This window comes from Syntrophomonas zehnderi OL-4, assembly GCF_000983115.1.
GTDB lineage: Bacteria > Bacillota > Syntrophomonadia > Syntrophomonadales > Syntrophomonadaceae > Syntrophomonas_B > Syntrophomonas_B zehnderi.
Map to the genome: position 1 here is coordinate 1 of NZ_CGIH01000004.1, position 57,671 is coordinate 57,671.

A 57,671-nucleotide genomic window follows, 5' to 3' on the forward strand; every position below is an offset into this window, starting at 1 on the left:
TACTTCCAAGCCAACAAAAGTTTGATTATATTTGCCTATACTGTATAATATATGATAAATTTTATAGTATATATTTTATTGCAATTATAAATTCTCATATGCTTAATCCTGAGGCCTTCTCAGGAGCGGGGGAACCATTATTTTTGGGGTGAATCCAGTTTACTGGTAGGGATTCCTGAACCGAACCCGACAGCTAACCTCGTAAGCGCGTACAGGGGAGATTTAAAAATTGTGTGCCTGCAAATATGCCTAATATAGGTGTCTCATGGCTTCTTTTTTTAGCTTTCCTTAGCTTCCCTGTTAAAAAATATTGCTTTTAAATATCTACCGCTGGTACGAATTAAGACATGCAAAATTAGAAATAACTATAACTATAACTTTCGAATTAGATTATGAGTTATTTTTGCATAAAATCAAAAACAAATGGCATTTTAAGTCTATCAAAGGGGTATTTAACTAATTTATACAACTTTTTTTGCTGCTTGATTATGTAAACCTCAGGCGGTTGATAGTGGTTTATTTATTTAGAAAGAGGAATGATATTTATGCCTAAAATCCAAGTCAATAATTTAAGCAAGATTTATGGCAGCAGCCCCGAAAAAGCGATTGAGATGATGGAAAACGGGTACAGTAATGATGCCATCAGGAAACAAACGAAAAATGTGGTGGGAATTAAAAATGTATCCTTTTCGATTGAAGAAGGTGAAAATTTTGTCATAATGGGGCTTTCGGGCAGCGGCAAATCCACCTTACTCAGATGCATGAACGGACTGAACAAACCTACCAAAGGCACGATTATTATCGATGGGCAAGACATAAGCTCGGTCAGCAAACAGGAATTGCGCGAAATCCGCAGGACCAAGATGAGCATGGTCTTTCAGAGATTTGCCCTTCTGCCGCATAGAAACGTGAGAGACAATGTTGCTTACGGGCTGGAAGTTCAGGGCATGACCTGGGAACTAAGGAAGGAAAAAGCCATGCAATCTTTGGAGTTGGTGGGTTTAGAGGCATGGAGCGAATATTATCCGGAGAACCTCAGCGGAGGAATGCAGCAAAGGGTTGGAATAGCCAGGGCGCTGGCCACAGATCCGGATATTTTACTTATGGATGAACCTTTTAGCGCCTTGGATCCGCTGATTCGCCAAGAAATGCAGGATGAATTGATTGAGCTGCAAAAGAAACTGCGCAAAACCATCCTTTTTATCACCCACGATTTAGATGAAGCTCTTAAAATCGGAGATAGGATTGCCATTATGAAAGACGGCGAAATATCACAGATGGGCAGCCCGGAGGATATCTTAATGTCACCGGCGACTGATTATGTAGCCCGCTTCGTGGAAAGTGTGGATCGCAGTAAAGCGCTTACAGCATCTTCAGTAATGATTAAGCCGCGGTCGGTGATTTACCCCAAAGACGGGCCGATGGTGGCCTTACGCATAATGGAGCGTTACGGAATGTCGGGGCTCTTCGTAACCGATCGTGACGGTGCATATATAGGTTATATCTTAGCTGAGGATGCTTCTAAAATGGCCAAGCAGGGAGAAAGGCTGTTGGATCCAGGTATACGTAAGGAAGCACCGGTAGTTGCTCCCGATACTCCTTTGGCCGAGATTTTGGAAGTAATGGCTTATACCCGGATACCAATTGCTGTGGTTGACGAACAACAAAAACTAAAAGGGGTTCTAGTCAGAGGATCGGTAATTGCTGGACTTGCCGGGGAAAGGAGGGAACATGATGGATTTACTGCCTAGGATTCCGATAAACCGTTGGACAGACATTGGCATTGAGTATCTGCAAATAAAATGGGGAGGGGGCTTTGATTCATTAAGCGAATTCTTAAAGGGTTTTATTATTTCCCTGCAGGATTTATTAATCTTTATCCCCCCGGCTTTAATGATCCTTATATTAGCGCTGCTGGCCTGGCGATTTATAAACAAGAAAGCGGCCCTGTTTGGAATAATTGGCCTATACCTTATCTACAATGTGGGCCTCTGGGGAGCAACCATGCAGACGCTGGCTATGGTTATCAGCTCAGTTGTGCTGTGCATAATACTAGGCATTCCCCTGGGGATACTGGCGGCCAAGAGCGATACCGCCCACCAGATTATTACTCCCATACTTGATTTTATGCAGACCCTGCCGGCCTTTGTATATTTGTTGCCGGCTGTAACGTTCTTTGGTCTGGGGGTTGTGCCTGCTGCCATTGCTACCCTCATTTTTGCAATGCCACCGGTTATAAGGCTTACTGATTTAGGCATTAAACAGGTTCCGGAAGAATTAGTGGAACTTGGTCATTCCTTCGGTTCAACCTTTCATCAGATGCTTTTTAAAATTGAACTACCCTTAGCCCGACCAACGATTATGGCGGGTATCAACCAGTGTATAATGCTGTCCCTTTCCATGGTTGTCATATCAGCCATGATCGGTGCTAAAGGATTAGGAGGTGAGGTATGGCGGGCGATTCAGCGCATGGAAATTGGAAATGGCTTTGAGGCCGGACTGGCAATTGTTGTAATAGCTATATTGCTGGATCGTATTACCCAGAGCTTCGGTAAAAACGAAGATTAAACAGAAGGGAGAAGTCAAATGTTTAAAAACAAAAAAATGATTGTACTAATAAGTATGCTGGCGTTGCTATCTTTTACCCTGGTGGGATGCGGGGGCAGTAAATCTCCTCAAAATAAAGCTGGCAAAGATACGGTTAGGCTGGTATATGTGGAGTGGGCCTGTGCCACGGCTTCAGCCCATGTAGTCGCTGAGGTTCTGGAAAACAAGATGGGATACAACGTAGAATTAACCCCGGTAGCAGCCCCCTTGTTATTTGAAGCCCTGGCCAATGGCGATGCAGACGCCATGACAACTGCTTGGCTGCCGATTACCCATGAGAGCTACATGAAAAAAGTCGATGGAAAAGTAGAAAATCTGGGGCCGAATTGCGAAGGAGCCAAGCTGGCTATCGTAGTGCCGGAATATGTTACTATAAACTCCATTGATGAAATGAATGATTACAAGGATAAATTTAAAGGTCAGATTGTAGGGATCGACCCGGGTGCCGGGGTGATGAAACTGACCGAAAAAGCCATTAAGGATTACGGACTTGATTATCAATTGGTCGAAGGCAGTGATGCGACCATGACGGCTGCTTTAAAGAGCGCTATTGACAAAAATGAATGGGTGGCGGTTACCGGCTGGATTCCTCATTGGAAATTTGCCCGCTGGGATTTAAAAACCCTGGAAGATCCGAAAAAAGTTTTAGGAGAAGCGGAACATATCGATACAGTCGTTCGGCCAGGCTTGAAAGAAGATATGCCTGAAGTATATGAGTTTTTAAAGAAATTCAAATGGGATGTTGATGACCTGCAGAATGCCATGCTGATGACTTTGGAGAGCGGTACGGATAGTAAAGAAGCTGCCCGCAAATGGGTAGATAAAAACCCGGAACTGGTAAACAGTTGGCTGCCTGATAAATATAAAAAGTAAGTTAATCAAAGCACAAAAAACCGCTGTCCGCAGAGGTTGATCCAAGTATTTTAAAATGCGCTATAGCAATAATTGAGACATTTGCTTATTAATAAACCTGTTTGGGCAGTGTTATGCATGGACTGAGCAGGAATGAGCCGAGGCAAATGTCTCTTTTTATTATTGATTTGGTTAGGGAGGGGTAGGTATGAAGATATCAAGAAGAAATAATACTATTCCTATAATCGCCATGTTGTTGCTGCTGTCTTTTACCCTGGTGGGGTGCGGGGGCGGTAAATCTCCCCAAAATAAAGCCGGTAAAGATACGGTTAGGCTGGTATATGTAGAGTGGGCTTGTGCGACTGCTTCCGCTCATGTGGTTGCTGATGTTCTGGAAAACAAGATGGGATATAAGGTGGAATTAACTCCCGTATCAGCACCTCTTTTGTATGAGGCCTTGGCCAGCGGTGATGCTGATGCCATGACAACTGCTTGGCTGCCGATTACCCATGAAAACTATCTAAAGAAAATGCAGGGTAAGATTGAAAATCTGGGCCCCAACTGTGAGGGAGCCAAGCTGGCTCTGACGGTACCCGCCTATGTTACCATAGACTCCGTAGAGGAATTAAATGCCAAGAAGGAGAATTTTGGGGGTCAGATTATCGGAATCGATCCCGGTGCTTCATATATGAAGCTTACCGAAAAAGTCATTAATGAATACGGATTGGATTATGAACTGGTTGAAGGCACCGATGCCACTATGACGGCTGCCTTAAAGAGCGCCATTGACAAAAACGAATGGATAGTTGTGACGGGTTGGATCCCTCATTGGAAATTTGCCCGCTGGGATTTAAAGATCCTGGATGAACCCAAAAATATTTATGGAGACAGCGAGTATATCGCAACGATTGTCCGCCCCGGACTTAAGACTGATATGCCGGAAGTATATGAGTTTCTACAAAACTTCAAATGGAGCATCGATGACCTTCAAAACGCTATGCTGCTGTCATTGGAGTACGGCTCGGACAGCAAGAAAGCTGCCCATAAATGGACAGAAGAAAATCCGGAACTGGTAAACAGGTGGCTGCCTGAAAAATATAAAAAATAGATTTTAATAGTTGCCGGTGAGCTTCTGTAGCGCTAAAGGCAACTATTAAGGATGCGCCCTGCGGGCACCACGTATGTTGCCTAAAGGCAACGATTAAGGTTGCACCCTGCGGGCACCACGTATGTTGCCTAAAGGCAACGATTAAGGATGCACCCTGCGGGCACCACGTATGTTGCCTAAAGGCAACGATTAAGGATGCACCCTGCGGGCACCACGTATGTTGCCTAAAGGCAACGATTAAGGATGCACCCTGCGGGCACCACGTATGTTGCCTAAAGGCAACGATTAAGGATGCACCCTGCGGGCACTACGTATGTTGCCTAAAGGCAACTATTAAGGTTGCACCCTGCGGGCACCACGTATGTTGCCTAAAGGCAACTATTAAGGTTGCACCCTGCGGGCACCACGTATGTTGCCTAAAGGCAACGATTAAGGATGGCTTGTGCGCACTTGGGCAGTTTAAAGAGGAGGGGAAAATGTTTCACGTGAAACATTTTCCCCTCCTCTTTTTTGTCGATATCGCTTGTTAACGATATATAAAGTCCCTAACCTCTCCGATTTAATCTATCCGCCAGCGGTAACCGCCCTTTTGCTCCCGGAGTTAAACCGGGTTTTTTAGTATCTTCAAAATTAAAATGGGCCGTGTAGAGGCTGCGATATATGATCTCGGCCATGCGGTAGACCAAAAACAAGCGGGTGTTTTGCAAAACCATCTGCTCCAGAAAACCTGCCACATTAACAACGGCGGAAATGTGAAAATCACCTACCACGGGCAGGTCTTTATTTAGAGCCGTACCTGGCTTTAAACCACCGCTTTTTACATTGATATAACCGATGCGCTTGGTGTTACCCAGGCTGGCATCTATAGCTGCAATTAAGGGATTGACATGCGTGGCTTTAATTTCTTGAATTGTTTTAACCAGATTTACGGCATGCACCGGGTTTTCCAGGCTGCCATACACGTGAAAACGAGGCGACATGGATAAAAGTCTGGTGCCGACAATTGGGCCTAGACAATCCCCGGTCGCGCGGTCGGTACCAATACATAGATAAACTATGTCTCTTTCAAAGTTTGGATTCATATTAATTAAGTGAGTAAAAACCAGTCTTTCTATCCGAGGAAAGCAGGCCGGATCTTCGAAATGGTAAGACTCTCTGGCATCAGGCTGAACAGATTTAAATAGATTCATTTACTACCCCCGCAAATGTACTCACTAAATACTCTTGCCATACCAGAAAGTTTTTATTCGTCCCCTGATGATTAGAAAAAGTTTTTGGAAAGCAGGTGAAAGGATTAAGATTCGTTTGATGCTGATAATGGGCTACTTAGGAGCCGTAATTGGAGCAGGGTTCGCCTCGGGTCAGGAAATAGTACAGTTTTTTGTTGCGTATGGAAACCATGGCTTGCAGGGCGTTTTCGTTTCAATATTACTGTTTGCCGCCAGCGGCGGAGTTCTTTTATATACCACCCATAAACTAAAGACATCGGATTATCAGAAAGTCCTGGCTTATCTATGCGGGGAAAAGCTGGGTGGAATCGTGGACTTTCTGTTGGCAATTTTCCTTTTTTTAGGTCTGAGTACTATGCTGGCAGCCAGCGGAGCAGTATTTTATGAACATCTTTATCTGCCAAAAACATTCGGTATTTTTTTGGCCTATGTAATGCTGATTATAACCCTGGCAGCCGGACGAAAAGGATTGTTCTATTCATTTAATGTGCTGGTTCCGATAAAACTGATCCTGCTTATACTTATATCGGGTTATGTGGTAATCTTCGGCGACATAGCTACCCAGAGCAACATAACGTTTTTAATGCCTCAGGACGAAAAATATTGGCTGCTGTCCAGCATACTCTACGTTGCTTATAATTTCTCCCTGGCCATGGTGGTTTTAAGTGAGTACCAAAGCGTCAGCTCGCCCCGGGAGGGAATATGGGGAGCAGTTGAAGGCGGCCTGCTGCTGGGTGGGTTGGTTTTGCTAAATTATCTGGCATTACAAAAGTTCCTGCCTATGATAATGCACTATGAGGTGCCTATGCTGTTTGTTGCCGGGCAGATTTCCCTTACCGCCAAACACATCTATACGCTGGTACTCTGGGTAGGCATTTTGACAACCGCGATTGCTAACGCATTTGCCTTTGCTCAGCGTTTTGCGAAATTTACTGGATTAAGCTACCCACTATGTTTGATTTTTTGCCTGACTATGGCACTGCCTTTGTCGCTGCAGAGTTTCTCCGGGCTGGTCAGCAAAGTATATCCCGTTTTCGGTATGCTGGGAATATTAATCCTGGGTGCATTAAGCTATCGGTTTATAGTCGATTTGATGCAGGGAAGCCGGAATCGGGGGAGTGCTTAAGGCAGCTATACCTAACTAACCTCCCTGGCAGCAGGGTGCATCCTTAATAGTTGTCTTTAGGCAACATACGTGGTGCCCGCAGGGTGCATCCTTAATAGTTGCCTTTAGGCAACATACGTAGTGCCGCAGGGTGCATCCTTAATAGTTGCCTCTAGGCAACATACGTGGTGCCCGCAGGGTGCATCCTTAATAGTTGTCTTTAGGCAACATACGTAGTGCCCGCAGGGCAAACCACCTATGAATAGCTGAGTGATATGGAACGATCAGAGGTCGTTCCGAATAAATAGAAGCAAAGGTTATTTCTTGTGTATCAGCTGCTAATTGAGTGCGAAGAATATACAATTAAGCAGGTCAATGATATTATTTTAGTAAACTAAATGTCAGACGCCACAATTACCAACGGAAAAACCTGTGGCGCATACGGATTACAAGCAAAGGCAGAATTTACTGGCCAGCCGAAGCTGAAAACCACATCTGTCAGGGAGGAAGGCATTTCAGAGATGATGAACCTGAGAAATATCCCGGCTATTGACGAACTGTTAGGTTTACCGGAGGTTAATAACTTTATAGAAAAGTACCGGCGGGATTTCGTTGTACAGTCACTACGCCAGGCCACCAATGAGGTAAGGGAGGAACTGCGTGCAAACGGCGCAGAAAAAGACAAGGCACAATTAACCACAGCGATTGTTGAGCGGGCCTATGAATTGCTGGTAAAAAGCGCGCAGGGCAGCCTTAGTCGGGTTATCAATGGTACCGGGGTGGTGCTGCACACTAATCTGGGCCGGGCACCGCTAGGCAATCAGGCCTGGGAATATATGCAGGAAGCCGCCCAAAATTACAACAACCTGGAATTTGATCTTTTAAGCGGGCAAAGAGGCTCGCGCTACGTTCATGTTGAAGATCTATTAGTACGTTTGACCGGGGCGGAAGCTGCCTTGGTGGTAAATAATAATGCCGCAGCGGTTCTATTGGGACTGACCACCCTGGCCCAGGGAAAAGAAGTAATTGTATCCCGAGGGCAGTTGGTTGAAATAGGAGGGGCCTTTCGCATACCGGAAGTGATGAAAGCCAGTGGGGCTGTCCTGGTAGAAGTAGGAACTACCAATCGCACCTATCTGTCCGACTACAATGCAGCCATTAATGATAATACCGGCTTATTGTTTGCAGCTCATACATCCAATTATAAGATTAGCGGATTTACTGCCGAGGTGGATTTAAAAGACCTATCCCGGCTGGGACAAGAAAAAGGAATTCCGGTTTTTCAGGATCTAGGCAGCGGCATCCTAGCTGATCTGGGAGAATGGGGTCTAAGCGGTGAGCCTACAGTACAGGCCTGTGTCGAGACTGGTGCTGATATCATCAGCTTCAGTGGAGATAAACTGTTGGGCGGTCCGCAGGCGGGTATCTTGATAGGCAAGAAAAAGTATATTGACCAGATGAAGAAAAACCAGTTGACCCGCGCTTTAAGGGTGGACAAACTAACGATTGCCGCCTTGGAGGGAACTCTTTTAGAATATTTATGCGGAAATCCCCGTCAGGGGATTCCGGTTATAAATATGCTGACCCAAAGTTCCGCTTGTTTACAAAGGCGAGCCGAAGAATTGAAGGATCGGCTGGCTGAAGCCTTGTTGTCCAATGGTAAAATCAGTAAACTGGAAGTAGTTCCTCTGTATGACATGGTAGGAGGCGGCGCCTACCCCACTTATCAGCTTCCGGGTTTCGGCGTGCAATTGGCCTTCGCGGATCAGTCTCTAGAGAAAGTAACCCAAAAACTGCGCCTTACAAGCCCTGCTTTGCTGACCCGCAAGCAGGAAGATACCATGTTAATAAGTGTCCGCACCTTGCTGGAAGGGGAGGAGCATCTGCTAACCCAGCTGCTCGCCCAGATTTTATTATAAATGCAAAGTTAAAATGGTTGCAGCGCAAAGGAGGAAAAAACCTTTAAATTATGGGTTTTTAAACGGAGGTATTTATGAAAAGAGTTATTGTGGGAACGGCAGGGCATATTGATCATGGCAAGACCACTCTGGTCAAGGCATTGACCGGGATTGAGACAGACCGCCTCAAGGAGGAGCGGCAAAGGGGCATATCGATTGAACTGGGTTTTGCCCCTTTTAACCTGCCCGATGGGCAGAAGGCGGCGATAGTTGATGTGCCCGGACATGAGCGCTTTATACGCCATATGCTGGCCGGAGCTTTTGGCATAGATATGGTTTTATTCACGATTGCAGCCGATGAAGGGGTTATGCCCCAGACCCGTGAACATATGGATATTATTGAATTGCTGGGGGTTAACAAGGGTATTGTGGTCATCACGAAAAAAGATATGGTGGATGAAGAATGGCTAATGCTGGTAGAGGAAGAGATAAGGGAATATATAGACCAAAGCATTTTAAAGGGTTCTCCTATGATTGCTGTTTCCGCGCTGACCAGGGAGGGTATACCCGAGCTTCTGGATATGATCGCTGAAGTAGCCGGAAGTGTAGTGGAAAAGCCGGTTTTCGGTCAAGCGCGTTTGCCCATCGACCGGGTTTTCAGCATGGCGGGGTTTGGCACGGTGGTTACCGGGACTTTATGGTCAGGGCAGATCAATGTAGGAGATACCTTGGAGTTGATGCCAGTGCAAAAAAATGTAAAGGTAAGAACCCTGCAGGTACATAATGAAAAGTTGCCGTCAGCTTATGCCGGGCAGAGGGTTGCCGTCAATATTCAGGGAATTGAAGTTGGGGATATTAAAAGAGGCTACCTTTTAGCCAGCAGCGGTTATTTGGAGCCCAGCTACCGGGTGAATACACGTTTAAGACTGTTAAAAAGCAGTGCGCGTTCTTTAAAGAATTGGAATCGGATTAGGTTTCACCTGGGAACTGATGAAACACTAGGGCGGGTAGTTTTGCTGGATCGCGATGAACTGCTGCCCGGGGAAGAGGCATATGCGCAGATCGTCATGGAAAAACCGATCGTGGCTTATAAGGGGGATCCCTTCGTGATTCGGTATTATTCCCCGGTCAATACGATCGGCGGGGGCAGTATAATAGATCCTAATGCGCCGCGCCAAAAACGGTTTAGGGAAGAAGTTTTAAATGATCTGGCGGTGAAAGAAGAGGGCAGTCTGTATGATGTGGTCTTGCATGAAATAGAAAGCGCCGGACAAGAGCCGCTGACGATACAGGAAATCATGCGACGAACCGGTAGCTCGGAAGATGATATTAAGATAGAAGTTCAACAGCTCTTAGACGATGACAAAGTTGTTGACGTTACCGGTAAAGGCGGTTACTATTTCAGCAGCTTAGGTATTGACCGGATGGCGGCACTCATGGATTCTACCATGCGGGAATACTTAAGCAAATTCCCTTTAAGAGCGGGGTACCCTAAGGAAGATATGCGCAGCCGCTTGTTTAATAATTTAAATTCCAAGGTATTCACGGCCTTGCTTAAGTATTTTGAGGAAAACGGTCAGTTGTCAGTTAAAAACAATCTGATTGCACCCTATGGCTATCATCCCCAGCCAGGAGATAGAGATAAACAAATGATTGCGGAGATTAACCGTACTCTGGAGCAGAACTTCTTTTCGCCTCCCGGATTGGATGAGATTGAAGCCCTTCAAGGTCTGCCTGAGACTGATTTAAACGAAATAATTAGCTACCTGCTTGATAAGGGTGAGATCATAAAATTAAGTGAAAACATCTACTTTGCCGCTGCCGCGATTGAAAAGGGCAAGGATTTGTTAGAGGCGTATTTCGAGCAGGAGAAAGAATTATCCCTGGCCACCGCCCGGGATTTATTTAATACCTCTCGCAAGTATGCCTTACCTTTGGTAGAATATTATGATAAGATTCGCTTTACTCGCAGGGTAGGGGATATGCGAATAAAGGCTTAAAGGGGTAACAGGAGGATTAGGTAATTGGCAAAAATAGGCATTCCGCGTACATTGGCGTATTTTAGCTACTATCCGTTTTGGGAGACATTTTTTAGCCAGCTGGGACATGAGGTGGTGGTATCGTCTCCAACCTCAAAAGCGATCCTTGATAAAGGAGTCAAAGAAGCGGTCAATGATGCCTGCATACCGATTAAGATATATCATGGTCATGTGGCTGATCTGGCGGGACGGGTAGATTTCATTTTCTGCCCCCGTATGGTTAGTGTGCGCAAATATGGAGATTTTGGCACCGAGACATTTTGTCCTAAATTTCTAGGCCTGCCGGATATGGTGCGCTTAAGCATGAGTGAGCTGCCACCCATTATAGATGTGCGGGTTGATCTGAAACAAGGCCGTAAGGCTATGGATCAGGTCTGTCAGGAAATAGGCCGGTTACTGGGTAACCCGGAGAAAGAAGTGGAGAGTGCCCAAAAAAAGGCCACCGCTGTGCAAAAAAAATATGACCGGCTGCTGCAACAGGAGATTTTACCTGATGAAGCCATGACGATGGCCTTAACCCCAGGAGCAACGCCCCAATCATCCCAACCCGTCCAACCGGATCTTAAAATAGCCGTATTAGGCTACCCATATACGATCTATGACCACTATTTAAACGTTGGCTTGCTAAGCATATTAAGAAAAGAAAACGTTAAGGTCTATACCCAAGATATGCTGCGCAATAAAACCATGAATAAATACGGACAGACCTTGCCTAAAAATATGTTTTGGTATTATTCGAATCGAGCCGTTAATGCCACTTTGTATTACCTGGACAGACCGGATATTGACGGCATCATCCACGTTACCGCTTTTGCCTGCGGGCCTGATTCCATGGTGGACAGGCTGATGGAAATCGAAACCCATCGCCGCAGCAAACTGCCTTTTTTATCCGTAGCCATTGATGAACATACCGCAGAAACTGGAGTAAGAACCAGAGTAGAAGCATTTCTGGACATGCTCCGCTATCGGAGGGAGAGTTTATGAAAGTCAGTTTTCCCCATATGGGTTACTCGCCTATCGCTTTTAAATGGTTGTTGGAAAACATCGGCCACGAATGTATAATGCCCCCGGAACCCAGCAAAAAAACCCTGGATCTGGGAGTTCGCTATTCACCGGAATTTGCCTGTATACCATTTAAAATACTTACCGGAACCTACTTGGAAGTAGTCGAGGCTGGCGCCGAATTAATCTTAACTTCCGGGGGTATGGGGCCATGTCGGGCCGGTTATTACTGGGTAATGCACCAGTACCTGTTGGAAGAGCTGGGCAAGGATGTAAAAGTGATGGCTTTTGAACTGCCCCTTTGCGACCTTAAAGATTTCTGGAAAAAACTGCGTTATTTGCGCAAGACCGGCGGGGTATCGGCTAAGGAATTTGTTGAGAAAGTAAAAATAACCTGGGAAAAAATAAAGGCGATCGATGATCTGGAAATACGTTCCCATGAATTGCGTCCCTTGGAAACAAAACGCGGTGAGACCACCCGCAAGCTGGATCTGGCCCTGGATATGGTAGATCAGGCTAATACCTCAGAACAGATCGAGGATGCCCGCCAGGAAGGACTTAAGCTTTTAAACGCAATGACATTGGACAAAAGCCGCAACCCCCTCAAGGTAGGTATTATCGGAGAAATTTATGTCGTTTTGGAGCCGGCCGCCAATCACTACCTGCAGATCATGCTAGGGGAGATGGGTGTACAAACCGACCGCTCCATCTATCTAAGTTCCTATACCCGTAAAAATACGATTGTAAATCTGGAAGGCGATATTTTCAAAATGGCGCAGCCTTATCTAAATGAAGCGCCGATTGGCGGACATGGGGTCAACAGTATTGGAGAGACGGTATTATATGCCAAGCATGGTTTTGATGGCGTTGTCCAGTTGGCTCCCTTTGCCTGTATTCCGGAGATAGTAGCCAAAAGCATAATTCCTAGTGTCAGCCGGGATTTGGATATTCCGGTGCTGACCATGTTTATTGATGAACAGACTGGCAAGGCCGGAGTACAGACCCGTCTGGAGGCTTTTGTTGATTTGATGGAATACAAACGCGAGAAAAAGTTCAGTAAAGAGGAGAGCTTGGTCATATGAAGGTCGGATACTTAGGAGTGGATGTAGGATCGGTTAGCACAAATCTAGTAGTAATTAATGAGGAAGGCCAATTATTGGCGTCCGAATATCTAAGAACCAACGGCAAACCTATCCAAACCGTGCAGGAGGGTTTATATCTGGTTGGCCAGAAAATAGACCGGGAAGTAGAGATAAAAGGGGTAGGCACGACCGGTAGCGCCCGCTACCTGATTAGCTTAATCATCGGTGCGGATGTCGTTAAAAATGAAATTACTGCCCACGCCGTAGCCGCAAACAGCGCGGTGGAGGGGGTTCAGACGATTATTGAGATCGGTGGGCAGGATTCTAAAATAATTATCCTGCGGGATGGGGTAGTAACCGACTTTGCTATGAATACAGTTTGCGCAGCCGGAACCGGGTCGTTTTTGGATCAGCAGGCCAGTCGTTTATGTATTCCTATCGAGGATTTTGGCGCTTATGCCATGAAATCCAAAAATCCTGTGCGCATAGCAGGAAGATGCGCAGTATTTGCCGAATCAGACATGATACATAAACAACAGTTGGGTTATAATACGGAAGATATTATTGCCGGTCTATGTGAGGCCTTAACCCGCAACTATTTAAACAATGTGGGCAAAGGTAAAGAAATATTAGCTCCGGTGGTTTTCCAGGGTGGTGTGGCTGCTAATCAGGGTTTGGTTAATGCCTTTGAAAGGGAATTAGGGATGAAACTCATTATTCCCAAGGATTATGGCGTGATGGGGGCTATCGGCGCAGCGATGCTGGCCCAAAATATTACCCGCAAAACCAAAAAAACCGCATTTAAAGGTTTTGCCATTCAGGATATAGAATTCAAAACAACCAGCTTTGAATGCAAGGGTTGTGCAAATGCCTGCGAAGTACTGCAGTTTTATGAAAATGAAAATTTAGTTGCCCGCTGGGGAGACCGGTGCGGGAAATGGGAAATGCAAACAGTATAATCGTTTCAGCGAGTCAGGCTAATATATTATCAGGGCCAGTAAGGCTTTTGGTTTTAAGTTTATAACATAGTCAGTAAAGACTGTGCAATAAAAAAAAAGGAGGAATAATCGGATGAAGAAGAGGGCAAACAAAAGACTGGTTGGTATCCTGATAATGATGTTCATGCTAACCATCGTAGCTGGCTGCGGCGGCGCCAAAACCGGCGACAAAAATGGCGGGGCTTCCCCAACCGGGGATAAGATTCCCGTGGGCATCAATGTTGAACTCTCCGGCGATGTGGCTAGTTATGGTTCTAATGCGGCCAACGGCGCCCTGCTGGCAATGGAGGAAATCAACAAAGACGGCGGTGTTTTAGGCAAACAGTTACAGCCTCTGAAAAGAGATTGTCAATCCAAAGCAGATGAAGCCATGAACCTCAGTGCATCCCTGATTGATGATTCCAAAATAGTGGCTCAGATTGGACCACTGACGAGCGGCAACGTAGCTGGCAGTACCCCCATGATGCTCAGCAAAAATGTACCCCTGATTGCTCCGGCGGCTACCGCTATTAATGTTACAGTGGATGAAAAAACCGGCAAGGTAAAAGATTATATCTTCAGGGTGTGTTACCTGGATTCTGACCAGAGCAACCGTATGGCTGAATTTGCCATCGATGAATTAAAGGTTAAAAATGCCGCCATTTTTGGCAGCACTTCCGATGAATATGCCAAAGGATTGGCCAAATATTTTGAAAAGAGCTTCACAGAAAAAGGCGGAACCATCGTTGCCAAAGAAGGTTTTGTCAATGGTGATAAAGAATTTAAAGCCGCTCTGACCAAGATAAAAGGCAAAAACCCTGATTTCATATATGTACCCGGATACTATACCGAAGTATCCGTATTGATCAAATAGGCTCGTGACCTGGGTATCACTGTGCCTATCGGCGGCGGCGATGGCTGGGATTCACCCGACATGGTCAAAGTAGCCGGCGCAGATGCACTTAACAACACATATTTCACCAACCATTATTCCGTGGAAGACCCGGATCCGACAATTCAAGCCTTTGTAAAAGCCTACCAGGACAAATATAACAAATTGCCGGATTCATTTGCTGCCTTGGGTTATGATTCAGCCAAACTGCTGGCTAAGGCTATCGAAAATGCCGGTGATGCCGACCCGGTAAAAATCAAAGAGGCATTGGCCAATATGAAGGATTTTAAAGGCATTACCGGTACTATGAGCATCAACGCTCAACATAACCCGATCAAAAAAATAGTCGTAATTGAATACAAAGATGGAAAACTAATATCCAGATAAACATTCCATCCTTTTCCGAAGAGAGGGGTAACCCTCTCTTTGTTAAGGAAAAAAATGGCATAAACTAAAATGGCCTTGGCGCACTTAAAGTGCGGACTTTTTCCTTAGATCATATCCTAAGCAGCAGTAAGGAAGTGGCGAGCTTGCTTGAATTTATGCAACAAATAGTTAACGGGTTATCTTTAGGAGCGATCTATGCCCTGATAGCTCTTGGCTATACTATGGTTTACGGCATAATAAAACTAATCAACTTTGCCCATGGGGATATAATGATGGTGGGAGCTTTTGTAGGGTTTTTTTCTGTGACCATGCTGGGAGTAAATATATTTGTCGCCCTGCTGGCGGCCATGGCGTTCTGTGCCCTGCTCGGGGTCGCGATAGAAAAAGTGGCCTATAAACCTTTGCGGCAGTCTACCCGCATAGCTGCCCTGATAACTGCTATCGGCGTATCATTATTCCTGGAATATGTCATGGTATACTTTTTTACTCCCAATCAAAGGGTTTTCCCGGCAGAAACCTTTTCCCTGCACAATTATCATATTGCCGGACTGGTAATTTCCAACAAAGACATGTTTGTCTTCGGGTCGGCAATCATACTCATGATTATCCTCCAATATATCATAAAAAGAACGCGCACTGGCAAAGCCATGCGGGCTGTTTCGATAGATCAGGAAGCCGCCGTTTTGATGGGTATTAGCGTTGATAAAACCATATCCATTACCTTTGCCATCGGCTCTGCGCTGGCTGCTGCGGCCGGAGTACTAATAGGCATCTACTATAATACGATTAACCCCCTAATGGGAATCATTCCCGGATTAAAGGCCTTTGTGGCCGCCGTACTCGGCGGAATTGGCATTATTCCCGGAGCCATGGTGGGCGGTTTCGTTATGGGTATGCTGGAAACGATGGTTAGCGGCTATGGCAGCAGTCTTTACCGTGATGCAGTTGCCTTTGGCGTTTTGATATTAATTCTGTTGATCAAGCCTTCCGGATTGTTTGGCAAAAATACCGGCGAAAAAGTGTAGGTGACAGACATGCAGACAATAATAAAAAACTGGAACTGGAGAAAATTTGTATTCGAAGTGCTGGTGTTAACCGGAATTTTTATGTTGATTCAGTATGGGATCAGCAACGGCCTTTTAAATTCATACCACCAGATTAATCTTAGTTCCATGTGTATTAATATTATGCTGGCGGTTAGCCTGAGTCTGATCAATGGTTTTACCGGGCAGTTATCCTTGGGGCATGCCGGCTTTATGGCGGTGGGAGCTTATACGTCCGTGGTTATGACCAATATGTTAGGACAGCCTTTTATATTGGGCATACTAATGGCGTGCTTGATGGCTGGTCTGGCCGGATTTATAATTGGTGTACCTACCTTAAGATTAAAAGGCGATTATCTGGCAATTGCTACCCTGGGTTTTGGCGAGATTATCCGGGTGGTTTTGCAAAATATAGATTACGTCGGCGGCCCGGCTGGAATCCTGGGCATAACCCAGTTGACGACCTGGCCTTGGTTGTTTGCGGCTACCGTGCTTACGGTGGTAGTTATTGTAAACCTGATCAATTCAAGTTACGGCAGAGCCATCATATCCGTACGTGAAGACGAGATAGCCTCTGAACTGATGGGTATTAACACAACATACTATAAGGTGCTGGCTTTTGTCATAGGAGCTATGTTTGCCGGTTTGGCCGGTGCCATGTATGCCCACTATTTTTATATTATTAAGCCGGGAACATTTAACTTCATGAAATCATTTGACATTTTGGTCATGGTCGTGCTGGGAGGGCTGGGCAGCACAACCGGAGCGGTTATTGCGGCCATATTCATCACCCTTTTGACGGCAGCTTTACAAAAGTGGGCGGCGATCCGCATGATATTGTATGCTTTTATATTGATAGTTATTATGATATATCGTCCCCAGGGCTTGATGGGCAACAAAGAACTGACCACTAAAACATTTGGCAGGGTTTGGGGTGATAAAAAATGAGCCTCATGGAAATAAAGAATCTGCATAAGTCTTTCGGGGGTCTGACCGCAGTATTGAATTTTAATTTTGACATTGAGAAAGAAGAACTGGTCGGTTTGATTGGGCCGAATGGAGCCGGTAAAACGACCGTGTTTAATTTAATCACCGGAGTATACAAGCCAGATGAGGGCAGGATTTTCTTTAACGGTCAGGATATCGCTGGGCTGCCACCTTATACGATTTGTAAAAAGGGCATCGCCAGAACCTTTCAAAACATCCGTTTGTTTAATGATCTAACCGTTTTGGATAACGTTAAAATTGCCCTGCACAAAGATGTTCCCTATAGTCTTATGGGAGCCATATGTCGCACCCCCAGGTTTTTTCGGGGAGAGAAAAAAATTGAGGATAAAGCCCTGGAGTATCTTAAAATATTTAACCTGGACAACAAGAAAGATGAAATTGCCTCCAATCTGCCTTACGGGGAGCAACGGAGATTGGAAATAGCGCGCGCCCTGGCAACCAGCCCGAGTTTATTGATTTTGGACGAGCCTGCCGCTGGCATGAACCCCCAGGAAACCCATGATTTAATGAATTTAATCGCCTCGATCCGGGAGAGATTTAAGCTCTCCATCCTGCTGATTGAACATGATATGTCCCTGGTTATGGGGGTATGCGAACGAATTTATGTGTTAGATTACGGACAAATTATAGCTGAAGGGCTGCCCGAAAAGATCAGAAATGACAAAAAAGTGATCGAAGCCTATCTGGGAGAGGAGGTTTAAAAATGCTGACAATAAACGAAATCGATGTATATTATGGTGCCATCCATGCCCTAAAGAAAATGTCCCTTGCCGTAGAAGAAGGAACGATCGTAACGCTCATAGGCGCCAACGGAGCCGGCAAGACCACCACGCTTAAAACCATCTCCGGGATACTGCGGCCCAAAAACGGTACGGTAGTTTATAAAGGAAAAGATATCAGCAAAACTGCCCCGGAAAAAATAGTCAGCCTGGGTATTTCTCAGGTGCCGGAAGGCAGGCGGGTTTTTCAGACCATGTCGGTGATGGAAAACCTGGAAATGGGGGCCTACCTGCGTAAAGACAAAAAAGAAATAGCAGCCGATATGGAAAACGTTTTCGTCCGTTTTCCCCGCCTTAAGGAGAGGCGCAAGCAGATGGCTGGAACCTTAAGCGGAGGTGAGCAGCAAATGCTGGCCATCGGCCGCGCGCTAATGGCCCGGCCGGAGTTGTTGTTAATGGATGAACCATCCATGGGATTAGCACCTCTATTGGTTAAAGAAATATTTGAGATCATCAAGGATATAAATGCCCGGGGAACGACCATCCTGCTGGTCGAGCAAAACGCCAATATGGCACTTTCCATCGCTGATCAGGCCTTTGTTATTGAGACCGGTGAGATAGTCCTTAAAGGCAGTGCCCAACAACTGATGAAGAGTGAAGAAGTCAAAAAGGCCTACCTGGGAGGGTAAATGCCTATAACCACCCCGAAATGAGGAATGCTGCCGCTGATAAAAAGAAAGGGTAAGGAGTGAAGCGTGACAGGAATGTCTCCGTGTTCTCCTAAAAAGTAATAATTACTCTGGGTAACTCATAGTTTTCAGTGTCCGTCAGTTTCTTTAGGAGCAATTCTACAATTCTAAAACCGATTAAAATCAGTGGCTGTTATAATATTTGACCACCGGCATCCCGGTCGGTTGTAAAGACGTTAAGACGACTATTGGATAGGGGGAGTATAAAATGAAGGTTAAAAATCGGATGTTAGGCAACCCTATAACCGTAGAACTGGACACCAGCGTTACCGAAGCATCTACGTTAATGAAGGAACACAACATACGCCGGCTACCGGTTCTTGACAAAGGAAAAGTCATAGGGATTATTACCTTGAGTGATCTGAATCAGGCCGCACCCTCTTCAGCTACGACCCTAAGCACCCATGAATTAAATTATCTGCTGGCTAAAACCAAGATTAAGGACATTATACCCAAAAAGCAAAAAGTGATTACCATTTCTCCGGAAAAATATATCGAAACCGCTGCCAAGCTGATGCGCGAAAACAAGATCAGCGGCCTGCCCGTTATCGATGACAACGGTAAATTGGTTGGGTTAGTAACCGAAACAGACATCTTTGATGCCTTTATCGATATCCTGGGGGTCAAACGAGATCATACCCGCATAGATTTTTATGTCTCCGACCGTCCGGGCGCCATGGCGGAAATCACCGGATTAGTAGCCCAAAAAGGCAAGAGCATAACTAATACGGTACTCTATTTTGACAACAAGAAAAACATGTACAGGATGGTTTTGCGCATAGAAGAACTAAACTGTGATGATGTAATTGATGCCTTGAAAGATCGAGGCTATGAGGTAGAGTCAGTAATTATCCACCAGGAGGAATTATAAACACACCTTGGGATTAATTATAAGGCGGATTTGACATTTTTCTTCCTGAATTATATACTCATGTAGCTAGCCATGCATTTTTTTATTATGGAAGCGGATCGATCCTGGTGGGTCGCCTGGACTTCAAATCCAGTTTGCGCCGCAGTGATCCTGCGGTGGGTGGGTTCGATTCCCACACGCTTCCGCCAAATACTAAATAAAAAAAACCAACAGTTGCCCCGAAACGGAAAACGGAGGTCTCAGTTGGTTTTTGTCGTTATTTAGACGAAAAACATATCAGGATGTCAGCAATTACTTGTAGAAATATTTTCATTAATCCTCATGGCTTAATCCACCAGCTTTGATCTCGATAGCTTTTTTGCAGATCTTTTAACTGATCTTTTGCAGCGGAAAAACGCATCTTCATTTCCAGCAACCACCTCTTAAAGTGCTTATCCATCTGGTCTGAAAAGCGGTGGTAGTCCGAGTCAGTCCAAACGGGAATACAATCTTCCTTTATGATGCCCCGTGCTCCACATATCGGGCACTCTACCTGTTTTGCAGGAAGCAGCCGGAAAAGATCAGATCCACAGACGGGACATTCCCTGGTTCCTGGATGATACTCACGCCCAGTAAAGATGTCCCGCCCCAGGGTCTGCGCATAGCTGATATTTTCAGGGTTTAGCAGAGATTCTCCTGGCAGCGTAGCATGCACCTGCCAGCAGTCGACTAGTTTCATTCTTAGCAGTTTTGGCATGACAATAGCGGCAGATTTGCTGTAACCCTCCCACCCTTTGCTTCCATAAGGCATTACGATCACACAGGGCTTTCCCTGTGTACTTTTCGTATCATTTTGTGCCCCCACCAAGCGGTCAGTCAGCATTTTATAATAGCCGTGCGGTCCCAGAAAATATACTGGAACTCCAATAACAAGTGCGTCCGCCTCTTTAATTTTTTCAATTACAAAATTAAAATCATCCTTGACAGGACAAATCTTATCAGGCTGCAGGCACTTATAACAGGCTTTACACGGCTCGATCTTCAGATCAGTCAGCCGTATTAGTTCCCGGTTACATTCCTGTGGGATGCTGCCCATGATCTCCTTAACTAAAAGCTCGCTGTTGCCTAGTTTTCTATGGGATATTATTAATCCAAGAACCTTTTTCATAATCAGATTCCTCCCCATGCGTTTGTAAACAGTGTCTACATTTACTAAGCCATTTTCATTATAACAATAGGCTATTGGTCGAAGCCCGCCCTATTTTTCTATCGATAAGTATAACAGTTACGGAAAATACTGCATATGTCAAAAATAATCTTGAAACAGTTAATTTTGAATATTGCTTACCGGATTTTAAGTTTGCGTCAAGCAATTTGTAATAATAATATATAATCAGTTTTTCCCGGGACCAAAAACCTGATAATTTTTTATTAGGTGACAGACTAATGTCACAGGCACGGGGTAAGATATGACTACCGGGGGGGTGAGATAGAAGGTGGAAGCTACCTATGAAGACCAGTATCAAAATGTTCTAGGCTGTTTTTGGCGTACTGAAAATGAAATATGGGTAGGTTTTATCCAGGATAATGTGTCCAGCGGAAAAGTGGAACTAATGAAATCTGCCAACGCAGTTCTTATTCTTTCCTGTCGCGATGTTGAGCATGATGCAGTTTCCACTTGAAAAAGTCGTTGACTTCTTGTAAGACTTGCTTTTTCTCGTCGGGGTGTATAGATGCCTGATTAAGCATTGTTGCAATCTCATCCAGCACTACATACTGATTACCGCTCTTATTTGTATTTACTCCCAGCAAATAATCAACACTAACCTCAAAATAGCTGGCCATTTTGATTAAGGTAACATGATCAGGGTAGCGCGAGCCGTTTTCATAACTGGCGATTGCTGAGCGCGAGACTCCCAGGATCTGAGAGAGATCCTGCTGACTTAGGTTGGAGGCTTTGCGCAGATTCCTAATGCGTCTGCCCAGATGGTCTACTTCCATGGTTATGACATCCTTATCATAAGATTCACTATAACTAGCTATAAATTATATCGAACTCGTTTATGAAGTCAAATAGGCCAATTCTTTCTAAAACGTGCTTATAAGCGCCGCTGAAGCAGTAGTTGTAAACATAAATGTCACTATATGAGACAAAATAACAATAAAACTCTACAAATAGTAACGGATTTGTATTACAATTGACCTATTAATGGAAACGGGAGTATGCAAAAGAAAGACACAAATCGCAACCCGCATCCCGGAAGGTGACGGACAGGAAAACCGTACCCCATTCAATAACGGAGGTGATAGCTCAATACGGACAAGCAGTTTTATCCTATAGCACTAATCTAAAGGAATTGTAAAAAGGAGGGTTTTAACTTGTACAGTCTGATTCACAACCAGAAGCGCCTGAGCTATCTGGTAGCAATTGTATTTATGCTTACGCTGGTCTTTACCCCAGGGGATTCAGCCTGGGCCAACCCCGCAAAACTTAAGGATATCCAGGGTCATTGGGGCCAGGCCACGATTGAAGCAATGGCAGAAGCGGGCATAGTCAGCGGTAATCCAGATGGCACCTATGATCCGGAAGGGAAAATTAGCCGTTCCCAATTTGCCACCCTAATAGTAAAAGCCTACAATCTGAAAGGCAGCGGGAAAATTTTTACCGATACCGCTTCCCATTGGGCTAAAGACTATATCGCCATAGCCAATGCCAATGGTATCGTCAGCGGTTACAGCGACAGCAGGTTTGGGCCGGACGATCCCATTACCCGTGAGCAAATGGCGGTAATGATCGTTAAAGCAGCCCAACTTGCACCGTCTGCGGCAGCCGTAAATTTGCCCGACCAAGACCAAATATCAGCTTGGGCGCTTTCTGCTGCAGCGACTGCCTATGCCCATAATATTATAAAAGGCATGCCGGACGGACGTTTTGCTCCGCAGGATTTTGCCACCCGCGCCCAGGCAGCCGTGGTAGTCTATGCAGGCCTAAAAACCCAATCGCCTCCTCCGGCTCCTGCAGAGAATTACAACCTATTTGACAAAGCTGGAAAGTACGGGCCGACAAGCGGAACTATAACCGTTAACGGCAATGTTACCGTAAAAGCCCCTGGTGTTACCCTGCAAAACCTGGTCATAAAAGGCGACCTCATTATCGCCCAGGAAGTCGGAGACGGCGATGTTACCTTAAATAACATCAAAGTTGAAGGCAAGACCTACGTCCGTGGCGGAGGTTCAGACAGCATCCACATCAAGGGCGGACAATACAGCGAAATTATCGTGGAAAAAACCGCCGGCGGACAGGTGCGTATCGTGCTTGTTGATACCCAGGGTGTTAAAGTAACTTTGGCTGAAAATGCTAAAGGCGAGGAAATAATCCTTCAAGGAGAAATCAAAACCGTTACGGTCAAAGCCGACCATGTAAAAATCACCACCCAAGGTGCCACCACCATTACAGAATTCAGAGTTGCAAGCGGTCTTACCGGTATTAACATCGACCTTGGCAAAGACAGCACCGTAAAAGAAATGCTTCTGGATTCCAAAGTAACCGTCACAGGTGAAGGAAAGATTAAAGAAGCCAGCGGCAGCCAAGCCAAGGAATCCAGCTTTGCCAGACAGCCGGATAAAATTACTGCCCCGAGCGTCGGCGGTGGAGGCGGTGGCGGGGCTAGCACCCCGGGGACTAATTACAGTTCCATCAACAAAGCGGGAACCTATGGCCCGGCTTCTGGAACTGAAACCGTTAACGGCAGTGTTACCGTAAAAGCTAAGGGAGTAACCCTGCAGAATCTGGTCATAAAAGGCGACCTCATTATCGCCCAGGAAGTCGGGGACGGCAACGTCACCCTGAACAATATAAAAGTTGAAGGCAAGACCTACGTCCGCGGCGGGGGTAAAGACAGTATCCACATCAATGGCGGACAATACAGCGAAGTCATTATAGAAAATACTGCCACTGGCGGAGTGCGTATCGTGGTAGTTAATAACCAGGGCATCCAGATAACCTTGGCCGCAAGTGCCACAAACGAGCAAATTATCTTAAGCGGCAGTATAGGAACCGTTACCGTCAGAGCCGAAGGTGTAAATATCACCACCCAGGCTGGCAGCCAAATCGGCCAGCTTAATATTCCAGAGGGGCTAAATAACGTTAATATTAACCTTGCCGCGGGCAGCACCGTCAACGAAATGGTGCTTGATTCCAAGGCCTCTGTCACTGGAGGCGGGACAATTAATGAAGCCAGCGGCAGCAAAGCAGATGATTCCACTTTCAGCAAAAACCCTGAAAAAGTCATATATAATGCTGACTTTTCAGCCGTAAACAGTTTCGGCATCCATGCGGACAGAGTTTATGCCGGATATGAGCTAAAAGACAAAGACAATAAGAGGATCGACTTAATAGCCAGCAACATTAATAAAATGACAGTATTAGAGCCGGGGACAACAGAAGCTAAAAACTTAACCGTAGGAAATGATAACGACCCGCTGCTGTGGTTTAACGTAGAAAAAGCCGCCGGTGACTACAAATACACCGTAGAAACCATAGCCGGAAAAACCTACGCAGCAACCTTGAAATGGTCTGTACCCAAGACCGCCACCTGGGAATCAACTGGTCGGGAAGGAACCAGACCCGGCACCAGCGATACCTATGTAGAATACAAACTGATGGATGGAACAAATCCTATATCCCTTAAAGTAGGCGAGGCTAAACTATTTGCCAGCAAAACTGACGACAAATGGAAGAGCCACGAACTTAACACAGACGAAACACTGTGGATCAAAAAAGATGTAAGCGGAACCTTCACCTACTTTATAGTAGACAAAGATGGTGCAATGTATAAGACCACATTGGAATATACAGTGCCGGTAGTCCCAGACCCAGAGGTATCCGGAACCATCACCCGTGGTGATAGCACAGGCGGAGACTTAACATTTAATGTTGAAGGCGACACAATTAAATTTACCGCAGGGGAAATCAAATGGTATGACGCAGATCCAAGTGTAGGTAGAAACGAAGCAGGAAATCGTGTAGGCGTAAGGATTAATGCACCTGCAGATTTCAATACCGATGCAGTTAAAGTAACAATCGGAGCAACAACTTACGATTGGAAAGATATCAAAGATGGCGATAACTACTTCTTGTGGTATCCATTAGTAACAGAAGCTAACAAAGTATTCACAGCAACAGTAGTTTGGAATGGCAGCTCAACTCAAGAATTTACAGTAGACACTACAGGAACGACCTTAGAAGCTGCACCAGTAATACCAGACCCAGCAATAGAAGCCACCTTTGTATCAACCAATAATGTAGGCATAGCTCCTGATACAGCAGGAGAAGCAGCAGGCAAGATTTTTGCAGAGTACAAACTGACTGCTGAAGGCGCAGATGTATCCTTAGCCGCAGACAACATTGGCAGCGAAGGCTATATCAAAGTAAAATTCGGCGAAAATGGAGAATGGACAAATCTAACCGCTAATACCGATGCCACCCTGTGGTTTAACGTAGAAGCAGCAAACGGTGTACGCTCCTATGAAGTTAAGACCAAAGATGACAAAGTATACAATGCAACCTTAAATTGGAACGTGGCAATCAAGAACGCCACCTGGCAAGCAACCGGCGGAGAAGGCCAGCATGAAGGAAAAACCTATGTAGAATACAAACTGATGGACGGAACAAATCCTATATCCCTTAAAGAAGGCGAAGTTAAACTAATTGCCAGCAAAGATTCAGAAGGCAAATGGGAAGAGTTAGAAGCAAATACCGATGCAAACCTGTGGTTTAACAAAGCCAAAGCAACAGGAAATTATGACTTCTTCGTAGTAACCAGTGGGAATGTAATGTATAAGGCGACACTGGGTTGGACAGCACCAGATACCGAAGCACCAAAGCTTGGCGAAGTAACATTAACCAATGATAAAGATGGCAACCTAGTATTAACAGTAACGGCAACTGACAACGGTCAATTAGCAAGCCTGGAAGTAGACCATAGCTTAGATAGTCAAGGCGTACCGGAATTTACAGTAGGCACAGAAGACGTAAAAGACGAAACGACTGGAGCAAGTTCAACATTTAAAAATGGCACATGGATAATGAATTTTGGCCAACAAATGAGTGCACTTGTAAGGGAAAAAGCTAATGGAAAAATAACCTTCTATTTTGTCATCAAGGACGTTGCAGGTAATCAGTTTGGTGATATGTACAATGTAACTCCTGAAATGACAAAAACATTGGATGTACCCCAAGCTACCCAACAGTACCATACCTACAAGTTTAATATTGAGGGCTTGGCTACGGAGTATGTTGTCAAAGACGCCTTGACAAACCCGACGGATGATAGCTTTTCCGGAATGAATTCCATTAAGCTGAGCATCGTGGTAGATAACCAACAAGACAAGGCTTATGGCGGCAATGTGCGAGTAGCGGCGGTAGGTGCAAAAAACCTGCAGCTATGGGCCAAGGATACAGCCAATAAATGGTGGGACATCAACGTAGTCGGCTGGGGGCCGGAGTCAGGTTTCCCCATTACCGATGCAGTAACCGATGTCTATGTCGTAGCTACATCGGTCTTTGACGGTGACGTAACCTTGAAGTTGGTAGACGTTACCGGCCAATATGGTGCAACCGATAACACCATTATTAATCAAGCAGTGGCGTTTAAAGCCGTAGTTGACCCGGCGGCCCTGGCAGCAGTGAATTCTTACCTAACGTCGGATAATTATGTCTACGCCAATGCACCTGGAGCCCTAGAAGGCTACTTAGCTACCTTGGGCATGGCTATTGGACAAGACAGCGATTATGCGAAACTGCAGACAGCAGAGTACAACCGCAAGACAGCAGTATTTAAGGATTTGTATGATAACAAACCGAATGACGGTTACGACCCGGCTACCTTAAAGACGTACTTTAATGAAATGGTAGCCACAAGATTAGTAACACAGGCGTCCATGGATAAAGTAAACAATGCCAAAAATATTGAAGCCCTTGACGGCATCTCTTATGTGACCATCTTGCTAGAACAATTTGGAAAAGTAACATACGGGAAGCATTCAGGCATACCGGTTGAGACCAAGAAAGCTACACTGCAGGATCTGGTAAACAGATATAATGCTCTGGATACGGATGATAGTAAAGTAGCGGTATTGCAGATAGTGTTCGATGGCAGAATCTATCCCAGATCTCAGGCTACCACTGACAAACTGGCAGCAGCATTGACCGAGGTAGAAGAAGGGGCAAAAACAGAAGCATTAGAAGCCTTTAACGGTATAACAGGAACATTTGCCGACATCCAAGTGCTAAAAGATAATGCAGGCGCATTAGGTCTTGACCTTACAGACTTTAACACCTTAGACGATAAAACAGGTCAACAAGGTGGAAGACAAACGGCTGTAATGATAGACATTTCCAACAACAAGCCTGATGGTGGATACACTATTAAAAATGTTAAGGAGTTGTTTGACAGCATTGTCACGGTCAGACTTGCCACCCAGCAATCAATGAACTTGGTAAACACCAACGGAGAACCTAAAGATATTAAATTCGTTCAAATTCTATTAACTGCGTTTACCAATGCCAAGCATGAAAACCATGGTAGTAGTTCAACTATAAGCGCGAAGAAAGAAGAAATGCAGGGGCTAGTAGGTGACTTTAACGCATTAGGCGAAGGTGATGCCCAAGCGGCGGTGCTGCAGGCTGTAAGAGAAGCCAAAGGAGACGGTTTCCTGAGAGCAAGCGCACCAACCAACGAGTTAAGAAAAGCAATTGATAAAGTAAAAGCTGATAACGGAGTTGACAAATAGAAACCACCAATCATAACCAGCCACGGGGACGGCGGTTCTCGTGGCTGGTTATGAATATTTGGGTCGTAAGGAGTGGCCGGGGGGAGGAATAGTAATGGCGGAAAAAGCACGAGAAGGCTTATCGTATATCTGTCGGTGGTGGCAGGGAAAATGCTATGCAAATTAAGACCAATCGCTTTGAAGAGCTGTTTTAGATACCCCGATACCACCCACCAAGCCTGCCAAGGGAAGCCAGCCGCGAGAACCGTCCCCGTGGCTGCTCTGAAATTTAGGTAGGCCAGAATATTTTGTAAAATCAACTATTTTGCTCGTTGATTACTGCAAGATACCCCCGGAAAACATTTTTTCCGGGGGTATCTTATATATGATATGTATTTTGTTAGATGGAGGCGATTTCCTCATAAATGGTAATCTGAGGTTTGGCTTCCAGGAGACCGGCAATTTGGGCGGAGAATTCTTTAAAATAGGGAGTGGAGCCGTGATAATCCAGGGCCGCTTTGTCCTTATACATTTCATAGAACATGAATTGCCCGGGGTCGCCTTTAGCGCGGTGGAGCGTATATCTTACCGTTCCTTCTTCTTCCTGCACCTTGGGTATAATAGTCTTTAGGACTTCTTCCAGTTCTTTTTCCTGGCCGGGTTTGGATTTAAAAATGGCTGTGATAACGATCATTTAATAACCCCTCCTTGTTAACTAAGCCTTAAGGTTATTTCCTATTATGCTACGAAAAAGATATAATTACAAACGGGTATATAGGCGCTGCAGAAAAGCTGATTGAAAAAAAAAAAATTATATATATAATCAGTATGAAACAAACTATTGGCAGACCTTAATCAGACCAGATCTGCAGGTGGGGTTGCTCAATTTAAAAACAATTTTTATATTAGGTGGTTAGAAAATGAAGGCAATTATTATCGGTGCTGGTAAAGTTGGTTTTAGCATGGCGGAGCTTTTATCCAGCGAAAATCATGATGTAGTGGTGATTGAGCAATCTCGGGAAAGACAGCGGATAGTCGAGGAATCCTTGGATGTGCAGGTGGTGTATGGCAGCGGCTCATCTACTTCGGTGCTGGAGTATGCCGGGGTGCGTAGCGCGGATCTTTTTTTGGCGGTTACCGAGTACGATGAGCTGAATATGGTGGCCTGTCTGTTGGCTAAAAAGTATGGGGTAAAGTCGACCGTAGCCCGGGTGCGCAATCCTGAATACCTGGAAGTCAGAGATTTTGCCCTGAACGAGATTATGGGCATCGACCTGATCATTAATCCTGAACGGGTTACGGCCCAGGAGATATTTCGGATCGTGCGCAATCCCGAAGCTTTAAGTGTTGATTATTTTGCGGATGGCAAGGTACAGATGATCGAACTGGAACTAAAAGAGGGATCTCCTTTGCTGGGAAAAAGGATCAAAGACCTGGACAGTTCAGTTCCTTACAACATTGTATCCATAGCCCGCAAACATAAAATGCTGGTGCCCAGCGGTGAGGATGTTTTTCAGTTGGGCGACCATATTAATGTAATGGCTCAGACCCTGGAAATGAGGGAAGTAAAAAAGATTCTGGGGTTTCAATCCCGCAAGGTGGATAACGTAACGATTTTGGGCGGTGGGCGAACCGGCTGCTATCTGGCTCAGATGCTGGAGCATATCAGACCACCTATCCAGATTAAGATAATAGAAAAAGATCTGTTTAGAGCCCGGATGATCTCCGAAAAGCTTGATCATACTTTGGTAATCCACGGCGATGGCAGTGATTACCAGTTGCTGGAGTCGGAAAATGTCTCCAGCTCAGACATTTTTGTGGCAGTAACCGATGATGATAAGATCAATCTTTTGTGTGCCTTGATCGCCCGCAACCTTGGGGCCAAAAAAACGGTTTGCCAGATGAAGCGTACCGATGTGATGCCTCTGGTAAACCAGATAGGTATCGATGCCATACTAAGCCCGCGCCTGATTACGGCCGGAGCTATCTTAAAATATATGCGGGCCGGAAACATTATATCGGTCACCCTGTTTGGCGAAGACCGGGCGGAAATGCTGGAACTGCTGGCCCAGCCGGGAGCCAAGGCAGTCGGCAAAGCCTTAAAATATGTCAGATTACCGATGGGTTCCGTTATAGGGGCCGTAGTGAGGGAAGATCAGGTGATAATCCCGGATGGTAATTTTAAAATTAACCCCCATGATCGTCTCATGGTATTCTCCTTGCCGAAACATATTCGCAGGACGGAGCAACTTTTTTTAAATGGGGGCGGGAGATAAGTGATTCGTTTAAGGGTCTTACTTTCCAATCTGGGCCGTATGACCGTAATAATAGGCATATCCATGTTGACCTGTCTAATCTGGACACTGTCCTATAGGGAAAATATTACCGGGGGAATTATTCTGTCTGCAGGGATTACTATTGCTGTCGGGCTTATCCTGGTTTACGCTTTTAAAAATCAGGATAGCCTTAACTATAAGGAAGGCTTTGCAGTGGTGACCCTAGGTTGGCTGTTGGCCTCGATTTTTGGAGCCTTGCCTTACATGCTGACTGGCTACCTGCCGACTTTTGCCGATGCCTGGTTTGAATCGATGTCGGGGTTTACGACTACCGGGGCCAGTGTAATAACCGATGTAGAAGCACTGCCCAAAGGGCTGTTGTTTTGGCGCAGCCTGACCCAGTGGCTGGGAGGTATCGGCATCATAGCCCTTTTTGTGGCGATAATCTCCAATATTGGAGTAAGGGCCAATCAGCTCTTCAAGGCTGAAGTGCCAGGGCCGGTATCCGACAAGATCAGTCCGCGCATTCGGGAGACGGCCAAAACCCTTTGGAAAACCTATGCGGTATTGAGTTTAGCTTGTCTGTTGACATTGTGGGCACTGGGGATGAATTTTTTTGATGCCCTTTGCCATACATTTACCACCCTGTCCACGGGTGGTTTTTCTACTAAAAATTCCAGTATCGCTTTTTACAGCAGCCCTTTTATTCAATGGGCAATTATCATATTTATGTTTATCGGTGGAACAAACTTCGGTCTGCATTACATCACCTATAAAAAGCGCCGCCTGACCACGTATACGAAAGACAGTGAATTTCGGCTATATACTGCCATCGTTGTTGTGGCTACCTTGCTTATCGCGATTAACCTGGGAGATGACGGCGGCTTTCTAAAGGGTTTTGAAGAAAGCATCCGGATAGGCTGTTTCCAGGTGGTTTCAATAGTTACCAGTACCGGCTTTGCGACCACAGATTACAATCTATGGCCGTCCCAGGCGGGGATTATATTGCTCTTGATGATGTTTGTGGGCGGCTGTGCCGGTTCTACCGGTGGCGGCATAAAACCTGGCCGCTACCTGATTATAATGCAACGGACTGTCATTGAATTACGCAAAATGATCCACCCCCAAGCCATTATGCCCCAACGTTTTAGGGGCAGGGTATTAAATGACAATCTGATTATTAATGTATTCCAGTTCTTCTTTCTATATATTTTAGTGGTTGTTGTCGGCACGGTAGTAATGTGCTGGCTGGGGATGGATTTCTTAAGCGGTCTGACGGCTTCGGTCACCTGTATGGGCAATATAGGACCCGGTTTTGGGCAGGTCGGTCCCACCTCAAATTTTGCCATGGTACCGGCATTGGGTAAGTATGTATTATCTTTTGAAATGCTGATTGGACGTTTGGAAATATATCCGCTGCTGGTGATGTTGCTGCCAACTTTCTGGCATGAGTAGCAGCAGATTATATCGGCTTGGTTTTTCCCGGTGAGGGGCGGCTTACATTTCCTGGTGTTCTTCGGCGTGGCCCTTTAGGGACAGCCTGTGGGCTAAGAAGCGCAACCCCAGCAGAAATAGTATGGTGGCGGCCATGATTAAAAGTATGGTGTTAATATCCTGGGCATTAAACAGCGCCAGCCCCAACCCTGTATAGAGGATGGCTGTAGGTAGCTTGCCGATAGCCGAGGAGGTTACAAAAACGAAAAAAGATACGCCGCCCAGGGCTGCCGCCACATTAATTAAGGGGGTTGGCACAAACGGAATCAACCGCGATATCATAATACTCCAAAAAGCTACGGTGGGGTTGTGATTGTCGATATTATATCCATAACGGTTGTCAAGCCATTTTGCCAAAGGATTATAACCCAGCAGCCGACAGATCCAGAAGGCCAGGCAGGCTCCGCACAGAGCTCCGAACCAGGCCAGGAAAAAACCCAGTTTAAAACCAAACAACATACCGCCGGCGGCTGCCAATATAATGTAGGGAAAAACCGGCAGAGCCGCTTGGATCACAAATAATATAAATAGTACCAATGGTGCCCAGTGGCCAAATTGTTGGACGTAGTTGTTTAGAACTGTAAGGTTTTCAAACACTGAGGGTACCTCTTTTCTCCCACTTTAAACGTTCCCTATAGGAACGTTTTTTTGTCGCCTGCTTATTAATAAAGTCATTTACGGACGTTATTTACAACGTTATCAGTGTATCATAAACTAATAAAATTGCGGAACGCGGATTTTCAAAAAATTAAAACCTATACCGGCAATTACCTCCGGCTTGATAGCGCGGATAGTTTGACAGCTGAACCTGGAAGTATGGTAATCTAATAAATATCAGCCATATGCCAGGCTGGCGGTTGCAGTACCGGCATACTCAGAGCCAAGCTTTTTCGGTCTGCTCCGTTGTCAAAGCTGGAGGTGAACCGATAACCATGAACGCTTTTGACTATATGCTTCTGGCTCTTCTGGGGATCAGCGCCCTAAAGGGTTATAATCGCGGCTTCCTATCCGTGTTGGTAAGGTTTGCCAGCACCCTGGTCGCATTGTGCGCGGCGTTTTTTTTCCGACATGATCTGGCTGGTTACCTGGAAAAACAGTTTGGCCTTAAAACCATGCTGGCCCAGGCGGTAGCGGATAAATTCCCCCAGCCGAGTTGGGGAGATTTAAAATCGCCGGATTTGCTGCCCTCGCTGAAATCTTTGCCAATAATACAGGCACAGCTGGATTATTTCGCCGAACTGGTTGTAGTGGTAGTTTCTTTTATACTTTTATACATTATAATCAGTAAAGGGTTGCGTATTATATGGAAACTTATGGAGTCACCCTGGCGGCAGGGATTACTCGGCAAGATCAACCGCCTGGCTGGACTGCTGCTATTGGTATTGAAAGATCTGCTGATTATTGCTGTGCTGCTGGGTATATTATATCCTTTTGTACAAAGCGGTGCCAAAATTGGATTATCCGGGTTTGTTAACACCAAAATCTGGCTGGATCAATCCTATCTATTGCCTTATATTATGGATATTTTTGCCGGGTTGGAAACCCTGTTGAAGCCAGGTGCATAGATTAAGCGGCGCCTAGGAAGATTAGATAAGAGATACAGAACAGATGACTTTTAGGAAAAATCCAATGGAAGGGGCTAAAACAATGAAACTGAAAAAAAACAAAAAACCAGATGATTGCTGGAGCAAAATGACTGATGGAGACATTAAAAGCTGTAATTCCTTTAATGAAGGCTATATAGACTTTTTAAGCCGCATTAAAACCGAAAGAGAAGCCGTAATGTATATTAGTGAGCTGGCTCGCGAAAAGGGATTTAAGCCGCTGCGGGAGCTAAAAAATATTAAAGCCGGGGATAAGATATTGATAGAGCACAAGTCCAAGGTGGCATCTCTGGTGATAATTGGCAGTGATCCCCTTATTCAGGGGGTCAATCTAGTAGCTTCCCACATCGATTCACCGCGTTTGGATCTAAAGCCACGGCCGGCCTATGAGGCCGATGGATTAGCCCTGCTTAAGACCCATTATTACGGGGGGATTAAAAAGTATCAGTGGCTTTCCATTCCATTGGCCTTGCATGGGGTGGTCGCCAAAAAAGACGATTCCTTAATCCAGGTTGAAATAGGAGAAAAAGCTGAGGATCCGGTATTTACCATTGCGGATCTCCTGCCCCATCTGGCTAAAGACCAGATGGAGAAAAAAATGTCTGAAGCAGTCAGCGGAGAAGGCTTAAATGCCCTGGCGGGCAGCCGGCCATTAAACGATAAAGATGATGAGGCAGTAAAGGCCTTGGTTTTGGATATTTTGCGGCAACAATACGATATTGAGGAAGATGACTTTACCAGTGCCGAACTGCAATTTGTCCCTGCTTATGCAGCTCGTGAAATTGGACTGGATCGCAGTATGATAGGCGCGTATGGGCAGGATGATCGGGTCAGTGCTTATGCTTCTTTGATGGCTGCCCTGGAGATAAAAAAACCGCAAAAAACAGCGCTCTGCCTTTTTGTCGACAAAGAAGAAATCGGCAGCACCGGCAATACCGGCTTACAGTCCTTGATAATAGAAAATATTCTGGCCGAACTCATGCACAAGGCAGGCTACACAGATTATTACAGTCTGCGCCAGGCACTGGCAGGCTCATCGGCATTGTCGGCTGATGTAAATGCCGCGGTTGATCCGAACTATCCGGATGTATTTGAAAAAATGAATTGCAGTTTCCTAAACCGAGGGGTAGTCTTAACTAAGTACACCGGTTCACGGGGCAAATACGATTCCAATGATGCCAATCCCGAATTTCTAGCCCGGATTAGAAATCTTTTTGACGATGCCGGGGTGGTTTGGCAGGTGGGCGAATTAGGCAAAGTCGATATCGGCGGGGGCGGCACCGTGGCCCAATATATGGCCCGCTACGGAATGGAAGTCCTTGACTGCGGGGTGGCATTGTTGGGCATGCATTCCCCTTTTGAAGTTTCCAGCAAGGCCGATGTATATATGTCCTACAAGGGCTACAAAGCCTTTATGCAGGATTTCAAATAGATAACAATAAAAAAAACCGGGAGGTGAGAAAATGAGGACTGAAAAGAGGCTGACTGAAATGGTGCGGGCGGCCGGCTGAGCTGCCAAGATAGGTCCGGGGACCTTGGAAGATATTTTACATGGATTGATTTTGCCGGAAGATCCGGCTTTGCTGGTGGGCATTCATACCCGCGATGATGCCGGTATTTACATGCTGAGGGAAGATTTAGCCCTAATTCAGACCTTGGATTTTTTCACTCCGATGGTGGATGATCCCTATATATTCGGGCAAATAGCGGCGGCCAATGCCATTAATGACGTCTATGCCATGGGGGGGCAGCCGCTGACGGCCATGAACGTGGTGTGTTTTCCGCAGTGTGAAGATATGGGCGTATTAAGGGACATACTGGCGGGAGGATTAAGTAAGATCAAGGAAGCCGGTGCTTTGCTGGTAGGCGGGCACACGGTGGACGATAACGAACCCAAATATGGTCTGGCCGTATCCGGACTGGTTCATCCGCAGAACATTATCAGCAATAGTCAGGCCCGACCCGGGGACAACATCTATCTTACCAAACCCATCGGCAATGGAGTAGTGGCTACGGCTGTTAAAGCCGAGATGGCTGTCCCGGAGCATCTGGATGAGGCGGTAAAATGGATGACTACCCTTAATAAGGCAGGAGCCGAGGTTATGCAATCATCAGGCATAAAATCAGCCACAGACGTAACCGGCTTTGGTTTATTGGGACATCTGTTTGAAATAGCCACTGCCAGTGACGTGCAGGTGGAGGTATATGCGGAAAAAGTGCCACTTTTAGCCGGGGTCAGGGAATACGCTGGTTATGGATTGATTCCGGCAGGGGCGTACAGCAATCGTGAATACCTGCAGGACAAAGTTCGCTATGAACAGGAACTTGACGAAAATCTTCGCGATTTATTATTTTGCCCGGAAACGGCTGGGGGACTTCTGATAGCAGTCCCAGAAGACCAAGAGGAAGTTTTTCTAAAAAATATGGCCTTAAAAGGCTCTCCGGCTCATCAAATTGGCAAGGTTGTGGCGGAAAAATTCGCCCCCATGCGAATTATGCGCTAAGTACGCATTTAATACCAGCAGTTTATTTTTGCCTAAAAAAGCGCTCGAGAAGTTAGGGGGAGTTGGATGGAGAGAAAAGCATTTTACCTGGGTGATATAGTGCGTATGAAAAAGCAGCATCCCTGTGGCAGTTTCAACTGGGAAGTGATACGCATGGGTGCGGACATTAAGATAAAATGCCAAGGCTGTGGCCGGATGGTGATGCTGCCCCGCAGCGAATTTGAAAAAAAGATGACCCGGGTCATCACCCCGGCCCCGGCTCCTCCGGAAGACTAACCACCAAAAGCGCGTTCCCGTGCACATACCGATGACCTTACACATATACTGTAATAGTATTAGTATGAGCAGGGGGCGATATCATGACCTTGCAGCCCGTGGAAAAACAGTTCTCTACCGGTGATCTGGTAGTATTAAAGTCGTCCCGGAGGGACGAAAGATACTGCATTATTGGGTTTAAGCATAATCAGGAAAAACAGCAGGTAGCTATTTTAAAAGCGCTTTATAATGAAACCTATATCATAGAAAAACCCGTCAGCGAACTAAACACCCTTTTAATCAAGGGAAAACTCTAAAACGCAACAAGGGATACAAGGACACAAGGGGACGGTTCGAGACCCGCTGAATGGACTTTTCCAGTGGTCTCGGACGGTTCTCCGGTGTCCTTGTGTCCCTTGGGGTGTGCTTGCATCTCGGCTTCAATACTGGTATAATTCTATGGAAATCCCTGCCCCGGAGTATATTCGGGGCCGTTAGTCCAGAGGGAGGAGGTGTTTGAATGCGTGATTATGAACTGATGTATATCATCAAGCCTGACCTGGATGACGAAACTATAGCTGAAATCAAAGCCAGACTTTTAAAGATCATTGAAGATTTTGGCGGTGAATTCGTCAACGAAGTGCCGGGTTGGGGCAGAAAGCGCATGGCGTATAGGATAGAAGACTATGCTGAGGGTATCTATGTCTTGTGGAACTTCAAGGGAAAACCTGAAACAGTTGCAGAACTCGATCGGGTTATCAAGATATCTGACTATCTGTTACGCCATATCATTATTCGCAAAGATGAAAAATAGGTCTGATGGTTGGGGGGTCAAAAAATGTATAATCGGGTTATTATTATTGGGCGGCTGACACGCGACCCAGAACTAAGATATACACCCAACGGCACAGCAGTAGCTAGTTTCACTCTGGCGGTTAACCGCAAATACAACCGTGAAGAAACTGATTTTATAGATGTGGTAGCCTGGAGGCAATCGGCCGAATTCTGTGCCAACTACGGCAGTAAAGGTCGTTTGACCATGGTGGAAGGTCGCTTGCAGATACGCACCTATGAAACCCAGGAAGGGCAAAAACGCAAAGTGACCGAAGTGGTAGCTGACGAGCTTAAATTCCTGGACAAAGCCGGGACAAGTTCTGGTAGCGGTGGTTCTAGTCAGGCGGCTGGCCGCAAAGAAAGTACCGAATGGGAAGATCTGGGCAGGGAAGTCCGTTTGGAAGACATTGATATGATTGATAAACCCGAGGAAGACGAGATCCCCTTTTAAATCTCTATAGTATAGGAGGTTTGAGGCTTGAAAAAGGATAAACGCAAAAAAAGACGTCAGTGTAATTTCTGTGCTGATAAAATAGAAACGATAGACTACAAAGATTTAGCTAAATTGCGCCGGTATGTTACAGAAAGAGGCAAAATCCTGCCCCGCAGAATTACCGGGAATTGTGCCGTACATCAGCGCCAGTTGACGGTCGCCGTTAAAAGAGCCCGGATTATGGCATTGATGCCGTACACTCAAGAGTAGTATTTAATAAGCCCTCTTAAGCCAGGAGGGCTTATTTTTATATTATGAGATCATGTATCACCGTTTTAATGCGTTCAAGCAGGACTTTTACTCCACGTGAAGAAAAAACAAATGTGGAGGTGTCAGGATTTGAACATACGGAATAAAAATAAAGATTTAGATATTGCCACCAACCTCAAGGTGATAGAATGGCTTAAAGCTGAGTTGGTCGAATCAGTGGGGGCTTTATTAAAATCATTGTTGAAGGCTGGCAATGATGCCACCAGTGATGCACTGGCTACCATCATAATCGTTTGTTATATCCTGGGCAAAAGGGTCGGGATCAGCTTTCAGGCTATTGATATGCGGATTAGACATAAAATAAACACCAGCATCAATGATGCCCATGAAATAGAACAATGGTACGGGGATCTTTCGGATTTGCAGAAATACCTGGATAAGAAAGACAACAAAAAGAGGTGATACATTGCCGGCAGTCGTAAATATAGCTGTTTTGTCTTCGTTGGCCTGTCTGGCTATGGCTGGTTTGCCTGCCTTGGTTTTTATCGGGGGAATTTTCTGGGGAATCAGTCTGGTTTTGGGCGGTTATTACCTTAACCGGAATAAGTTGATTTTGGTGTTTGCCCTAAACCTGGTTCTTATCTATATGCTCTCTGGAGCTGCCAATCTGCTTTACGCCCTGGTGTTTTACGGCATACCCTCTCTCCTGATGGCGATATTGTTATCCATGCGAAAATCATATTATGAAATACTTGGTAAAGGCATGCTGGTAATGATTTTAAGCGTCGGCCTTTTTTTAGGAGTGACTTACCTGCAGCTGGGAGAAGGGGGTTTTGACGAATTACAAGCTAGAATCAAAAGCGGTATGCAGGAAAGTATAGATATGTCGGAAAAATCAGGGATATTTGAGTTTTACGAGAACCGGGGAATCAGCCGGGATGAAATTGAGACTGCGTTTGCAAATCTGGCCGAGACACTGCTTAATTATCTGCCGGCCTTTTTCTATCTGCAGGCTATCTTGGGTGTTTACTTAATCATCTTATTAAGTTCATTACTGGCCCGCAGAAGAAAGCTACAGGTTCTTGACAAACATCCTTTCAGCGAGGAGATTATGCCCTGGCAATTGGCCTGGGTGGTCATTGCCGGTTTGGCATGCTGGCTTTTAGGGCGGGAACAAATGCAGTTATTGTATTATATCGGGGCTAATATATTAGTTATTGTTGTACCGGTCACAGTCTACTATGGCTTGTCATATCTAGTTTACCAACTGCAGCATATGCGGCCCCAATATCGGGGCTGGCTGCTAGCTTTGCTGATTATAGTCTGTCTTTTCTTTTCCGTATCAGCCATTATTTTCATTGGTCTTATGGGGCTGTTTGATTCATTATTAGACTATAGAAAGCTACGTCAAAAGAAGGAGGGGACATAGATGAAAATTATTCTCACCCAGGATGTTAAAAAACTAGGCACACGCGGGCAGATTTTGGAGGTCTCGGATGGCTACGCCCGCAACTATTTATTGCCGAAGGGTTTGGCTGAGGAAGCTAATAAAACTCGCTTAAAAGAAATCCAGGAGCAAAACCTGCGGCAAGAAAAGAAAAAAAACCAAGAAAAAGAAAGTGCCGAGGAATTAAAACAAAAGCTCGATGGACAGTCTTTGGAGATAAAGGTAAAAACCGGCGGCAAAGACAAACTTTTTGGTGCCGTAACGGCCAAAGAGATCGCCGATGGGCTGCATGAAAAATTCGGCGTAGAAGTAGATAAAAAAAAGATAGAGGTAGGGGAAGCGATTAAGCATCTGGGGGAATTTAAGATCAAGATAAAGATTTATCCCTCGGTGCAAGCGGAATTAAACTTGATTGTAAGCAGCGAGTGATTCCGATCATCGAGGCCTAAAAAAGGTATACTATTTGATTGCAAGCAACAAGTAAAAATCCGGGAGGATTATATAGTGAAGCAGCTTAGGTTGAAAACGGATATGAGACAAAGAAATCAGCCCCAGCCTTTGGACTTGAAAATACGCGTAGATATATTAAAAAAGCAAACCCAACGATTATTTGGAACCCAGGAATTTATCATTCGGGCCAGCAAACTTGACGCAGTAGATATTTTAAACTCTCCCCGTCTAAAAGATCAGTTGCTGGCTTTACATAAAATATTGTCCGAGACGCCCACCATAAACGAGTTGCCTGGCAATCGGAGTCTGGAGGAAATAACAACCGAACTGGAAAACTTAGTGGCTGAGCAATACGCCCGGCAGGCCGTTGAAAAAAAGATGGAAGCGCGGGTACAGGAAAAGATGGAACAGGATTATAATCAATATGTCCAGGAGATCAGCCGCAAGGTAATAAAAGAGCAGACTAAAAGCTGTGAAAATGCCCAAACCTTAAAAAAACTGGGGCTTTTAGAGAAAATGGAATTTAACGGTCTGAACAGATCAGCATTTAATTTGCTAAGACCTGCTTGCCTGGAGGAACTGATCGGTCAGGAACAGGCGGTCAAGGCACTCCTGGCCAAACTTAACACACCTTATCCGCAGCATATTCTGTTGTATGGGCCTCCGGGAGTAGGCAAGACTACATGTGCACGGCTGGCCATGGATATGGTCAGAGGCAGCCAATACAGCGTTTTCAAGGAAAACGCCCCCTTTATTGAAGTCGATGGCACTACGCTGCGCTGGGATCCGCGGGAATCTACCAATCCGCTCTTAGGGTCGGTTCATGACCCTATTTATCAGGGAGCCCGGCGGGAATTGGCCGAAGAAGGTATACCTGAACCGAAACTGGGTCTGGTATCCGATGCCCACGGCGGTATATTATTTATTGATGAGATTGGGGAAATGGATCCGTATCTGCAAAACAAATTACTAAAAGTGATGGAAGATAAACGGGTATTTTTTGAATCGTCTTATTATGACCCACACGATGAAAGCATTCCCCAGTACATAAAAAAGATTTTCAATGAAGGGGTGCCGGCAGATTTTATTTTGATAGGCGCAACGACCCGTCCCCGGGAAGAAATAACCCCCGCTTTCAGATCACGCTGTATGGAGATATTTTTTGAACCGCTTAACCCGCAGCATATTAAACAGATAGTGGCCAACTCAGCCCGCAAACTGGGGGTTAAGATAGCCGATGATCTGCAGGATATTATCTGTAACTACAGCAATGATGGCAGAACCGCCAACATGATTTTAACCGATGCTTTTGGCATGGCCTTTAATGAAAATTCAGCTCAAGACGGTACAATCGTTTTGCAAAAAGAGCATATCCACGGTGCTATTCAAAACAGCCGTCTGACACCCCAGATGATCTGCCGAGTCTCCCGCCAGGCAGAAACCGGCAAGATATACGGTCTGGGTGTTAACGGTTATCAAGGATCGTTAATCGAGTTGGAGGCGATTGCTTTTCCTGCCGAGGGGCAACAGGGAAGCATCCAGTTTAATAATACCGCCGGTACCATGACGAAAGATTCGGTAGCCAATGCCGCTTCAGTATTTCGGAAACTGCATGGGTATAAGCTTAATAATTATGATGTACATATAAATGTCATCGGCGGAGGGCAGGTAGATGGCCCTTCTGCCGGGGCTGCCATATATTTGGCGATAAGCAGCGCCGTACAAGAAAAACCCGTTCGTCAGGATGTGGCGGTCAGCGGAGAGATTTCGATTCAAGGCCGGGTAAAACCTGTAGGCGGGATATACCAAAAAATAATCGGAGCACGGCAGGCCGGTATCAGCAAGGTATTAATACCACGCGATAATATTGCCGATATACCTACCGGCATTAAAGGCATTGAGGTTGTTCCGATCGGTGATATAAGCGAAGCCTATGAGCATATATTTGATTTGGCTAAAGAGAAGGCCAATTAGGTAAAATAATAGTTAAATAGCCTGCTAACAAAGGGGGTTAGTTGACACACTAAGCCCCTTTTGCTACTATTAGTTCGTTGGTGAGGTTTAAAAACCAGCCAACATTTCCTTGTATGGGAATATATCTAAACGAAATAAACCAGGGGGTGGGCCTATGTCAGCAGTAGTATTAGTAGGGTCCCAGTGGGGCGACGAAGGGAAAGGGAAAATCACTGATTTCCTGGCTGAAAAGGCTGACTGTGTAGTCAGGTATCAGGGAGGAAGCAATGCGGGACATACGGTCGAGGTGGCGCAGGAAAAATTCATGCTGCACCTAATTCCGTCTGGAATATTATATCCAAAAACAACTTGTGTAATCGGCAATGGGGTAGCTGTCGACATGGAAAAGGTCATTTCGGAGCTTAAAGGCCTGCAAGGACGCGGCATTGATACCAGCAATTTAAAAATCAGCAGCCGGGCCCCGTTAGTTTTGCCCTATCATAAAAAGATTGACGCGATAGAGGATCAATATAAAAAAATCGGGACTACCCAGCGGGGAATCGGACCAGCCTATACCGACAAAATAAGCCGGGTGGGTTTTCGTCTCTGCGACATATTATATGATTCGACCTTCCCGGCTCGCTTTAAAGCGGAGGTAGAACATAAGAATCAGATCTTGGAGAAGGTCTACGGCGAACCCGGTTTTAACGCGGAAGAAATCATCACCCAGGTAATGGAGCAGGCTTACAGCCTGGAAAAATACGTGACCGACACCTCCAAACTCGTCAACGATACGATCAAAGCAGGTCAAAAGGTACTGTTTGAGGGCGCGCAGGGGACTTTGCTGGATATAGATCACGGTACTTATCCGTATGTTACCTCTTCCAATCCTACCGCCGGTGGTGCCTGCCTGGGAGCCGGTGTAGGGCCAACCAGCATCAGTCGGGTATTAGGGGTAGTTAAGGCCTATACGACCAGGGTAGGAGAAGGTCCCTTCCCCACTGAGCTGCTGGATACGGACGGCGAACAACTGCGGCAAAAAGGTGCGGAATTCGGAACTACCACCGGGAGAGCCAGAAGGTGCGGCTGGTTGGATGCTGTCATTCTTCGTTACGCAGTGCGGGTTAACGGCCTGACCGACCTGGCTATCACCAAGCTGGATGTATTGGACAGTTTTGACCGGGTGAAAATATGCGTGGCCTATCGCTACAAAGGAAAACTGCTCCAGGAATTCCCAGACAATCTGGCCATATTAAATGATTGTGTCCCCGAGTATATAGAAATGGCCGGCTGGCAGCAAGACATCAGCAACATAGAAAACTATCAAGATCTGCCGCCCCAAGCCCAGGACTATATCGCCAAGATTGAAGAACTCACCGGCGTTAAACAAGCCCTGCTGGCCGTCGGCCCCAAAAGAAGCCAAACCATCGTAACCGACCATCTTTTTTAGACGCCCGGGGTTAAGAAGGCTGAAAAAATAAGATTTGTCATGCGAAAAGTTACAAACAAAGAAGCTTTTTTCAAAATGGATATTAGCAAAATTTTACTCACTCCCAAGGATTTTAGGCCAACAAAAAGACGTTTTTGGTTGGCCTTTTATATTTTAACAGATGCTTGCTCCCTTTAAATATTTGAATAATATTTAAACGGGTGCTAAAATAAAATCAATCCATTCAAAGGGGCGCGTAACTCAGCGGGAGAGTGCTACCTTCACACGGTAGAAGTCGTGGGTTCGAAACCCTCCGCGCCCACCATAAATGATTGAAATGATTGCATAAAAAAAGTTGGGTGTAACGCACCCAACTTTTTTATCGTTAACGGTTATTCCAGAGGTAATTCGGTGAGCTTGACCAGGTCAACGTTTAAGGGGGAGATTTTATATTTGCCTTCCCACATTCCCTGAACGATATCGACTACCTGTTTGTTCACCGGGGTGGCTACGTTGTACTTTTGGCCCCAATTGTAGATTATGCCGTTGTACGTATCTATTTCCGGTTCCCGGCCGCCTTCAATATCGTAGAGCATTCCGGTTCTGATATTGCGGTGGGGCCCCATCAGTTTTTGGAAGATGGGTATTTTTTGTTCAAATTCCTTCTGGGTATTATGATCCAGTAATCTAATATCAAAACCCTGAATCGGCTCGGGGGTTACATTGGCAGCCCTGGCAACAGCCAGAGATTCTTTCCAGATCTGGGCTGCACAGGCTAAGGCCTTGTTACTGTCTAATACGTCTCCGTAAGGCCCGGCAACTACAGCAGACATGGTGCTAAATGCAGAATTTATGGTTAGTTTCGTCCAGCGGATGCCGATTAAATTATTGGTCATTTCCGGCTGGCCGGCATTTTTAAGGATTTCATATACCTCGTGGAGGCGGGGGCTATCCTGGCCGTCCAGCTCACCCAGGTCATAGGACATTTTATCCGGTTCTGAAGTTAGCTTGGATACCCCAGGTTCCACCAGGGTTGCTCCCCAGCCTACGATACACCCCAATACCCGCTCTTTGCCGACCACTTCGGCTACGGCATCTTCGGGGATGCCATTTTGCATGCATACCACGGTACCGTCAGCTTTAAGGTTTTCCTTGACATATTTTAAGGCTGATTTGTTGTGGGTGGTCTTGGTCAGGTAGAGCAGATAGTCATATCCGCCCGTCATTTCATCGGGAGTAATCGCTTTTACCGGCTGGTTAAGTTCCATTAAGCCAGTTATCTGGGCACCCTTCTCGTTTAGGGCTTTAACGTGCGGAACGTTTACGTCAATTAAATCAATGTCATACCCATTTTTAGTAAGCATGGCCCCAATAACTGTTCCCAGTGAACCTGCTCCCATTATTCCCAATTTCATAGAAGAATACCTCCTTTGTATTTTTATCAGCATGGTTTGATTACTATGTTGATAAACTCAAGATATGGCAATGAATGTTTACCAGTTAACGCTGGCATTTTTTAAAACCCCGCATAAAATGCCGCCTAGGAATGCATTTTTCTCAGTTCCTGTTTTAGTATTTTACCGGTGGCATTACGCGGAATATCGTTGGTTATATCCACGAATTCGGGAATTTTGTACTTGGCTGTTTTATCTTTAAGGAAGTCCTTGATTTCATCGCCAGTAAGATCTACGTCCGGTTTGGGTACGACAAAGGCTTTTACCCTTTCGCCCAAGGCCTGATCGGGGATGCCTATTACAGCTACTTCGGCTACTTTGGGATGCCCTTCAATGACTATTTCAATCTCCCGGGGGTAGATGTTCTCGCCACCGCGGTTAATCATATCTTTCTTGCGGTCAACGATATAAATGTAGCCATCCTCGTCCATATAGCCTACATCACCAGTATGCAGCCATCCGTTCCTGATGGTTTCTTTAGTGGCTTGCGGTTGATTCAAGTAGCCTATCATATTGTATCCGCCTGAGGTGCATATTTCGCCGACTTCTCCGGCGGCCATTATTTTATTGTCATCATCCATAATTTCTACCGGCTGTCCAGGCATAGGCAGACCGATGGAACCCGGTTTTTTTATTCCGGCCGGGGGGTTAACGGAAGATAGCCCGATTACTTCGGTTAAGCCATAACCTTCTACGATATCTACGTTAAATTTCTCTTTAAAGCCTCTGATAAGCTCAACCGGGAGTGGGGCAGCGCCGCACATGGCATATCTTAATTTGAGTTTGGAACGATCAATCGTTTCAGGATCGATAGCGGTGTAAACATAGGAGTACATAGCCGGGACTCCCATTAAGACGGTAACCCCATAATCTAAAACTGTGGGCCAGAAATCGACCGGGGAAAAGGCTTTCCTGATACATAAGGTTTGTCCGCAGTAGACTACCGGATAGCTCCAAACACAAATGGGATTGGTGTGAAACATCGGCATTATAATCATCATTACGTCATTGCCTTGGAAGAGCTGAATCTTTGCCATGGATTGACTGATAAGAAGCTGTGCCCGGTTGGATGATAGAATACCTTTAGGTTTGCCGGTTGTGCCGGAGGAGTATAGTAAAAGGAAGGGATCATCTGGTGATTGAGGAACCAAGGCTTCATCATCAGGATATTTGGCCAGTATATCGCTTAGTACAGTTTCAGCAATATTGGCGGTGTGTTCTACTCCGGTAACGACTTCAACCACGATGGGTTTATGTGTAGCCTGGGCATAACCAGCCGCAAAATCCTGCATATATTCACTGCCAACGAAAGCAACTTTGGGTTTGGAATCATCCAGGACGTAGGCAATTTCCGGTCCTTTCAGCATATAGTTTATTGCCCCGGCAACAGCCCCCAGTTTTTGAGCACCAAACATAGTATAATAGATTTCGGGTGAATTCAAAACCATTACCGATACCACATCACCCTTGGTAACGCCTTTTTCCTTCAGATAGTTGGCTACCCGATTAGCCCGCTGATTAGTCTGAGCGTAAGTTATTACCTGATCGTAGAATAGGACGTGATTTGCATCCGGTTTTTCTTGAACCCTGGTGTAGAACATTTCAGCGATACTGTTAAATTCCAGCTTCCTTCCTTGTAAGAAAGGTGCTTCTTCTAATGTTATGGTTGGAAATTCAAGTCTTTTTCCGCTCATCGTTTAACCTCCTTAATATGGATAAAGGTGTAATTATTTAATTTTAAAATCTTCCCGAGCCGTTATTTTCGGGATTTTGGACCCAACAAGTTGCATCTTGGGGTCATATCGAAAAAACACTAAGCCATTGGTGACCAGGGGTGGTAGCCTTGGGGTGGTAGAAGTAAGTCTTCATTTTATGATCAGCCAATGGCTTCCAAAATGTTTGCAGCCCGTATCCAGGTTGTTGGCAGTAGCGTATAGATACTTTAAAACTGCAGGTTATAGGCGTCAGCTTTTTTGGCAGCTTTGCTGCATTACTGTCTGGTATGTACGGCGCTGCAAATCTACCAAAACCATAATCCTCCTTTCCACATAATGCGCTTTCGGGTATTATTTCATAATTACGCAATTATTATGCCAGTAACAGTTTAATTTATAAAAAGTCAGGTATGAAGGCTGATTTTTAGCCCGGTCAAGCCACTCATTTCAATGACAGGCAAGGTTTTTCTTAAGGACAAAATAAATACGTTATTGTAATAATAATAACAGATATTTACAAAATAGTTGACTCAAATTGACGCATTTTGACGAAAACGGGCGACACATACTGTGTCAATTATAAGATAAAAACAATGCTGGCGAAACCTATTCCCGCAATTCCTTTTACAGGGAATTATCCCTTGCGCAATTAAGCGTTCTGTGATACCATATTTCTGCGAGTAATGCGGAGCCGTGGTGTAGCGGTTAACATGCCGGCCTGTCACGCCGGAGATCGTGGGTTCAAATCCCATCGGCTTCGCCAGTTTTAAAATGAGCGGGAGTAGCTCAGTGGCAGAGCACCGGCTTCCCAAGCCGGGTGTCGAGGGTTCGAACCCCTTTTCCCGCTCCATAATCCAGGTATAGTAACAGACGCGGATAACGCAGCAACCTTAGTAGCGGAGGTAATTCGCTACGGGGGTTTGGAATGTATAAACCTTCAATCTGTGGCTATCTAATTACCATTGTTTCGAAGGTGTAAACTTAATTCAGGAAGGGGGTAAGGAGTTTGTCAAAACATATGACGATGGTTGTTAAGCCTAGTCTTAAAAGAGATAAAGAATCTATAAACTGCCGGGAATGTGCCACCTCTTGCCAGTCGGCCTGTAAAACTTCTTGTACGGTTGGAAATCAGAACTGTAAAAATCAGTAATTAATTATAGATAAGAGCGGGGCGCAAGCCCCTTTTTTGTGCCTTCGGGTAATATCAGACAGATTAGTCTGTCGGGTCAAGAGTGAGGAGAGCATTTTGTTATCACTTGCCAACTATGATTTTCAAGCCCATATCCATCTGTTTAAATGGCAGGAGCATAACCTGCTTTTAGATGTTAATAGCGGAGCTATTCACGTATTGGATGATGCCAGCTGTAAATTTATTAGTAAATTAATGCAGGTTAAGGGAGATTTCGACGTGGCCAGGGAATGCCTGGCCCAGGAAATACCGGCACTGGAATTGGATGAAATAATCGCAGAGGTATCAGCCGCTATCCAGGCCGGGGCACTTTTTACCCCTGCAGAGTTTTGGACGGTAGACCTGTCTGCCATGCAAGTCAAAGCCCTTTGCCTGAATGTCGCTCATGCCTGCAATATGAAATGCAGCTATTGCTTTGCGAGCCAGGGTGATTTTGGCATGGACGCCTGCCTGATGTCGCTGGAAACAGCCTGCCAGGCACTGGATTTTTTGATGGAGAAAAGCGGGGCTGTAAAAAACCTGGAGGTAGACTTCTTCGGTGGCGAACCGCTACTGGCAGCCCCGATGCTAAAAGACCTGGTTCAATACGGCCGTAAGTTGGAAAAGCAGTATAACAAAAAGATTAATTTCACCCTGACTACCAATGCCCTCTTGCTAAATGATGAGATAATCCAGTTTATATTGGATGAAAAGCTGGGGGTTATCCTCAGCCTGGATGGCAGGCCGGAAACGAATGACCGTCATCGGGTGTTAAGGGATGGCTCCGGAAGCTATGATATCATTGTGCCCAAAATTAAGAATATGGTGGACAAACAACCGGTAAGTTATTACGTGCGGGGTACTTTTAGCAGGAAAAACCTGGACTTTACCAGGGATTTGCAGCATCTGGTGGAACTGGGGTTTAAGTCGATTTCACTCGAACCGGCGGTGGGCCCTGACAATGGTTTCAGTATTCAGGAAGAGGATTTGCCTGCAGTCCTGCAGGAATATGAAAATTTAACCGGGCTGCTGTATAACTACCAGTTGTCAGGAAAGCCGGTGGATTTCTTTCATTATAATCTGGATCTGCAAAAGGGGCCCTGCCTGGCCAAGCGCATTTCAGGCTGTGGGGCAGGTGTCGAATATCTGGTGGTAACGCCTTCCGGGGATATTTACCCTTGTCATCAGTTTGTGGGCGAAGCCGGGTTTTTAATGGGCAATGTTTTTACGGGACTTTTAGACGAGGAGATAAGGTTAAACTTTTCCGGTAATCACCTGGGAAATAAAAAAGAATGTCGAAATTGCTGGGCGCGCTATTTCTGTGGCGGAGGCTGTCATGCCAATGCCTACCACAGCAATAACGACATATCCATACCTAGTAAAGTAAGCTGTATGATGCATCGCAAACGCATTGAAGGAGCCATTTATTTGGAAGCCATGCAAAAAACAGAGGCGTCATTTTTATAAAATTCCATATATTTAGCAGGAACTTCTTGCTTGATGTAGAACTATAAACAAACAGAAATCATATTTTGGAAATTGGAGATTATTAATGTTAAATTTTATAACTCACAGGAAAATGCTAGTAATAGCAGGGGTATCATTGTTTGTTTTTTTATTGGGAATTTGGTGTTTGGGTGTGAAAACCCCAGCCTATGCGGTTTTTATCAACGGTCAAAAGAAGTTTATCGTTAAGGATGCGCGTACTGTAGATAAGGCTTTAGACGAAATAACCAAAAAGCAGGTAGGCGGTCGTAAAAATGTAGAACTCAGCAGCAAAGTAAACCTTAAGAGAACGTTTGTTAAGCGTGATTCCCTAATGGCCGCTACCCAGGTTGAAGCAGAACTTAAGAAGAACCTCCAATTTAAAATGGCGGCAGCGGCGATCGTTGTAAACGGAAAACCCATCGCTTATGTAAATAATGAAGCTACGGCCAAGAAATTGCTCGACAAGATCAAAGATGAAAATAGTCAGGTTGAGGAAGGCGAGAAACTTATCACGGCAAAATTTGTTGAGAAAGTGCAGATTGAACCGACCCAGGTTGCTATAGCCCGCGTATTGTCATCTAAGGGGGCCTGGAACCTGATTACTACCGGAACCGCCTGCCCTGAAAAATATACCATCAAGGAAGGCGACAGCCTGTGGAGCATAGCCCGTCAGCACGATATGTATGTTGCTGATATATTAAAAGCCAACCAACTACAAGAAGACGATATTCTCGATCTCGATCAGGAGATCGTACTGATCAAATGCAAGCCATACATTAATGTGGTGGCAAAAATTGAGGGCAGCAAAACCGAGGCGATACCCTATCAAACCAAGGTCATAACTGATCGTGGCGCCAGCAACAGTGTCAATATCAAAAACCAGGGTGCCGATGGTGAAAAGCAGATAGCCTACGTATTAAGCAAACGCAATGGAGTAATTGAAAATCGGGAAATATTATCCGAAAAGATTATTAAACAACCCACTGATCGGGTGGTCGTAAAAGGTACGCGGGTGGTCAACGTAGCTTCCCGTGGCGGCAGCCTGGGGTCAGGCCGTCTGTCCTGGCCGGCGCATGGTTCGATTAGCCAGTATTTTAGCGGCCGACATAGCGGGATTGATATTGCCGGCAGCGCCGGTTCAGCGGTTCGGGCAGCAGACAGTGGCACGGTGGTCTTTGCCGGCCGCCAAGGGGGATATGGTAATTTTATCATTATCAATCATGGCAACGGCTTAGTAACCCGTTACGCCCATTGTTCCAGCCTTAATGTATCCGCAGGGCAGTCGGTTGCCAGCGGACAAACTATCGGCACCCGCGGCTCCACCGGAAGGAGCACGGGCCCGCATCTGCATTTTGAGGTCTTAGCCAACGGAAGGTTCGTAAATCCGCTTAACTATTTGCGCTAATTACATGTATAACCCTGGCCTTAAGGGGTCAGGGTTATTGTTTTCTTTAGCACTAATGAAGGAGGCAATATAATGTATGACGTCATTATACTGGGGGCCGGCCCAGCCGGTTTAACCGCCGGGTTATATACCGGGCGCGCCAAATTAAAAACATTAATCCTGGAAGCAAGCAATATTGGCGGTAATGCTGCCTGGATTGACCAGCTTGACAATTACCCGGGATTTCCTGAAGGCGTTTCCGGGGGTGAATTGATGGACAGCTTCTATAAACAGGCGGAGCGCTTCGGCGTAGAAACCCGTTTTGAGGAGGTAATTAAGGTTGAGTCCCTGCCGGAAGGAAAAAAAGTCACTACGACCGAAGGATATTATATGTCCCAGGCGGTGGTTATTACCCTGGGTGCCAAACGCAGAGAATTAGAGGTTCCCGGTGAACAGGAATTTAAGGGCAGCGGCGTATCTTACTGTGCTACCTGTGATGCGGCGTTTTTTGCCGATTGCCCGGTAGCGGTCGTTGGTGGGGGCGATTCAGCCGTAAAAGAAGCCTTGTTTTTGGCAGACATTGCCTCCAAGGTTTATCTTATCCATCGCCGGGAAGGATTCAGGGCCAACCAAACCGCTGTGGACAAAATGCTGGCAAATGATAAAATTGAACTTAAACTAAATAAAGTTATCACCCGAATCGAGGGTGATGGGATCATGCGCAGGGTTGTTCTCCGGGATGTTAATACCCAGGCCGAAGAAGTTTTGGAGATTGAAGGTTTGTTTGTAAGTATAGGCTTGGTGGCCGCAGCCGATTTTTTGGAAGGATTGGTGGAAACCAGGGATGGCTATGTGGTAACCGATGATGAGATGCATACTTCCGTGGAGGGAATTTTTGCGGCTGGTGATATCAGGGTCAAACAAGGCCGTCAGGTAGCTACGGCGGTAGGCGATGGCGCTCAGGCCGGAATCGCTGTAACCGCCTATCTCAAAGAATAGCTGATATACCAGTATTTGCTTAGCCCCTTATAGCTTTACCCATAGTATAATCATGGGTGGAGGGGAGGGGCTTTAACCATGTTGTTTGGGAACAAGAACAATCTTAGTCTAATACTGGTACTGTTGATTATAGTACTGGCAACCCTGGGACTTTCCAGGAACAGCTCCTTGCCCAGGCAACTCTGGCAAAATTTCTTTCGTTTTATGGTAGGACAGGAAACCAAATTAAGTACGGCTCAGCTTAATGAGCTTAAAACTGAGCACTATACCGTCAAATTTAGTGAACGTGATAGTGATTATGTTCACCTGGTAGCTGATACAGCCGAAACAGCCTATGATTTGGTTAGCCGGGAGATGAACTGGCAAACGGGCCAGAAGACAACTATTATTATATACCCGGACAGCCAGAGCCTGGCTAAGAGTTTTGGATGGGATAAAGACGATAAGGCCATGGGGGTTTATTGGGGCGGAACTATCCGTATCCTGTCACCTCGGGAATGGTTAAAACAACCATATGACCAGGAAGAATTTCTAAAAAATGGCCCGATGGTGCATGAATTTGTACATCTTATGGTTGACGAAAAGACCCGGGGGAATTATAATCGCTGGTGGACGGAGGGAGTAGCCCAGTATGTAGAAAAAAAGCTGACCGGTTTTGAATTTAAAACCTCTGCAGCTGGACAGCCGGACTCCATGTATACACTGGAGGAACTAGCCAAAAACTTTGACCGATTAAATCAGCAGGCTGCTTACTGGGAGTCGCTGAAAGCGGTTGAATATATCGCAGAAAAATACGGTGAAGAATCTATATATGTGATTATGGATTACCTGGGAAAAGGCTACACCATGGAAAAAGCCTGTGAAATGGCTACAGGTACTGATTTTAAAAATTTTGCATATCAATGTTATCAATATATGGAAAAGCAATAGTGAGGTGTACTTCTTGAAGGACATTTTGGTAATTGAGGGAGGACAACCATTATACGGCAATGTACACATAAGCGGTGCTAAAAATGCCGGGCTGGTTCTAATTGCAGCCAGCATAATGGCGGAAGGTGAAACGATTCTCGATAACGTTCCTCGAATCTGCGATGTCGAGGTTATGGTACAGATATTAAATGAAATGGGCGTTAAGGCCTTTTGGAACGAAGATGACAGCTTATCAATAATACCGCCTGCTACTACGGTAAAGACGCAGACACCCTATGAATTAGCCAAAAAACTGCGGGCATCAAATTTATTCCTGGGGGCTCTTTTGGGACGGCAGGGTGAAGCCATAGTCTCCCTGCCCGGGGGATGTGACATCGGTTCCAGACCTATGGATCTGCATCTTAAAGGGGCTCAGGCCTTAGGAGCAGATATTGATATTGAACACGGTTATATTTATGCACGGGCCCTCCAAATGCACGGTTCCAGAGTTTATCTGGATTTCCCCAGTGTGGGAGCAACCGAGAATATCATGATGATGGCCGTTAAAACTCCGGGGTTAAGCATTATCGAAAATGCCGCCAAGGAGCCTGAAATAGTAGACTTGGCTAACTTTCTTAATTCCATGGGCGGCAAAATCAGAGGGGCCGGAACCGATTTAATCAAAATCGAGGGTGTTCCGGTCTTAAATGCCTGTCGGTATACGATTATTCCTGATCGGATAGAGGCCGGTACGTATATGATTGCCGCCGCGATTACCGGCGGGGAAGTACTGGTTGAAAATGTGATCCCAACCCATCTGCATCCTATTGTCGCTAAATTGCAGGAAACCGGGGCCACGGTACAAGAAACCGAACAAGGGTTGCTGGTCAAGGGCGGGCAGAGAATTTTGCCGGCAGATATAAAAACGTTGCCTTATCCAGGATTTCCAACGGATATGCAATCCCAGATGATGGCGCTGCTGTCGTTGGCGGAAGGTACCAGTGTAATCGTGGAAAACGTTTTTGAAAACCGCTTTCAGATTGTAGATGAACTAAAACGTATGGGTGCCAAGATAAAACTGGAGGGGCACTCTGCGATTGTGGAAGGGACACCGTCACTTTATGGTGCCCGGGTGAAAGCTACCGACCTGCGAGCCGGAGCCGCGCTGGTATTAAGCGCACTGGCGGCGCGAGGTGAAACGACTATTGAGGAGGCTATCCATATATTCCGCGGCTATGAAGATATTGAGACCAAATTAAAATCCCTAGGGGCCAAAATAAAATAACCAGCCATCCCGGCTTCGCCGGGATTTTATTTTGGGCAGATTATCCAAGTATAAATCAAATTCCCCGGCTAAAAATATCTTTATCGATTGGTTTAGGGGGAATAATGTGGATCGCAAAACTGTGAGGGGGCTAAAGTTCTTTCTAATTTTTTTCTGCTTCGGCTTGGGCCTGGTTCTTCTGGTCACCAGCCTGAGCAGCCCGAATAGACTGGTAATCCAAAAAAACCAGGAGCAGTCGGTAGCAGGGTCGGTCAGTGACGTAGCCCGACAGGTAAGCCCGTCTATCGTTGGGATCAGCAATTTGCGCAGTACGGGCGATATGTTTAACCGAAGCAAATCAGAAGCGACCGGATCTGGGGTGATCTATGACCATCTAGGACACATCATAACCAACTACCATGTTGTGCGCAACGCCGACCACCTAATCGTTACCTTGGCGGATGGCAATACCAAGGAAGCCAGCCTGGTAGGTTCTGATCCCCGCACTGATCTGGCGGTTATCAAAATCGCAGTCGAAAAGAAAGTAACCCCGGCCCGGCTGGGCAATTCCGACCGTCTCGCGGTAGGGCAGCAGGTGGTTGCCATAGGTAACCCTTTGGGATTAAGATTCGCACGTTCTGTAACCTCGGGAATTGTAAGTGGCTTAAATCGGGTAATTACGACTGAAGAAGGTTTTGTCCTGCGCCTTATTCAAACTGATGCCGCTATTAATCCGGGTAATTCAGGGGGTGCCCTGGTTAATCTGAATGGGGAAGTAATAGGCATCAACACGATCAAAATAGCGATGCCAGGCTTTGAAGGAATGGGTTTTTCCATACCGTCCAGCCAGGTTAAAACCATCGCTGCTGAGATCATTAAAAACGGGCGGGTTATCCGTCCCTTGCTGGGTATAAAAATCCTAGGCGAAATCAACCTACAGGAGGCCAGATACTACAAACTGCCTGTTACCAATGGCGTTATTATTGAACCCCTTAAAGGCGGACCGGCTATAAAGGCGGGCATTAAGCCTAATGATATTGTCAGTAAAATAAATGGGAAACCTGTAAAAACAGGTCTGGAATTACAGGAAAAAATCTTTGCCTGTAGAGCCGGGGATAAAGTTACCCTGGATATTACCAGATTACCTGCCGACAAAAACTCGCGCATTGAAAACCTGCGCTGTCAGATAGAACTCGTTAATTCATGAGCCAGGCGTGAGGAAGAAATAAATGCTTAGGAACCGACCCTTTTAAGGGGCGGTTTATTTTTGGGCATAGCTGGGTTATGATATTAGACACTGAAAACTATGCCAAAGCGGAGGGTAAGGTTGTGAAATACCGAATTATTTCAGTAGGCAGGATTAGGGAAAATTTCTATCAGGAAGGTATTAAGGAGTATTTAAAAAGGTTGACCGCTTATACGGCTATTGAAATGCTAGATGGTCTGGAGGAGAAAATATCCCCTCGTTCTTCGGAAAAAGAAATCGCCAGGATCTTGCAAAAGGAGGGGGATAGAATCCTTGCCCTCTTGGGGGATAATGAAATACTTATTGTTTTAGATCCCCAAGGTGAAGCCTTAAGCTCCGAACAACTGGCAGTCCGTGTCCAGGAATTAAACCTCCAGGCTAAAACCCGCATTAACCTGGTTATAGGTGGTGCTCATGGCCTTGCCCCGCCAGTCAAGCAAAGGGCCGACCAGACCATTTCCTTATCCAAAATGACCTTTCCCCATCAGATGGCGGTATTATTATTAACCGAACAACTATACAGAAGCTTTAAGATCTTAAAAGGGGAACCATATCACAAATAAAGCAGGCCCAGGGATCATACCTAGGCCTGTTCCTGGGGCTCCCGGTTATAACAGGTTGAGCACGAATTGGGGCAGATCAAAACAGCTTTTAATAAGCGGTTTATTCACATATAATAAATCCTGACCTCTCAGCCTGGCCGGGTCAGGGGTAATATGCTGTTTTGATCCTACGGTGAAGCTCCAAAATCCGCCGGGATAGGTTGGCACAACGGCCATATAAAGTGCGGCTTTGGCAAAAATAGAACTGATTCTCTGGTGGGTTTGGCGCATTATTTCAGCATGAAAGATAGGCGATTGGCTCTGGCAAACCATGAGACCATCATCTTTCAGGGCCTTAAACAGGCTCTGATAAAAGCTTTTTTCAAATAAAACTTCTGCCGGACCGATGGGGTCAGATGAATCAACGATTATTACATCATATTCTTGGGCTTTGTTTTTTACGAAATCAACCCCGTCCTCAAAAATGAAATGCACCCGGGGATCAGATAAACGTCCGGATACTTCCGGGAGGTGGTTTTGGCAAGCTTCAACCACCAGTTTATCAATCTCTACCAGATCGATGCGTTCTACGTGGTCATATTTGCAGATTTCCTTGGCAGCGCCACAGTCTCCGCCGCCAATTATCAAGATCTGCCGGGGATGGGGATGAATGCAAAGCGGTACGTGGGAAATCATCTCATTGTAGATATGCCCATCAATGGAAGTGGTTTGAACTATACCGTCCAATGCCAGCATACGTCCAAATGCATACGAATCCAGGATCATAACATACTGAAAGGCAGACTGTTCTGCGTAGATTATATCTTTTATCCGATAATCAATCTTCAGGTTTTCCCGTTCGTCTTCGGTCAGCCACAAATCCCCATTTTTCTCAGATAAATATATCGGTCTTATTTTATCCATGGTTACCTCCAATTCATAATATCAATACAATAACTTTTTTCTATTATAACAGAACTTCTTAAGGCAAATGAAAACAGGATAATTACATAAACCAAAATGGAGGTAAGCTTAGCGCATTTATATAATAATTTTAATAATAGCTAAATTTGCCATAATATAATTAAAGAAAAACAAATCTTATGAATAAACGGTTTAAATCATTAGGGAGGATTAGTATGGAAAATGTAGTAATCAGGCAACTGGTTAGGAATACCGCCAGGTATGAAAATCAGGAAGTTGAGCTTTGTGGCTGGATAAGAACCAATCGCGATCAAAAGTCCTTTGGATTTATGGCTCTTAATGACGGTACTCATTTTACGACCGTACAGGTCGTTTATGAAAAAGATGGACTTGATAATTTTGAAGAAGTAGCCCACTACAGGGCCGGCTCAGCGATTTCGGTGCGCGGTTTATTAGTTTTAACCCCCCAAGCCCCGCAGCCGTTTGAAATAAAGGCTCGGAAAGTAGTTTTATTAGGGGATTCGCCGGAGGACTATCCGATTCAACCCAAGCGCCATACCCGGGAATTTTTGCGGGAGCAAGCCCACCTGCGGTCTCGTACCAACCTTTTTGCAGCGGTTTTCAGGGTGCGATCCGTGGCTGCCTACGCGATTCATAAATTCTTTCAGGAAAATGGCTTTTTATATGTGCATACCCCGGTCATAACAGCCAGCGATGCGGAAGGGGCGGGAGAAATGTTTCGCGTAACCACCCTTGATGCCAAACAGCCGCCCTTAAACGAGGCGGGTGAGGCTGACTTTTCCCAGGACTTTTTTGGCCGCCGGGCGAATCTTACGGTGAGCGGACAACTGGAGGCAGAGGCTTTTGCTCTGGCTTTCAGGGATGTTTATACCTTTGGGCCAACTTTCAGAGCTGAAAATTCCAATACTGCGCGGCATGCAGCCGAATTTTGGATGATAGAACCGGAGATTGCCTTTGCGGATCTAGAGGATAATATGAACCTGGCCGAAGCCATGGTGAAATATGTGATCAACTATGTGCTGGAAAGTCTTCCGGAGGAAATGGCTTTCTTTAATCAGTTTGTCGATAAAAATCTACAGGCCAGACTGGATAGTGTAGTAGGATCAAAGTTTGCCCATATTTCATACAACCGGGCAATCGAAATATTAAAAGCGGCCGAGGAAACGTTTGCCTATCCGGTAGAATGGGGTCACGACCTGCAGACCGAACATGAACGGTATTTAAGCGAACGTATTTTTTCAAAACCGGTTTTTGTTACAGATTATCCGCGGGATCTCAAAGCTTTTTATATGCGCCAAAATGATGACGGAAAAACGGTGGCTGCCATGGATTTACTCGTTCCGGGAGTCGGCGAATTAATCGGCGGCAGTCAAAGGGAAGAAAGGGTTGAAAAACTGGAGCAGAGAATCAAGGAACTTAAACTTGATGAAAGGGAGCTGTGGTGGTACCTGGAACTGAGAAAATATGGCGGAGTTAAGCATGCTGGATTCGGGCTGGGATTTGAAAGGCTTATTATGTATATAACCGGGGTTAGCAATATAAGGGATGTAGTGCCTTTCCCCCGAACCGTTAAATCGTGTGAATTTTAAAAACGCGGGCCAGTGGCTGTCATAAAGAAGGCAGAAAAAACGATTATCGCAGTTATTTGAACACTGCCGGCACTACTTTATTTGAATAACGAAAAGATAATAAGCAAAATTCCGGTAGGGGAAGATTAGCTTCCTCGCCGGAAACTAAAATCCCCGCTACCAGAGCAGATTTGCTGGAGTATCCCCACCTATAATCTTAACTTTTTGACCCGGTTGGTTGCAGCCTTTGACCGGGGGGAGAAGGAAAATTAATCAGCCATAAATCAATTAAAAATCATCGATTTTAGTAATCGAAAATCTCAATGGGAGCATCAATAACGGACATATCGCCAATCTTGATCAGCTCCAGAATATGCCATACGTTGGGTACGGCGTTGTTAAGATAATAACGGGCCGACAGGACTTTACCCAGATAGAAGTTGTAATCATAGTGATCGGCGGGCAGTTCGGCCAGACGTTCTTTGGCGATGCGAGCCTGATCCATTAAGAGGAAACCGCAATAAGTCTGGGCAGTAGCAGTCAGGATACGCCGGGCGTAAACGGCCATCAGCCCCAATTTGCCGGCTCCGACATAGCCGCCGATCGTCATCTGAATCTCACGGTAAGCCGCCAGGGCTTTTTCCAGATGTATCATCTCTTGATCCATGCCTTCGATTTTACCTTTATACTGTGCTAAAAATTCATCGATTTCCCCTAAGA

At 45.6% G+C, this 57,671-nt stretch carries 49 protein-coding genes, 4 tRNA genes, 1 pseudogene and 1 riboswitch (1 of these 55 running past the window's edge); of the genes and pseudogenes, 45 read left to right on the forward strand and 9 right to left on the reverse strand.

All coding sequences use genetic code 11. The features are described 5' to 3' along the window. Positions 1-89: 89 nt before the first annotated feature. Positions 90-224: riboswitch (cyclic di-AMP (ydaO/yuaA leader) on the forward strand. Positions 225-545: 321 nt separating this feature from the next. The 4 genes from AAV90_RS00565 to AAV90_RS00580 all read left to right on the forward strand — a co-directional run bounded on the left by AAV90_RS00565 (position 546) and on the right by AAV90_RS00580 (position 4,567). Next, entirely contained in the window at positions 546-1,751 is a 1,206-nt protein-coding gene (locus tag AAV90_RS00565; RefSeq protein WP_046494722.1) for a quaternary amine ABC transporter ATP-binding protein, read from the forward strand. Further along, positions 1,735-2,568, forward strand: a complete 834-nt coding sequence (locus AAV90_RS00570; RefSeq protein WP_046494724.1) for an ABC transporter permease — start codon at positions 1,735-1,737, stop codon at positions 2,566-2,568. The genes AAV90_RS00565 and AAV90_RS00570 overlap by 17 nt, the downstream gene beginning before the upstream one ends. 18 nt (positions 2,569-2,586) lie before the next feature. Next, positions 2,587-3,480: a glycine betaine ABC transporter substrate-binding protein gene (locus AAV90_RS00575; protein WP_046494727.1), complete on the forward strand. Its 894-nt coding sequence runs from the start codon at positions 2,587-2,589 to the stop codon at positions 3,478-3,480. 187 nt (positions 3,481-3,667) lie between these two features. Further along, entirely contained in the window at positions 3,668-4,567 is a 900-nt protein-coding gene (locus AAV90_RS00580) for a glycine betaine ABC transporter substrate-binding protein (RefSeq protein ID WP_157609451.1), read from the forward strand. A gap of 545 nt (positions 4,568-5,112) precedes the next feature. Here the strand turns inward: AAV90_RS00580 and yyaC are convergent. Continuing rightward, positions 5,113-5,757, reverse strand: coding sequence for a spore protease YyaC (gene yyaC / locus AAV90_RS00585; RefSeq protein WP_076982583.1), 645 nt, complete (start codon positions 5,755-5,757; stop codon positions 5,113-5,115). 67 nt (positions 5,758-5,824) lie between these two features. Here yyaC and AAV90_RS00590 point away from each other — a divergent pair, with 67 nt between their 5' ends. The 13 genes and pseudogenes from AAV90_RS00590 to AAV90_RS14755 all read left to right on the forward strand — a co-directional run bounded on the left by AAV90_RS00590 (position 5,825) and on the right by AAV90_RS14755 (position 19,756). Beyond that, positions 5,825-6,922 carry a YkvI family membrane protein gene (locus tag AAV90_RS00590; protein WP_046494729.1) on the forward strand — a complete coding sequence of 366 codons (1,098 nt, stop codon included), beginning with the start codon at positions 5,825-5,827 and terminating at the stop codon, positions 6,920-6,922. A gap of 377 nt (positions 6,923-7,299) precedes the next feature. After that, the gene (gene selA, locus AAV90_RS00595) at positions 7,300-8,820 is read left to right on the forward strand and encodes an L-seryl-tRNA(Sec) selenium transferase (RefSeq protein ID WP_242847450.1); all 1,521 of its coding nucleotides are present in this window, start codon (positions 7,300-7,302) and stop codon (positions 8,818-8,820) included. A 74-nt stretch (positions 8,821-8,894) separates the two neighbouring features. Continuing rightward, positions 8,895-10,799 (forward strand): selenocysteine-specific translation elongation factor, encoded by a 1,905-nt coding sequence (gene selB, locus AAV90_RS00600; RefSeq protein WP_046494731.1) that lies wholly within the window; start codon positions 8,895-8,897, stop codon positions 10,797-10,799. A 24-nt stretch (positions 10,800-10,823) separates the two neighbouring features. Next, the gene (locus tag AAV90_RS00605; RefSeq protein ID WP_046494732.1) at positions 10,824-11,822 is read left to right on the forward strand and encodes an acyl-CoA dehydratase activase-related protein; all 999 of its coding nucleotides are present in this window, start codon (positions 10,824-10,826) and stop codon (positions 11,820-11,822) included. Then, complete coding sequence (locus AAV90_RS00610; RefSeq protein WP_046494734.1) at positions 11,819-12,922, forward strand: CoA protein activase; 1,104 nt, start codon at positions 11,819-11,821, stop codon at positions 12,920-12,922. The genes AAV90_RS00605 and AAV90_RS00610 overlap by 4 nt, the downstream gene beginning before the upstream one ends. After that, positions 12,919-13,881 carry an acyl-CoA dehydratase activase gene (locus AAV90_RS00615; RefSeq protein ID WP_046494736.1) on the forward strand — a complete coding sequence of 321 codons (963 nt, stop codon included), beginning with the start codon at positions 12,919-12,921 and terminating at the stop codon, positions 13,879-13,881. Before AAV90_RS00610 ends, AAV90_RS00615 begins: the two co-directional genes overlap by 4 nt. Positions 13,882-14,044: 163 nt before the next feature. Further along, a pseudogene (locus AAV90_RS00620) lies at positions 14,045-15,178 on the forward strand (ABC transporter substrate-binding protein). Between the two features lie 143 nt (positions 15,179-15,321). Beyond that, on the forward strand, positions 15,322-16,203 hold the full coding sequence (locus AAV90_RS00625; protein WP_157609452.1) for a branched-chain amino acid ABC transporter permease: 882 nt from the start codon (positions 15,322-15,324) through the stop codon (positions 16,201-16,203). A 9-nt stretch (positions 16,204-16,212) separates the two neighbouring features. Further along, the gene (locus AAV90_RS00630; RefSeq protein WP_046494738.1) at positions 16,213-17,169 is read left to right on the forward strand and encodes a branched-chain amino acid ABC transporter permease; all 957 of its coding nucleotides are present in this window, start codon (positions 16,213-16,215) and stop codon (positions 17,167-17,169) included. Continuing rightward, positions 17,166-17,930: an ABC transporter ATP-binding protein gene (locus AAV90_RS00635; protein ID WP_046494740.1), complete on the forward strand. Its 765-nt coding sequence runs from the start codon at positions 17,166-17,168 to the stop codon at positions 17,928-17,930. The genes AAV90_RS00630 and AAV90_RS00635 overlap by 4 nt, the downstream gene beginning before the upstream one ends. A gap of 2 nt (positions 17,931-17,932) precedes the next feature. Next, positions 17,933-18,637 carry an ABC transporter ATP-binding protein gene (locus AAV90_RS00640; protein ID WP_046494741.1) on the forward strand — a complete coding sequence of 235 codons (705 nt, stop codon included), beginning with the start codon at positions 17,933-17,935 and terminating at the stop codon, positions 18,635-18,637. Between the two features lie 268 nt (positions 18,638-18,905). Continuing rightward, entirely contained in the window at positions 18,906-19,568 is a 663-nt protein-coding gene (locus tag AAV90_RS00645) for a CBS and ACT domain-containing protein (RefSeq protein ID WP_046494742.1), read from the forward strand. Positions 19,569-19,657: 89 nt separating this feature from the next. Further along, a tRNA-Sec gene (locus AAV90_RS14755) sits at positions 19,658-19,756 on the forward strand. A gap of 131 nt (positions 19,757-19,887) precedes the next feature. On the opposite strand, the gene AAV90_RS00650 is transcribed toward AAV90_RS14755, so the two are convergent. Beyond that, positions 19,888-20,715, reverse strand: a complete 828-nt coding sequence (locus AAV90_RS00650; RefSeq protein ID WP_046494744.1) for an NAD(P)H-dependent oxidoreductase — start codon at positions 20,713-20,715, stop codon at positions 19,888-19,890. 467 nt (positions 20,716-21,182) lie between these two features. Further along, positions 21,183-21,548: a helix-turn-helix domain-containing protein gene (locus AAV90_RS13870; RefSeq protein WP_052729503.1), complete on the reverse strand. Its 366-nt coding sequence runs from the start codon at positions 21,546-21,548 to the stop codon at positions 21,183-21,185. Positions 21,549-21,926: 378 nt separating this feature from the next. Here AAV90_RS13870 and AAV90_RS00660 point away from each other — a divergent pair, with 378 nt between their 5' ends. Continuing rightward, entirely contained in the window at positions 21,927-27,341 is a 5,415-nt protein-coding gene (locus tag AAV90_RS00660) for an S-layer homology domain-containing protein (RefSeq protein ID WP_046494746.1), read from the forward strand. 379 nt (positions 27,342-27,720) lie between these two features. Here AAV90_RS00660 and AAV90_RS00665 read toward each other — a convergent pair whose 3' ends face one another. Beyond that, entirely contained in the window at positions 27,721-28,014 is a 294-nt protein-coding gene (locus tag AAV90_RS00665) for a putative quinol monooxygenase (protein WP_046494747.1), read from the reverse strand. A 226-nt stretch (positions 28,015-28,240) separates the two neighbouring features. On the opposite strand from AAV90_RS00665, the gene trkA reads away from it, so the two are divergent. Beyond that, the gene (gene trkA / locus AAV90_RS00670; RefSeq protein ID WP_046494749.1) at positions 28,241-29,596 is read left to right on the forward strand and encodes a Trk system potassium transporter TrkA; all 1,356 of its coding nucleotides are present in this window, start codon (positions 28,241-28,243) and stop codon (positions 29,594-29,596) included. Next, complete coding sequence (locus AAV90_RS00675; protein WP_052729504.1) at positions 29,597-31,051, forward strand: TrkH family potassium uptake protein; 1,455 nt, start codon at positions 29,597-29,599, stop codon at positions 31,049-31,051. Positions 31,052-31,093: 42 nt separating this feature from the next. Here the strand turns inward: AAV90_RS00675 and AAV90_RS00680 are convergent, their stop codons facing one another. Then, a complete protein-coding gene (locus tag AAV90_RS00680; protein ID WP_046494751.1) occupies positions 31,094-31,687 on the reverse strand; it encodes a TVP38/TMEM64 family protein in 594 nt (197 codons plus the stop codon). Positions 31,688-31,932: 245 nt separating this feature from the next. On the opposite strand from AAV90_RS00680, the gene AAV90_RS00685 reads away from it, so the two are divergent. The 14 genes from AAV90_RS00685 to AAV90_RS00750 all read left to right on the forward strand — a co-directional run bounded on the left by AAV90_RS00685 (position 31,933) and on the right by AAV90_RS00750 (position 42,594). Continuing rightward, positions 31,933-32,655, forward strand: coding sequence for a CvpA family protein (locus tag AAV90_RS00685; protein ID WP_084691423.1), 723 nt, complete (start codon positions 31,933-31,935; stop codon positions 32,653-32,655). Between the two features lie 82 nt (positions 32,656-32,737). Next, complete coding sequence (locus tag AAV90_RS00690) at positions 32,738-34,126, forward strand: aminopeptidase (protein WP_198142787.1); 1,389 nt, start codon at positions 32,738-32,740, stop codon at positions 34,124-34,126. Positions 34,127-34,157: 31 nt separating this feature from the next. Then, complete coding sequence (selD, locus tag AAV90_RS00695) at positions 34,158-35,198, forward strand: selenide, water dikinase SelD (protein ID WP_084691424.1); 1,041 nt, start codon at positions 34,158-34,160, stop codon at positions 35,196-35,198. Positions 35,199-35,264: 66 nt separating this feature from the next. Then, positions 35,265-35,474, forward strand: a complete 210-nt coding sequence (locus tag AAV90_RS00700) for a DUF951 domain-containing protein (protein ID WP_046494757.1) — start codon at positions 35,265-35,267, stop codon at positions 35,472-35,474. Between the two features lie 83 nt (positions 35,475-35,557). Beyond that, positions 35,558-35,770: a hypothetical protein gene (locus AAV90_RS00705; RefSeq protein ID WP_046494759.1), complete on the forward strand. Its 213-nt coding sequence runs from the start codon at positions 35,558-35,560 to the stop codon at positions 35,768-35,770. 203 nt (positions 35,771-35,973) lie between these two features. Then, complete coding sequence (rpsF, locus tag AAV90_RS00710; protein WP_046494761.1) at positions 35,974-36,267, forward strand: 30S ribosomal protein S6; 294 nt, start codon at positions 35,974-35,976, stop codon at positions 36,265-36,267. A 24-nt stretch (positions 36,268-36,291) separates the two neighbouring features. After that, entirely contained in the window at positions 36,292-36,738 is a 447-nt protein-coding gene (locus AAV90_RS00715) for a single-stranded DNA-binding protein (protein ID WP_046494763.1), read from the forward strand. A gap of 27 nt (positions 36,739-36,765) precedes the next feature. After that, on the forward strand, positions 36,766-36,990 hold the full coding sequence (gene rpsR / locus AAV90_RS00720; RefSeq protein ID WP_046494764.1) for a 30S ribosomal protein S18: 225 nt from the start codon (positions 36,766-36,768) through the stop codon (positions 36,988-36,990). 129 nt (positions 36,991-37,119) lie between these two features. Further along, positions 37,120-37,452, forward strand: a complete 333-nt coding sequence (locus AAV90_RS00725) for a MazG-like family protein (RefSeq protein ID WP_242847451.1) — start codon at positions 37,120-37,122, stop codon at positions 37,450-37,452. A gap of 4 nt (positions 37,453-37,456) precedes the next feature. Beyond that, positions 37,457-38,419, forward strand: a complete 963-nt coding sequence (locus AAV90_RS00730) for a DUF2232 domain-containing protein (RefSeq protein WP_046494766.1) — start codon at positions 37,457-37,459, stop codon at positions 38,417-38,419. Further along, positions 38,420-38,866 carry a 50S ribosomal protein L9 gene (gene rplI, locus AAV90_RS00735; RefSeq protein WP_046494767.1) on the forward strand — a complete coding sequence of 149 codons (447 nt, stop codon included), beginning with the start codon at positions 38,420-38,422 and terminating at the stop codon, positions 38,864-38,866. Between the two features lie 75 nt (positions 38,867-38,941). Next, positions 38,942-40,861 (forward strand): Lon family ATP-dependent protease, encoded by a 1,920-nt coding sequence (gene lonC / locus AAV90_RS00740; protein ID WP_052729505.1) that lies wholly within the window; start codon positions 38,942-38,944, stop codon positions 40,859-40,861. A 154-nt stretch (positions 40,862-41,015) separates the two neighbouring features. Then, positions 41,016-42,290 (forward strand): adenylosuccinate synthase, encoded by a 1,275-nt coding sequence (locus AAV90_RS00745; RefSeq protein WP_046494769.1) that lies wholly within the window; start codon positions 41,016-41,018, stop codon positions 42,288-42,290. A 229-nt stretch (positions 42,291-42,519) separates the two neighbouring features. Then, positions 42,520-42,594: transfer RNA gene (locus tag AAV90_RS00750), tRNA-Val, on the forward strand. A gap of 67 nt (positions 42,595-42,661) precedes the next feature. On the opposite strand, the gene AAV90_RS00755 is transcribed toward AAV90_RS00750, so the two are convergent. Both AAV90_RS00755 and AAV90_RS00760 read right to left on the reverse strand, forming a co-directional pair. Then, positions 42,662-43,684 (reverse strand): ketopantoate reductase family protein, encoded by a 1,023-nt coding sequence (locus AAV90_RS00755; protein ID WP_046494771.1) that lies wholly within the window; start codon positions 43,682-43,684, stop codon positions 42,662-42,664. A 125-nt stretch (positions 43,685-43,809) separates the two neighbouring features. Then, positions 43,810-45,417 (reverse strand): long-chain-fatty-acid--CoA ligase, encoded by a 1,608-nt coding sequence (locus tag AAV90_RS00760; protein WP_046494773.1) that lies wholly within the window; start codon positions 45,415-45,417, stop codon positions 43,810-43,812. A 708-nt stretch (positions 45,418-46,125) separates the two neighbouring features. Between AAV90_RS00760 and AAV90_RS00765 the strand changes: the two genes are divergently transcribed. The 10 genes from AAV90_RS00765 (at position 46,126) to rlmH (ending at position 54,459) form a co-directional block, all read left to right on the forward strand. Continuing rightward, positions 46,126-46,201: transfer RNA gene (locus AAV90_RS00765), tRNA-Asp, on the forward strand. 12 nt (positions 46,202-46,213) lie between these two features. After that, positions 46,214-46,288, forward strand: a tRNA-Gly gene (locus AAV90_RS00770). Positions 46,289-46,444: 156 nt separating this feature from the next. Continuing rightward, entirely contained in the window at positions 46,445-46,588 is a 144-nt protein-coding gene (gene scfA / locus AAV90_RS14310) for a six-cysteine ranthipeptide SCIFF (RefSeq protein WP_242847452.1), read from the forward strand. Between the two features lie 96 nt (positions 46,589-46,684). Next, positions 46,685-48,073, forward strand: a complete 1,389-nt coding sequence (scfB, locus tag AAV90_RS00775; RefSeq protein WP_052729506.1) for a thioether cross-link-forming SCIFF peptide maturase — start codon at positions 46,685-46,687, stop codon at positions 48,071-48,073. A gap of 136 nt (positions 48,074-48,209) precedes the next feature. Beyond that, on the forward strand, positions 48,210-49,499 hold the full coding sequence (locus AAV90_RS00780; RefSeq protein WP_198142788.1) for a peptidoglycan DD-metalloendopeptidase family protein: 1,290 nt from the start codon (positions 48,210-48,212) through the stop codon (positions 49,497-49,499). Positions 49,500-49,571: 72 nt separating this feature from the next. After that, entirely contained in the window at positions 49,572-50,477 is a 906-nt protein-coding gene (trxB, locus tag AAV90_RS00785) for a thioredoxin-disulfide reductase (protein WP_046494775.1), read from the forward strand. A 78-nt stretch (positions 50,478-50,555) separates the two neighbouring features. Continuing rightward, positions 50,556-51,407: a peptidase MA family metallohydrolase gene (locus AAV90_RS00790; RefSeq protein ID WP_046494777.1), complete on the forward strand. Its 852-nt coding sequence runs from the start codon at positions 50,556-50,558 to the stop codon at positions 51,405-51,407. A 13-nt stretch (positions 51,408-51,420) separates the two neighbouring features. Further along, complete coding sequence (murA, locus tag AAV90_RS00795; protein WP_046494779.1) at positions 51,421-52,671, forward strand: UDP-N-acetylglucosamine 1-carboxyvinyltransferase; 1,251 nt, start codon at positions 51,421-51,423, stop codon at positions 52,669-52,671. A 106-nt stretch (positions 52,672-52,777) separates the two neighbouring features. Further along, entirely contained in the window at positions 52,778-53,857 is a 1,080-nt protein-coding gene (locus AAV90_RS00800) for a S1C family serine protease (protein WP_052729508.1), read from the forward strand. 77 nt (positions 53,858-53,934) lie between these two features. Beyond that, positions 53,935-54,459, forward strand: coding sequence for a 23S rRNA (pseudouridine(1915)-N(3))-methyltransferase RlmH (gene rlmH, locus AAV90_RS00805; protein ID WP_052729509.1), 525 nt, complete (start codon positions 53,935-53,937; stop codon positions 54,457-54,459). A gap of 45 nt (positions 54,460-54,504) precedes the next feature. Here the strand turns inward: rlmH and speE are convergent, their stop codons facing one another. Continuing rightward, positions 54,505-55,362 carry a polyamine aminopropyltransferase gene (gene speE / locus AAV90_RS00810; protein ID WP_046494781.1) on the reverse strand — a complete coding sequence of 286 codons (858 nt, stop codon included), beginning with the start codon at positions 55,360-55,362 and terminating at the stop codon, positions 54,505-54,507. Positions 55,363-55,577: 215 nt separating this feature from the next. Here speE and asnS point away from each other — a divergent pair, with 215 nt between their 5' ends. Then, positions 55,578-56,972, forward strand: coding sequence for an asparagine--tRNA ligase (asnS, locus tag AAV90_RS00815; protein ID WP_046494782.1), 1,395 nt, complete (start codon positions 55,578-55,580; stop codon positions 56,970-56,972). Between the two features lie 283 nt (positions 56,973-57,255). Here asnS and AAV90_RS00820 read toward each other — a convergent pair whose 3' ends face one another. After that, positions 57,256-57,671, reverse strand: partial view of an acyl-CoA dehydrogenase family protein gene (locus AAV90_RS00820; RefSeq protein WP_046494784.1) — the end only. The gene runs 1,417 nt beyond the window's last position; the window shows 416 of its 1,833 coding nt (coding positions 1,418-1,833); its start codon lies beyond the right edge, outside the window; its stop codon occupies positions 57,256-57,258.

Bases quoted from the DNA above. Each gene is read 5' to 3' on its own strand.
- rpsF (WP_046494761.1), top strand. From the start codon at position 35,974: ATGCGTGATTATGAACTGATGTATATCATCAAGCCTGACCTGGATGAC.
- AAV90_RS00640 (WP_046494741.1), top strand. From the start codon at position 17,933: ATGCTGACAATAAACGAAATCGATGTATATTATGGTGCCATCCATGCC.
- selB (WP_046494731.1), top strand. From the start codon at position 8,895: ATGAAAAGAGTTATTGTGGGAACGGCAGGGCATATTGATCATGGCAAG.
- asnS (WP_046494782.1), top strand. From the start codon at position 55,578: ATGGAAAATGTAGTAATCAGGCAACTGGTTAGGAATACCGCCAGGTAT.
- rlmH (WP_052729509.1), top strand. From the start codon at position 53,935: ATGATATTAGACACTGAAAACTATGCCAAAGCGGAGGGTAAGGTTGTG.
- AAV90_RS00645 (WP_046494742.1), top strand. From the start codon at position 18,906: ATGAAGGTTAAAAATCGGATGTTAGGCAACCCTATAACCGTAGAACTG.
- speE (WP_046494781.1), bottom strand. From the start codon at position 55,362: ATGGATAAAATAAGACCGATATATTTATCTGAGAAAAATGGGGATTTG.
- AAV90_RS00610 (WP_046494734.1), top strand. From the start codon at position 11,819: ATGAAAGTCAGTTTTCCCCATATGGGTTACTCGCCTATCGCTTTTAAA.
- selA (WP_242847450.1), top strand. From the start codon at position 7,300: ATGTCAGACGCCACAATTACCAACGGAAAAACCTGTGGCGCATACGGA.
- AAV90_RS00570 (WP_046494724.1), top strand. From the start codon at position 1,735: ATGGATTTACTGCCTAGGATTCCGATAAACCGTTGGACAGACATTGGC.
- trkA (WP_046494749.1), top strand. From the start codon at position 28,241: ATGAAGGCAATTATTATCGGTGCTGGTAAAGTTGGTTTTAGCATGGCG.
- AAV90_RS00690 (WP_198142787.1), top strand. From the start codon at position 32,738: ATGAAACTGAAAAAAAACAAAAAACCAGATGATTGCTGGAGCAAAATG.
- AAV90_RS13870 (WP_052729503.1), bottom strand. From the start codon at position 21,548: ATGGAAGTAGACCATCTGGGCAGACGCATTAGGAATCTGCGCAAAGCC.
- AAV90_RS00700 (WP_046494757.1), top strand. From the start codon at position 35,265: ATGGAGAGAAAAGCATTTTACCTGGGTGATATAGTGCGTATGAAAAAG.
- AAV90_RS00745 (WP_046494769.1), top strand. From the start codon at position 41,016: ATGTCAGCAGTAGTATTAGTAGGGTCCCAGTGGGGCGACGAAGGGAAA.
- AAV90_RS00790 (WP_046494777.1), top strand. From the start codon at position 50,556: ATGTTGTTTGGGAACAAGAACAATCTTAGTCTAATACTGGTACTGTTG.
- AAV90_RS00705 (WP_046494759.1), top strand. From the start codon at position 35,558: ATGACCTTGCAGCCCGTGGAAAAACAGTTCTCTACCGGTGATCTGGTA.
- AAV90_RS00760 (WP_046494773.1), bottom strand. From the start codon at position 45,417: ATGAGCGGAAAAAGACTTGAATTTCCAACCATAACATTAGAAGAAGCA.
- trxB (WP_046494775.1), top strand. From the start codon at position 49,572: ATGTATGACGTCATTATACTGGGGGCCGGCCCAGCCGGTTTAACCGCC.
- rplI (WP_046494767.1), top strand. From the start codon at position 38,420: ATGAAAATTATTCTCACCCAGGATGTTAAAAAACTAGGCACACGCGGG.
- yyaC (WP_076982583.1), bottom strand. From the start codon at position 5,757: ATGAATCTATTTAAATCTGTTCAGCCTGATGCCAGAGAGTCTTACCAT.
- AAV90_RS00755 (WP_046494771.1), bottom strand. From the start codon at position 43,684: ATGAAATTGGGAATAATGGGAGCAGGTTCACTGGGAACAGTTATTGGG.
- AAV90_RS00715 (WP_046494763.1), top strand. From the start codon at position 36,292: ATGTATAATCGGGTTATTATTATTGGGCGGCTGACACGCGACCCAGAA.
- AAV90_RS00650 (WP_046494744.1), bottom strand. From the start codon at position 20,715: ATGAAAAAGGTTCTTGGATTAATAATATCCCATAGAAAACTAGGCAAC.
- AAV90_RS00565 (WP_046494722.1), top strand. From the start codon at position 546: ATGCCTAAAATCCAAGTCAATAATTTAAGCAAGATTTATGGCAGCAGC.
- AAV90_RS00615 (WP_046494736.1), top strand. From the start codon at position 12,919: ATGAAGGTCGGATACTTAGGAGTGGATGTAGGATCGGTTAGCACAAAT.
- AAV90_RS00630 (WP_046494738.1), top strand. From the start codon at position 16,213: ATGCAGACAATAATAAAAAACTGGAACTGGAGAAAATTTGTATTCGAA.
- AAV90_RS00665 (WP_046494747.1), bottom strand. From the start codon at position 28,014: ATGATCGTTATCACAGCCATTTTTAAATCCAAACCCGGCCAGGAAAAA.
- AAV90_RS00635 (WP_046494740.1), top strand. From the start codon at position 17,166: ATGAGCCTCATGGAAATAAAGAATCTGCATAAGTCTTTCGGGGGTCTG.
- AAV90_RS00685 (WP_084691423.1), top strand. From the start codon at position 31,933: ATGCCAGGCTGGCGGTTGCAGTACCGGCATACTCAGAGCCAAGCTTTT.
- AAV90_RS00575 (WP_046494727.1), top strand. From the start codon at position 2,587: ATGTTTAAAAACAAAAAAATGATTGTACTAATAAGTATGCTGGCGTTG.
- AAV90_RS00590 (WP_046494729.1), top strand. From the start codon at position 5,825: ATGATTAGAAAAAGTTTTTGGAAAGCAGGTGAAAGGATTAAGATTCGT.
- AAV90_RS00580 (WP_157609451.1), top strand. From the start codon at position 3,668: ATGAAGATATCAAGAAGAAATAATACTATTCCTATAATCGCCATGTTG.